Below are 57,671 nucleotides of genomic sequence, written 5' to 3' on the forward strand. Positions count from 1 at the left end.
GTGATCGGCAACCCTGGCCAACGCCGCTCCGCTGTAGCTGAGTTCGTCGGCGTAGTGCCAGCCTTCGGAGTTGCGGATCTCTCGGGCTCGTTCCTCGTAGAGCTTCCGCGACCCGGGCATCGACCCTTCCATGAGTGCGATGACCTGATCCCACTCGTGGCGGATCTCGCCTGCTCGCTCCAGTACGGAGTCGATGCCCCGCAGGCGCAGCAGGTCGGCGCTGATCGGGCCGTCAAGGTAGTCGGCCGGTTGGGCGGCGGCCCGGACACTGGCGAGGACTTCGGGGCCGTGGGCCAGGAAGGTCTCGACGTGTTCCCAGGCGGCGGCGTCCCGGGCCACCTTGCCGTCGGCGTAGCCGGTCTCGTCGACGGGCCAGCCGTCCTCGTCGCAGTACGAGTCGGAGACCGCGTCCCACTGGTCCGAAGCCTGCCTGATGCCGTCAGCGGCGGAGGCCAGGGCCTGGACACGCGCCCGCCATGCCGCCCGTTCGTCGGCGTCTTGCGGCTGGCGATCAGGGGTGGCGGAGGAGTTGGGAGAGGTGGGCATGGTCGTTACTCGTTTCTGTACGGGTGCCTCACCGCGAACGCGGCAGCGAGCGCGTGACGGATGGTGGGACAGGAGCCGGAGCGTCGTTCCGCTGGCCGGGGGAGGTTCCCCGGTCCGACGCCGCTGGCGAGAGACGGGCTGCTGCTGCCGCTTGGTACGCCCGGGAGCGGATCTCGTGGTCGACGTTCTCCGCTACGAGATGCAGCTCCTCGCCGAGGTCGGTCAACCGGGAGGCGATGGCGTCCAACTCGGACGCGCTGCTTCGGGCACCGTGGACGCGACACCACTCGGAGGCGGTTTCGAGCATCTGGTGCAGGCGGGCCACCGCGCCGAAGTCCTCCGTGACGGCCTCGCGGAACAGGTCGGTGAACTCCTCGGTCCGGGCTGCGGCGAGGCGGTCGTTCCCGTCAGTTGCCGGTGAGCCGCTGTCCGGCCTCGTGGTCGGGCCGGCCGTCGGGTGGGGCTGGAGCGGGGCGGCGTTCTCGACCGCACCGAGCCGGAGGTCGGGGGCGAGCCCGGACCGGGAACTCGGAACCCCACGGCGGCTCACTGCTGCGCCTCCCTGCTCGGTCCAGGAACTGAGGACTCGTCAGTTGTGGCGAACTCACGGGGGTCTGCATGCATCCGGGCGTCCGTGTCGAACAGTTCGCGCTCGGCCGGATGCAGGATGTGCTGGGTGATGAAGCTCCGACCTGCGACTTTCCACAGGCCTCGGCCCTTGGTCAGGGCGGACACGGCCTGGGTTTCGATACCGGTCAAGCCGAGCAGCGACGCGGCTGCGGCGAGCTGGTCGGGCTCCTGGCGGTAGATGATGCGGGTGGAGCAGTCGGCGAGGAGGCCCTCGGCCAGCACCCGGCCGCGCGAGCCGACGTCGCCCGCGCTCAGCAGATCGCTGAGGCGGTGGATGACCATCAGGTTGGCGATGCCGAGCCCTCGGCTGAGCTTCCACTGGCTCTGCATGCGCTCCAGCAGGCCGACGTGCCTCATCACGCGCCATGCCTCGTCGTAGATCACCCAGCGTCGGCCGCCGTCCGGGTCGGCGAGCGCGGACTCCATCCAGGCGCTCGCGCAGGTCATCGCGAGGACCAGCGCGGTGTCGTCGCCCGAGCCGCCGAGGCGGGAGAGGTCGATGGACAGCATCGGGGTGGTCGGGTCGAAGGCGACGGTCGAGGGCGCGTCGAACATGCCGCTCAAGTCGCCGTGGACCAGACGGCGCAGGGCATGCGCGAGGTCCTGCGCGGCGGGCCCCATGCGCCCGGCCTGGTCGCCGAGAGCCCGGTCGAGGCGCTCGGGCGAGCCGAGGGTGTGCGCGATCTCGCCGAGCAGGGGCACGGTGCCGCCTGCCTCAGCCTCGGTGACGACCAGGTCCAGCGCGAGATCGAGGGCCGTGTGCTCCATCGGCTGGAGATCGCGCTTCAGTACGGTGCGCGCGAGGCCGGCCAGGAGCAGGAGACGGCGCTTGCGGACCTCCGTTGACCAGTCGTTCTCGCTCACCGAGGCGGGCCGGGCAGGGGCATCCAGGGGGTTCAGCCTGCCCGGGAGCCCCGGCCCCAGCGCGATGCTGTATCCGCCGAGGGCCTGCGCGACGGCCGTCCACTCGCCCTTGGGATCGCACGGCACGTAGACCCGGTAACCGTGGGCGATCGCCCGGGTGGCGATGGACTTGGCCAGCGCGGACTTGCCCATGCCGATGATTCCGGCCAGGACCGCGTTGGGGTTGGTGAAGCCCTCGACCCGGCCGCTGCTGTACAGCGAGAACGGGTCGTAGCAGAACGCAGCCTCCGCGTGGACGTCGCGGCCGATGAAGATGCCCTCCGCGCCCAGTCCGCCCTCGGCGAGGAAGGGATAGGCCCCGGAAACGGTGGCGGTGGTCATCCGGTGGGCGGGCAGGCTGAGCTTGCCGCCGCGTGCCGAGGAGAAGCCGGGGCGTCCGGACGGCGGGTAGGTCGGCCGCAGCTCCGGGTCGAAGGTCTCCTCGTCGCGGCGCGTGGGCGGGGCTTCGGCGAGGCGGGCCTGGCGCCGGGCCTCGGCGAAACCGGCGCGGGCGGCGCGCTGCTCGGCCCGCGACGCCTTGCGGGGGACGAACAAGGGGGAGGCGCTGGCGCGGGTACGGGGCATGAACGATTCTCCAGACGAATGGCAGAGTCAGTGGCGGACGAGGCCGGTGAACGGGGCGTGGAGGTCGGCCGGGGTGGTACGGCGGCGGACCAGGTGCGCGGTGCGCTGGTGGCGCTGGCAGATGGTCAGCTCCGGTGCGCCTTCCGGCAGGCCGGCTTGGCACGCTTCGCGGTCGGGGACCTCGCCGGAGCCGGGTTGGGGGGCCGCGTGGTAGGCGGCGTGGACGTGGTCGGCTGCCTGCCAGAGCCGGGTGCGGGCGGCGCTGAGCTGGTCGCCCTCGATCGGTGTGAGTCGGCCCGTGCGGGTGGCGTGGGCGTCGAGCAGGCCGTGCAGCGAGACGAGGTGGGCGTGCAGGGCGTCCAGTTCGGCGCGGGTGGTGACGAGAGGACCGCCTGGCACGTTGAGCGCGCGGTGGAAGTCGAGCGCGGCGGTGGCGAAGGGCACGAAGTCCTGCGCGGTCGGGCTGGCGGTGCGGGACATGGGGGTGCTCTTTCGGAAGGGAGGAGGGCCGGCATCAGACAGCGAGGGCGAGTGGCATGGCGGCGGCGGTGAATGCCTCGGCCTGCTGCCAGGTGAGCGGCCGGAGGTCGAGCTGGGCGCCGACCGCCGCGGTCTCCACGACCGCGCAGGCGGAACGAAGTTCCTCCTCGGAATCGGCCGAGACGGTCAGCAGGCCGGTCAGGGCGACGTCCGCGTGGCCGGCGATGAGCTGACGTTCCCGGGACTTGATGTCCTGGTACTCGATGGAGTCCGCTTCGGAGTCGACCTGGCCGCGCCGCGCCCGCTCGGCTGCGTCCGCGATCACGCTGGCCTTCTTGCGCTGGACATCACGCAGGGCGGCGTCCAGCCCCTTCGGCTCGTAGGACAGCGACAGGGTCCGCCGCACCCCGGCGGTGAACAGCAGCTGGTGCAGGAAACCCGCCGACGTCTCGGTGCGGGGCCAGTTCTCCACCCAGTACGTGCAGTGGACGGCGGAGTCGGTCGCGATGTGGTCCGACTTCTCGACGACCACGACCGGGCCGGCCGCGGCTGCGTCGGCCTCGGGGCGCCCGGAGGAGGACCAACGGTCCAGCGCGGAAAGGGCCTTGGGGTCGTACGCCGTTCGTACGACTGCCGCGATCTCGCGGGCGGTGAGCCAGCCGGTGGGGTTGAGCCCGGCGGTGCGCGCGGCCTGGTCGAAGGCCGAGGTCAACTGCGCCAAGACGCTGAAGGACCCGGTCAGACCACCACCGGCCTGGTTGATCAGGCGTCGCGCGGCCTTGGCGTCCAGCGAGACCGCGACGTACGCCTCGTGCGGAGCAGCGGCCGGGCCGGCGCTCTGGATCAGCTCGCCGTAGACCTGGCCGGCCACCGGGGCGTCGGGCCGGCCGTGCTCCTCCCAGTACCGGCGGAGGGCGTCGCCGGAGTCCGGCACGGTGCGCTCGATCACCTGGACCCGGGCGACCTGGCCGGTGCGGGCCAGTGCGGCGAGGGCACGGCCCCAGCCGTTGACGTTGGCGTTCTGGGTGCCCGGGTCGAGCAGCGCGTAGGCGCGGGAGGACACCTTGACGACGGCGGTCAGCGTGCCGGTGTGGGGGTTGTGCACGGCGCCGTACCGGCGGTCGGGTGCGGTGACCACGCGCAGGCTGGCGGCGGTACCGGGCAGGTGGAGGAGTCCTTCGCGGACCGGTCGGCGGGAGGGCCGGACGAGCCAGATCAACTGGCCCCGCATCCGGCGGAGCGCGTACCGGGTGACGACCGGCGCCCAGTCGGCCAAGGCCCGGCCTCGGTAGCGGACGAAGACGAGCAGGGCGATGGCGGCCCACAGCGGGACGAGTTCGAGAGCGCCGACCACGCCACGGGCGAGGATCACGGCGAGCAGGAGCAGGCCGGTGAGGCTCACGACGATCAGCTGTGGGGCGGTGAGGCCGAGCAGGATGCCGCGCCTGCTGCGGTGCGGGAACTTCACGGTGGCCGTGGTGGCTTCGGCCTGGGGGTTGTCAGACATGGCGGTTCCAGACAGTGGGAGTGGGCGGGAAGGGGCGGAAGGCGCGGCGCGCTCTTCTGGAGGTCATGACCGGACTCTTTTTCGGGGTGTTCGAGGGGAAGGGGGGCGGGCTGGAGAGAAGCAACCCGCCCCCGGGTGGTGGTGGGTCAGGACCCCGACGGCGGCTGGTCGCGGTAGACCCAGCTCGTCGGAGTCGGGGAGCCGGTCGCCGACGGACCGGTGGAGGGCGGCGGTGGCGAGGCGGGACCAGCGGGCGGAACGGCACCTACGCGGGTCAGGCTGCCGCCCGGAATCGACGCGCCAGCGGGCTGAGGAGCGGAGGGAGCACCCTCGGAGCCGCCTGTCTCGCTGTCGGCAGGCCGTGTGATCAGCGCGGGGATGCCGGGGCGCTGGATCAGGGCGCGGCCCTTGTCGCCGAAGGCGTTCGGGTCCTCGCCGTATCGGAAGCGGGTCTGCGGCTTCGGAGGTCCGGCGTCGATGCCCTCCTTGCTCAGGTTCCCGCCGGTGGGGTTGATGCCGGAGGCGACGCCGTCGCTGCCCGCGCCGGGGACCTTGCTCGGCCCCTGCGGAGCGGGAGTGCCGGTGCTGGCCTGCATCGCGAGGCTGCCCGCGGTCTTCGCCGCGCCCGCGGCGACCGCCATGCCGGCGACGCCGGTGCGGTGCAGGTCGTCGTGTCCGCCGCCGTCACTCGCCCAGTGGACGAACTTGTAGGTGGCGTAGGGGCAGAGCAGGACCAGGACCATCACGACGATGCCGGCCATCGCGTCGGAGAGGGCGGCCATGCCGTCCGTGGCGTCGGACTTGCCCATGGCCGAGACGCCGATCAGGAAGACCACGGTCATCAGCAGTTTTGACACGACCAGGGTGGCGGTGGCCTCGATCCACCTGCGCCGCCAGCGTTTGGCGACCTCCCAGCCACCGCCGGCTCCGGCGAAGACGGCGAGGGCGACCATGATCAGGACACCGACCTTGCGGGCGACCATCACGCCCCAGTACATGAACGCGCCGATCGCGCAGCCGAAGGCGACCAGGGATGGGATGGTCCAGCCGAGGGCGTACATCGGCCCCAACTGGTTGACCTTGATGACGCGGCGGATCGCGTCGTCCACCGAGCTGTTGGCTGCTTGGAACAGGCCGTCGGACAGGGCGTCGACCACCGTGATGGCGACGGAGGTGAAGGCGACGGCACAGAAGGAGAAAAGGACGCCGGTCATCGTGCCGATCGCGGCCTGGGCCAGGGCGCGTTCGTCCCGTCGCCAGGCCGCGAGCATCAACTGCATGCAGAACGTGCCGACGGTCAAGGCGAGACCGATGGGCAACAGCAGCTCGTAGTTGTCCCGGAACCAACCGGCGTTGAGATCGATGGCCGTGGTCTCGTTGACGGCCCGGGCGGCGAGATCGGCCGCGCTGGCGGCCAGCTCACCCGCTGACTTCGCGATCCACGCCCCGATGCCGTCGGTGACGGTCCCGGCGGGGTTGGTGGCGAAGTCGACGGCGCCGCAGACCTTGTCCATCAGCGGAAGGTCGCAGACTGCCATGGCGGTACCTCCTATCTGGGGTGGGGGTCAGGGCGCGACGGTCGGCAGGACACCGGCCAGGGCACAGGGCTGGGAGGGGCGGCACTGGACCGCGAGGGTGGTGACGCGGCTCTCGGCGCCGCCGCGCGACGAGCCCTTCCAGGCGATCGACTGTTTGCCGGAGACCGTCACGGCGTAGACGTACGCGGTGGTGATCGCCCCGGGGTCCACCTGTAGGGCCTGGGTGAACGAGTCGGGGAAGTGCGCCTCGTTCACCTTGGCGGTGGCGAACTGGCCGTTGGCGGCCATCTCCTTCCACAGCACGCGCGAGGGGACGAGCGCGTCGACCGAGGCGGTGTCGGCGTACTTCTTCTCGCTGGTTAGCCACCCGCGCAGGGCGGTCAGCAGCTCGTGCTGGGAGTAGGAGCGGGTGTCGTACGACCACAGCGCCGCGGCTGCCGCCTTGCCGAACTTGATCGGATCGTGCGTGGACGGGGGAATGGGCAGGTCACCGCTGCGCCCGTGCGGTCGTGACGAAGCGGAAGCAGAACCGGTCGGGGAAGATAGGGAAGCCGAACTCGCCTGCGTCGTAGGAACCTTGGAGGAGGTCCTGCTGTCGCGGGTGACGTAGGCGGCCAGGCCGGCGAGGGCGACGAGCACCACCAGGACAGCGGTGCCGAGCAGCGCCCGGCGGCGCACGCGAGAAGCGCCGCCGGGGTTCGTGGAGCGGGGAGACATCAGCGGACCTGGCTTCCCAGCGTGCTGAAGAACGCCACCACACCGTTCGCGGCACCCAGCAGGAGGGCCGCGCCGGCGCTGACCAGCACGCCCTTCTTGCCGTTGGCCTCCGCCTGGTGGCCGCCGGAGTGGTGGCCCCAGGCCCACACGCCCGCACTGACGGCGAGCGCGCCGACCACGGCGATGATCCCGAAGAGGTTGATCGAGCCCATTACCTGCTTGAGGACCGACAGACCCGGCAGCCCGCCCTCGTTCGGCTTGATCCCGGGGTCGTAGGCGAGCTGGACGACCTTGTCGACGAGGTACATATTTGTGAACTCCAGTTCGATTTAGTGCACGCCAAAGCCCGAGGGGGCGAAGCGCCAGTCAGGAGGGGGAGAAGGAGAAGCGCTGTGGGTTCCGGTTCAACTTGTCGTCTGACGGCTGGTTGACCTGCGCCTTTGGGCGGCTGTCCGGGAGACTTGTCGGCCGAATCGTCCAGCGAACTTGTCGGATTCTTCGGCTGGAAGGGCCCGATCGGGCCGTGCCGACAGATGTCTCTGACGGTCGACCTGCGGGTTTGCCCCAGCAGGCGACAAGCCGACGACAAGATGGCCGGACAACGACATCTCTATTCGGAACCTACAAGCGCTGGTCAGACGACTCGGCGGGCCGCGAGAATCTGCGGCTTCCAGGACGCGAGGGTCGTGAGGCGGACCATGTCGCCGGTGTGCGGGGCGTGCACGATCAAGCCCTGGCCGACGACCATCCCGACGTGTTCCGGGACTTTGGCAGTCCCTTCGGTGAAGACGAGGTCACCGGGCCGGAGAGCGTCGACCGATACCGGCTTGCCCTCCTTGACCTGCGTGTACGTCGTCCGCGTGAGGGTGACCCCGGCGGCCCTGTACGCCTGCTGCATCAGGGAGGAGCAGTCGCAGCGGCCCATGGGGTCGCTCCCGTGGGAGTCGGTGCAGCTCCCGCCCCACTGGTACGGGGTGCCGAGCTGGCCGAGCGCCCAGCGGATCGCCGTCTGGACCTTGGGCGGAGCGTCTGCCGGAATCTTGTATCCGGCCGGCACCGCGCCGGGCGGGATGGTTCCGAAGTCGGTGCCGTCCCCGCCGGCCGTACAGCCGCCCGCGGTACTCGACGCGGCACTGGTCGTGCTGTCCGAGCCGGACGGCGAAGGGCTCGGCGACGTGCCGCCGGCCTTCGACAGCAACGGCTCGATCGCCTGCTGCAAGGCGGTGGCCAGAGGCTCCCACTTCGCGTAGGCCTCGGGATAGCCGGACCTCTGCACCGCCTGGGCAGCCTGGGTGACGGACAGCGACTGCCAGCCCGAGACCTTCTCCAGCGCCTCGTAGAACTTCGTCGAGGCATGCACCGGGTCGAGGATCTCGTTCGCGGTGCCCCACCCCTGCGACGGCCGCTGCTGGAACAGGCCCAGCGAATCGCGGTCGCCGTAGGTGAGGTTACGCAGGCCGCTCTCCTGCAGGGCGGTCGCCAGGGCCACGATCTGGCCCCGGGCCGGAATGTTCATCGCGACGCCGGTGGCCTGGATGGTCTTGGCGTTGGGGATCTGCTCGGCCGCGTCGTCCAGGCCCGGCACGGAGACCGTGCCCTTGCCGCCGCCGTCCAGGATCGCCTTCACCTGAGTGGCAACGGCCGAGGTATCCACAGCCTGTGGACCGCCGGTCGAGCAGGAGGCCGTAGCAGTCCCGGCCCCGACGGCAAGGACCGGAACGGCCAGCAGCAGCGGACCAGAGGCGAAGAGACCCACGACCGCTCCGGTGGTCTTCTTCATCGCCGACGCCGTTCGCCGGGGCGGACATCCCGGCCGGGCGACAGGGTTGGGTCAGGGCGTGGGCGTATCAGGGCGTGCTGCATCGCAGCGGCTCCTCGCGGTTCGTAGGAGGCGCGGTGCCGACTTCTCGTGCAAAGCCGTCGACACCGCGCCGATGTGAATCCGCCTCTCAGGGCGGGCCCGGATCAGGGGAGTTGGTAGCTCCCGGACACCGGGTTCAGGCCATGCGCGGCAGCGAGCCGCGCTCGTAATCTCAGGTGGTGCACCGGGTCTCCTCACGGCTTCGGGAACGGGGATTCAACGTGCCGTCCGGTCCACGTTCTTGGACGTGGCAACACGGATCAGCACAGGTCAGCGAGGGTGGAGCCGGGCTCCGCCTCGGTGACGTGGCGAGACAGTAGACCGGGATTCCGGCCGCACCAAACGACCGCCGAACCGGGCCCGAACCACGGCACCGGCTCGTTAGGCGCGGCCGGAAAACGCGGCTAACCTCCGGCGCAACCCCGCTCCGAACGGCCGCCGTTGACCGCCGTCCGGAGCGGGCCCAGTCCCGTCGTGCCCTGAAAGAGGCCCCGCACATGAGCTACACGCTGCACCGAGGCGACGCCCTCACCGTGCTGAAGACCCTCCCGGACGAGAGCGTCAACGCCGTCATCACCGATCCCCCGTACAACTCCGGTGGACGCACCAGCTCGGACCGCACCGGCCGCACCGCCCGCGCCAAGTACGTCACAGCCGGATCGGCGCACGACCTGCAGAACTTCCCCGGCGAGAACCGCGACCAGCGGAGCTATCGAAGCTGGCTGACCGCACTGCTCACCGAGGCGTACCGGGCCGCGACCGAGCACTCCGTCGCCATGGTCTTCTCCGACTGGCGCCAGGAGCCCACCACGTCCGACGCCCTGCAGATGGCGGGCTGGACCTGGAGCGGAACGATCCCCTGGATCAAGCCCGCCAGCCGACCCCGCAAGGGCGGGTTCAAGCAGTCGGCCGAGTTCATCGTCTGGGGCGTCAAGGGAAGCCTCGAAAAGGACCGGGACCTCTACCTGCCCGGCCACTTCATCGCCTCCCAGCCCCGCAAGGACCGCGTCCACATCACCCAGAAGCCGGTCGAGATCATGCAGCAGCTCGTGCAGATCTGCCCCGAAGGCGGCACCGTCCTCGATCCCTTCACCGGCAGCGGCTCCACTGGCGTAGCCGCCTTGCGCGAGGGCCGGCAGTTCGTGGGCGTCGAGCTCTCCGCGCATTACGCCGACGTCGCCGAGGCGAGGCTCCGAGCGGAGCTGACCCAGGACGACTTCGTGCTGGCAGGACCGGAGGCATGAGTATGAGAGCGACCGGCCCGGGGCCGACGGACCGCAGACGGATGAGGGCGGCTGGTGCATCGAGAAATCGATGCACCAGCCGCCCTTCGTCTTGCGTCAGGCCGCCTCGAACGCCCGCCGGATCAGCGGTCCCGCCTTCTCCAGGTCGGCTGCCGAGGCGATCCGCACCTCCAGGTCGCCGGTCCCGAGGTGGCCGATACCGCGCATGTCGCGCGAGAAGCCCTCCTCCAGCTCTACCGTGTCCGGGTCGATCTTGAGGTAGACCAGGATCGCCTCGTGCTTCGGGCGGAAGATGACGGAGGCGACGTTCACCATCCGGCGGTAGGCGATGTAGTGCCGAAGCTGAGCCACCTCGACCTCGCCCCAGGCGGTGAGGGCCTCGTCCAGCTCGGCGTACAGGTCCTGCAGGCAGCCAGGAATCGCATCCGCGGTAGCGGTCGCCTGAGCGGACGTCTTCCCGTCTTTGCTGGCGGCACCAGCCGTGACCTCCCGCTCGCGGCTCTGGCGCCGATCCGAGATCGGTCTCGAAGATCCGGGCGTGGACTCGATCAGTAGCAGGCTCAGCAACCCACCCTCGAAGACGCGGTAGCGCACCAGGTCGATCCGCTCGCGCAGACGGTGCACCGCGACTCGGTCGTGGTGCGAGAAGCCAGCGGCGATACAGACCATCCGAGGGTTCCGCCAGTCGATCGACTCGGCGGCCTCGGAGCCCAGCTTCTCCTTGACCAGCGCCTCGAACTCGTGACGCGCGGAGTCCAACCACGACAGATAGGAGACAGCCTGCGACAGGACACCGCTGTCGGCGCCCTTCTTGTACTCGATCAGCGCGGGTGTGCCGTTCTCGTCCAGACCGAGCGAGTCGATCCGGCCCCGGTGCCAAGGCCCCGTCGGGTACTCCGATGCCAGGAAGCGGATGCCGAGCATGGCCTCCATGCCGGCCTCGATCCGGCGCTGCAGTTCGACCTCCAGCGCCATCGTCGAACCGCGCAGCTCGACGTCCCGGCCGTCGGCGTCGAGCCGGAACAGCTTCAGGTCGGTCACCAGCGTCCCCCTCCGTGATTACTACAGGAGGAGCAATCGAAACCAGCCTGCGGGTATTCCAGTGAATACCTGTGCGTGACGCCTCGTCGGGGGCTCTCGGCGCTCTCGGCCAACGTGGACGCCTCGGGGCGCTGGCGGAGAACGATCAGCTGCGTTGGGCTTGTCCGGTTCGGACAGGTGCTGGACGCGTCATGGCGCTCGCGAAGTGGGTATGGGAATCACCCTGGGGTCGTGAGCTGCCCCGAGTTTCGTAGAGTTCGGTGATCTTGTTTCAAGCGGACTGCGGGGTTTGCTCCTGGCTCTGCCAGAAGGCTTCCTCGTACTCGGCGGGCGGTACGTAGTCGAGCGCGGAGTGCAGGCGTTCCTCGTTGTACCACGTGACCCACCGGAAGATGGCCCGCTCGAGCTGGTCCGCGTCCTTCCAGGGGCCCTGCATCTCGATCAGCTCGGCCTTGAATGTGCCGTTCAGGGCCTCGGCCATCGCGTTGTCATAGCTGTCCGCGACGGATCCGACCGACGCCGCGGCGCCGATGTCGGCGAGCCGGTCGGTGTACCGAATTGACACGTATTGCGACCCGCGGTCGCTGTGGTGAATGAGGCCGGAGTCCTTCTTGATCCTGCGTCTCCACAGGGCCATCTCCAGCGCATCCAGCGGGAGTTCGGTCCGCATGTGGCGGGCGACCTGCCAACCGACGATCATCCGCGAGTACACGTCCAGGACGAACGCCACGTACGCCCAGCCCGACCAGGTGCGCACATACGTCATGTCCGCCACCCACAACTGGTCCGGGCGCGAGGCGGTGAAATCGCGGTCGACCAGGTCCGGCGGGCGGGGCGCCGACGGCTCGGGCACCGTGGTGCGGCGCCGCTGACCGCGGATGACGCCCTCGATGCCCAGCTCACGCATCAGCCGCTCGATGGTGCACCGGGCCACGTCGATGCCCTTGCGCCGCAGGGCACGGGTGATCCGCCGGGCCCCATAAGTGGCCCCGGACTCCGCGTGGATCTCCTCGATCAGCGGCATGAGCTGCTCGTCGCGGAGCCGGCGGGCCGACTTCGGACGCTTCTTGCGGGCGAAGTACGTCGACGGCGACAGGTCCAGCACCCGGCAGACGGGATCGACCCCGAGGCCGCGTTCGCGCAGGTGGTCGATCACTTGCTCGGCCTCGTCCGGGGACGGTCGATCTCCTGGGCAAAAAACACGCTGGCGGCTTTCAGGATCTCGTTCGCCCGCTTCAACTCCGCGTTCTCTTTGCGGAGTTGCTTCAGCTCGTCGCGCTCGGCGGTGGTCAGCCGGTCGTCGCGTTCGCCGGTGTCGGCCTCGGCTTGGCGCACCCACTGCCGCAGGGCTTCTTTGTGGATGCCGAGGTCCCGGGCGACATGCGCGACCGGGCGGCCGGTGGTGCGGACCTCGCGGACGGCCCGCTCGCGGAGCTCGTCCGGGTACTTACGTGGTGCTGGCACAGCTCGTGGTTCTCCTTCGGACCAGGATCATAAGCCTGGCTTCAGGGACTCCACGAAACGGGGTGCAGCTCAGTCGTGCCCGTGCCGATCGTGTACTGGAACGTGGGGTGAATCGCGCCGGTTCGAACGGGGAGTCCGGACTCGGAGGTTAAGTGTGCTCGACAATATTCTATGGGATTAGTTGGGATCGGTGTGTGGCGAGGTGAGATGCCCGAGGTGTGGAAGAGCGAGCGTCGCCTGACGGCGATCAGTCGCTCGGCTCTCTCGGTGCCTGCCCGGCAGGCCGTCATCGACCAGCAGATCGGGCCCGGGGTGAGCGTCCTGGACTTTGGCTGCGGGCGTGGAGACGACGTGCGCAGCCTGCATCACATGCAGCTCGACGTTACTGGCTGGGATCCACACTTCTTCCCAGACGGCGAGCAGAAGCCTTCGGATGTGGTGCTGCTCACCTACGTGTTGAACGTCATCGAGAACCCGGCCGAACGGCGCGAAACCCTGCTGCGCGCCTGGACCCTGACTCGCGGGGTCCTGGTAGTCTCCGCCCGCCTGGTGTGGGAACGGAACAAGGTGAACGGCGATCAGCTCGCCGATGGGGTCCTGACTGGACGTGGAACCTTCCAGCACCTGTTTGGCGCGAGCGAGTTGCGCGACTTCGTACAGGAGACCACCGGCGTCCGCTGCGTGTCCGCAGCGCCCGGAGTCGTCTACGCGTTCCGGGACGATCCTGCCCGTATCGCCTTCCTCGCCCGCCGGATCGTGCCCGATGCCGAGTGGCTGGCCTCCGAGGACACCGCTTCCGCCATCGCCGCGGTGGTCGACTTCACCGAGCGGCGGGGCCGACTGCCCCGGCTGGAGGAGATGTCGGTTCCCCTATCAGAACTGTTGAGTCACCTCCGGGGTACCGAACTCCAGCGCCTGGTCCGGCGCTCCGCCGACCCGGAGAAGATGGCTGCGGGCGGCAAGCGCACGACGCTGAACACGTTGCTGTTCCTTGCGGTGGAGCTGTTCAACGGACGCGGCCCGTTCGGCAGCCTGCCGCTGCACATCCAGCTCGACATCCGGTCCTGCTTCTCCTCCTACCTGGAGGCGTGCAAACGTGCCGACCGGCTCCTGCTCAAGCTGCGCGACGACACCTACGTACGCGGCGCGATGCGGGGCTCGGAAGCCGGCAAGCTCACGCCGACCGCGCTCTATGTGCACCGCCGCGCCATCGAAAAGCTGCCCACCGTGCTGCGGCTGTATGAGCACTGCGCCGCCATTGCCGCTGGCCGCCCGCCGCAGTGGTCCGTGGTGAAGCTCAAGCACCAGGGACGAGCCGTCAGCTGGCTCGATTACCCCGACTTCGACACCGACCCGCACCCCAGACTGCACTCCTCCTACTCGATCGAGATGCGCAGCCTGGACACGACCCACCTGTCCTACGACAACTCGGTCAACCGGCCGCTGCTGCACCGCAAGCATGAGTTCCTGGCGCCGGACGACCCGGACGTGCCCAAGTACCGGCGGCTGACGGAGGCCGAAGTGCGGGCCGGACTGTACGACCAGCCGCACTTGATCGGAACCGAGCAGGGTTGGGAAGCCGAGCTGGAGCGCTGCTCGCGCGCTCTTCGCGGGCACCGACTGGTGCGCCGGCCTGCGAGCCCCAGAGGAATCCCGCCTCCGCAGGGCTCGGGAGAGGATGCAGAGCCGGAGCCCCCTACGGCTGGAGCTGGTTGACCGCAGCGGCCAGGTCGCCGACCTCGAATCCATCGACCTGGGAGGGCAGCCAGGACAGGCGCAGCCCGTTGGACACGATCTCATCGGGCAGTCCCATGGCTGTCAGCACGTGACTCGGAGTGTAGGAAGCGCTGGTGCATGCCGAGCCGGTGGCCACGGCCGCGACGCCCTTGAGGCCGATGATCAGGGCTTCGGCGTCCACGCCCTCGAAAGAGAGGTTGAGGATGTGCGGCACGGAGTGTTCGGGGTCGCCGTTCACGTGGTAGCGAGTGCCGGCGAGCCCGGCGAGGAGCTGCTCGCGGAACTTCTGCGCTCCGGCCAGCCACTGCTGGTGCTCCTTACGGAAGATCTCCTCCGCCTTCGCCAGTCCCATGATCAGCGGGACGGGCAGAGTACCCGGGCGGAGCTTGCGCTCCTGGCCGCCGCCGAACATCAGAGGCTGTAGGGGGAGCCGGTCCCAGCCGCGTCGACGGACCAGCAGCGCGCCGATGCCCTTCGGGGCGCCGATCTTGTGGCCGCTGATGCTGATCAGATCGATCGGCGCGATGAGGTCTTCCGGGAGCTTGGCGAAACCCTGGGCGGCGTCGACGTGGAAGTACGTGGACGTCTCGCGGAGGATTCGTCCGAGTTCGCTGACAGGCTGGATGACACCCGTCTCGTTGTTGACGTGCATGAGCGACACGAGCAAGGTGTCTGGGCGCAGGCGCTCGCGGACAGCTTCGACGCTGATCCTGCCGTGCTGGTCGGGCTTGAGGAAGTCGACCTCGAAACCGCGGCTTTGCAGGTGCTCGAGCGGTTCGAGGACCGCTTTGTGCTCGATCGCCGAGGTGATGATGTGCCGGCGCCCGGTCTGCTCGCCGTGCGGTGCGATCCCGAGCAACGCGATGTTGTTGCTCTCCGTCGCTCCGCTTGTGAAGATCAACTCTTCGGCTGGCGCCCCGAGTTGCGCAGCGAGCTGCGTACGCGCCTGCTGTACCGCCTTCTTGGCGCGCGTACCGTACTCGTGAGTACGGCTGCCAGCGTTGCCAAAGTCTTCGGTCATCCAGTGGAGCACGACATCAGCGACGCGTGGGTCGACGCGCGTGGTCGCGGCAGCATCAAGGTACGTTACCGACATCATTACTCTCTTCTACGAGAATCCCGTACAGTACGTCACTGAGATCACGTACGATACCGCCGTGATCGATCAACGAGGAGCTCAGGCGGCGGGGGAGGCGACGTTTGTCGGCTTCGAGTACATTTTTCCTGCCATCAGGGGAGTTCAGGCGGGACGAGAGTTCTTCGTTTCGATGTGCCCACTCCGGCTGATCCCTAAGATCTTCGTCTTCGATGACGATGAGATCGCCCCAGAAGTCCGCGCGCAGCGCGTACTCAACAAGGGCAGGTTGCCGGCGCTGACTCGGTACATTCTGGACAATCCAGATGATTACGTTTTCAGTGCGCTCACCGCCTCGATCGATGGCGAGATCACCTTTGAGGGCATTGCGAGTGAGGGCGCTGGGATGCGCGCCGGACAGATCCGCGTTCCGATGGCCGCGCGCTTCTTGATCAACGATGGGCAGCACCGCCGCGCTGCCATCGAGCTCGCGCTCAAAGAGAACCCGGACCTGGGAGACGAGACGATCGCCGTCGTTTTCTTCCACGACGCGGGTCTGGGGCGTTCCCAGCAGATGTTCGCCGACCTGAACCGGCACGCCGTGCGCCCGTCGCGCTCGATCGGCGTGCTCTACGACCAGCGTGACGACCTTGCCGGCCTGACCCGGCTACTGGCCCTGAAGTCCTCGGTGTTCAAGCAACACGTCGAAATGGAGAGCAGCACGCTGTCCGCGCGTTCGCGCAAGCTGTTCACGCTCAGCGCCCTGCACTCGGGCAATCAGTCCTTGCTCCAAGGGCTGGAGCTGAAACGTGACGAGGCAGCCGTACTGGCCCAGGCGTTCTGGGAATACGTTGACACGCTCATCCCCGAGTGGGCGATGGTCCGCGATCGCCGCATGACCGCTCCCGACGTGCGTCAGAACTACATTCACAGCCACGGCATCGCCTTGCACGCACTGGGACGTGTCGGCAACAGCTTGTTGCGTGAATCCGTCGACGCCACCGTGTGGCAACCGCGTTTGAAAAAGCTTGGCGGGGTCGACTGGTCCCGTACCAATACCGACTGGGAGGGCCGCGCGATCATTGGTGGCCGGGTCTCCAAGAGCCACGCCCAGGTCACTTTGACCGTGACCTACCTTCGCCGCATGCTGAAGCTCAGGCTCAGCCCTGAAGAGCAACGCGCCGAAGATGCTTATCAGCGAGGAGAGTCATGACTACCGCGACCCGACGAGTTGTGCCCTTCGAGGGCAGCAGTCTCGCGCAGGTGACCGCCGACCTCAAGGAGGAGATCCGCGAGCTCTATACCGCGGACGAGGTGCCCTGGGTGATTGGCTACAGCGGGGGCAAAGACTCCACTGCCACCCTGCAACTGGTGTGGCTGGCCCTCCAGGAACTGCCGGCCGAGCAGCGCACGAAGACCGTCTACGTCATCAGCACCGACACCTTGGTGGAGAACCCGGTTGTTGCCTCGTGGGTGAGCCAGTCCCTGGAGACCATGCGACAGGCGGCAGTCGAGCAGCAGTTGCCGATCGAGCCGAACCGCCTCACCCCCAAGGTCCAGGACACTTTCTGGGTGAACCTGATCGGGCGCGGCTACCCGGCGCCGCGCCCGAAATTCCGCTGGTGCACCGAGCGTATGAAGATCCGACCGTCAAACACCTTCATCCGCAAGGTGGTCCGTCGGCACGGCGAGGCCATCCTGGTGCTCGGTATCCGAAAGCAGGAGAGCCAGGCCCGGGCCCGGGCCATGGCCAAGCACGAGAAGCGCCGGGTACAGGAGCGCCTGTCCCCCAACGGCAACCTACCCAACTCGCTCGTCTACAGCCCGATCGAGGACTGGTCCAACGACGAGGTATGGACCTTCCTCATGCAGCAGCCCAACCCTTGGGGGCACCCCAACAAGGACCTGCTGACCATGTACCAGAGCGCCACAGAGGACCAAGAGTGCCCACTGGTAGTGGACGACTCAACGCCTTCCTGCGGCGACAGCCGCTTCGGCTGCTGGACCTGCACGCTCGTGGACCAGGACAAGTCCATGGCTGCCATGGTCAATAGTGGCGAGGAGATGGTGTGGATGGAACCGCTCCTGAAGTTGCGCGACAAGCTGGATGTCAGCGGTGAAGAGGAGCACCAGCTCCGGGACTTCCGCAAGATGAACGGCAGTATCCAACTGTTCGGCGAGCGCATCGTCCATGGCCCCTACACCCAGAAGGCTCGTGAGGACTGGCTGCGGCAGCTCCTCAAAGCCCAGTCTCGTGTACGGGCAGACGCCCCCGAGTACATCCGCGGGATTGAGCTGATCACGACGGAGGAACTTCACGAGATTCGACGCCTATGGGTCTTCGAGAAGCACGAGGTCGAGGACTCCCTGCCGCGCATCTACAAGGAAGAGACCGGTGAGGACTTCCCCGGCCGCCCGCTCGACGAGCACCTTGTCCTGGGCGCCGGCGAGATCGACTTGCTGCGCGAGGTATGTGATGGCGACGACCTGCTGTTCACCACCGCCCGCGAACTGCTCGAGGTGGAGCGCAAGTTCCGCACCATGACGCGCCGCTCGGGTCTGTTCGAAGCCCTGGAGAAGACGGTCAAGCGTGGCTTCTTCGAGGACAAGGCCGACGCGCATGCCTATGCGCTCAAAAAGAAGCAGTTGAACGAAGAGATCGCTGACCGCCTGCCCCTGATCGAGGACGAAGACTCCGCCGATGCTCCTGCGTAACATCACCCTGCACGACTTTGGGGCCTACCGGGGCGAGCAGTCTCTCGACCTCACCACGACCCCCGGCCGGCCGATCGTACTGATCGGCGGTATGAACGGCTGTGGCAAAACAACCCTGTTGGATGCCCTGCAGTTGGTTCTGTACGGACCCCGCGCCCGCTGCAGCGGGCGCGGCAACCGCCCGTACGAGACTTATCTGCGAGAGTGCATCAACCGCCAGGCCGACCCCACCACCGGTGCCGAGATCAAGCTTGAGTTCGCCATCACGGTCGAGGGCGAGGAACGCGTCTACAAGGTCTGCCGCAAGTGGGCGACTAGCGGAAAGACCTTGCACGAGTACGTCAATGTGCTCGTCGACGGCAACTTCAGCAAGGCCATCAGCGAAAGCTGGGCCGACCACGTGGAGGACCTGCTTCCCCTGGAGATTGGGTCCCTCTTCTTCTTCGACGGAGAGAAGATCGAATCCCTCGCTGACCCGGACCGCGCCTCTGCTGTCATCGAGTCCGCCGTGCACTCCCTGCTTGGCGTGAACACCGTCCAGCAGTTGCGCACCGACCTGCTTGCGCTGCAGCGCCGCCAGAAACTCACCGGAGAGGAACAGGAGACGGTCGCCCAGATCCGCGCCCTGGAAGCCAGGCACGACACAATCCAAGAGGAGGTCGACGCCACCAACGCAAGGGTCGCCGAGCTGCGGTCACGCCTTGACGCGGCCAAGGTGGTCCTGGACAACGCCGAGTATTCCTTCCAGCAGGACGGCGGAGAGCTCTACGAACGCCGCCGTGAACTGGAGAACCGCCGTAAGGACGTGGCCAAGGCCCTCGCGGCCACCGAGGCAGCGCTAGTTGACCTCGCTGCTGGCCCCCTGCCGCTATTGCTCGTGGGCGACCAGCTCAATGCTGCCCACAAGCAGGCGATTGTCGAACAGCAGGCCGATGAATCGGCCCAAATTCTTGGCGTCCTCGCTGACCGCGACGGCGACATCCTTGACCGCCTGAATGGGCACCTGTCCACCGATGATCTGCAGGTCTTTCGCGCCCACTTGGAGCGGGACCGCCGTGAGCGCGAGCTCGCCGGAAGTGCCGAGCGGATTCTCGAGCTCACGCCTGACGGGCACGCCCAGCTAGCAGGCATCGACCAGGTCTTGGCTCACGAGCTTCGACGTGGAAGGGAATTGCGCGCTCAAGCCGCAGAGCAGGCAGCTACGGCTGAGGCTCTGGACCGGCAGCTGGCTGGCGTCCCGGATGAGAAGCAAATCGCCACCCGGATTGCCGAGCGGGAACAGGCATTGCGTCGGGTTCACCAGCTGGAGGCAGACCTGGACAGCGCTCTCGCGGCGCACAGCACCAGTAAGAGCCGTCGCGAGGCGCTGACCGCCGAGCTGCAACGAGCCCACGAAGCGCGGGTCAAGACCTTGGTCAAGGCCGAGGAAGTGGCACGCGTCATCGCTTACTGCGACCGACAGCGCGCTGTCCTCGACAAGTTTGGTGCCGCTCTGCTGAATCGGCACATCAACAGGCTCGAAGTCGCGGTCCTGGACAGTTTCTCTAAGCTGATGCGTAAGCGGGGTCTTGTCAGCGACCTGCGCATTGACACGGACCGTTACCGGCTGACCCTGATCGATACCGATGGCGAGCCTCTCGACCCCGGACGCCTCAGCGCCGGCGAGCGCCAACTACTGGCGGTTTCCCTGGTGTGGGGTCTCGCCCGTGTCGCTGGCAACTGGCTTCCCAGCGTCATTGACACCCCCCTTGGGCGACTCGACAGTCGGCATCGCGAGCACCTGGTAGATCGCTACTTCCCGCACGCCAGCCACCAGGTCCTGCTGCTGTCCACTGATGAGGAGATCGACAAGCGGCTTCTAGGCCGCCTCAAGTCCTCGCTTGCTCACACCTACACCCTCGTTCACGACGACACCACGTTCACCACATCCGTGCAGCCGGGCTACTGGTGGACCTCCGGAGCAGCGCATGTCGCTTGAGATCATCCGCCTGTCCCAGACAGCGCGTGACCAGCTGGTCTGGCTCAAGCGCACCACCGGGATCAAGAACTGGAACGTCCTCTGCCGGTGGGCGCTGGCCATGTCCCTGCGTGAGCCCTCTACCCCGCTGGTCAAAGAGATCATCACGGACTCAAACGTCGAGATGTCCTGGAAGACCTTCGCGGGCACGTACGGCGACATCTACCTAGCACTGCTGCGGCAGCGCTGCGCGGTCGACGGTGAACCGCTGACGGACGAGTCCCTGAGTCGAGCGCTGACGATCCATCTGCACCGCGGCATCGGCTACCTCGCTGGTAATCAGGAGATCCGCACAATCCGCGAGCTCGTGGGCTCGGCCTGCGAGTAGGCGACCACCCGCGAAGCGTAGGAGTCGGCCCAGGGCACAAGGCGGCGCCACCGCCTTGTGCCCTGGGCCAACCGTTTTTGGAGCGAAGCTCGCGTACCCGATACAGCTGTGTTCTGGCACACCTGCCGAGCTGCGCTGCGACTTCTTCGAACGCTGCGCCGCAGGGGAACCTTCTGGCAGGGACCCGCGTGTGTCAGTGGCATGCCCTACGCTAATTTTTCACAAAGGGCCGCAGGCGCAAGTTGCGGGGACGCCGTCGCGTCCGGGGAGAGGGTTGGTCGCGAGTGCATAGATGCTGCAAGATCTTTTGTCGCGCTCTGGTCAGGAGCCAGCAGGCTGCTGACCAGAGCGCGGTCAGACTGCCTGGGGCTCATGAGCAGCGCCCCCCGATGGCTCCTTTCGTAGGGGAACGCCAGCTGTGACCAATGCTCTCTCGCACAGCCGCTACTCAATGTTGGACGTCGATCAAGCGCCTGAGACTCCTGGGCTGTACGCCTGGTATGTCAGTTTCCGAGCCGGTCCGCATGACTGGAAGATGAAGCCCAGCCCGGAGGGCGATCAAGCGATCGAGGGCTTCTTGCGGCTGCTCAGAAAGTACGCCGGCTACTACGAGCCGCTCCCTATCGCCCTGCGGGGGCGTGGCTCCTACGGCGCCGCGTGGGAAGGCGAACTCCAGCTCGACACGCCCCTGCACGATCCGGATGAGGCAAGCAACGACACCGCTGTGGAAGAGGACAAGCGCCTAGAGATACTCATGGATTCCTTGGACAGCGAGGAAAGACGTCGAGTGATGGCCACCATCTTGGAGATAGCGTCCCCGGTGTTCTCCTCGCCGCTGTACATAGGTGTCGCCGAGAATCTGCGCGAGCGCCTACGCACCCATCGCCGCGACTTCACCAAGGCGTACGACTGGCTGCGTGAACACCCTGAGGATGCGGAGACCGTCCGTGCGAAGGGAAGGACGTTCGGCGCGCGGGCAGCCGCTCGCAACATGGCCATGGGCCACCTCGAAGCCTGGGTCATCGACCTAGGTGATCAAGCAGACGACGCTGTGACCATCAAGCACCTGCGAAACACCGCAGAGTCAGCCGAATGGCTGCTCCACCGGCTGTACGCGCCGATTCTCGGAAGGCAGTAGGACACGATGTTCGGCTCAGGAACCAAGCTCACGTTCCGTGACTACGTCCAGGGGACGTGGGGCACCTTCGCCACGCCGGCCGGCCGGGTGGACTACATCATGACCAAGGCTCGGCTCGGCGAGGTGACCGACGATCCCGAGCGCCAGCTCACCAAGAGCCTTGCACCTGTCCGTGAGGTCATGGAAGCCGGGGATCTGGACTTCAACCAGCTTCTGCAGCGTGACCTGGACGACCACCGGGTCGCGGTCAAGCTCATCCCCTACCTGCTGGATCTCAAGCCCACCGGCCCGGCGTTCTTCCCACCGATCGTCGCGGTCCTGTTGCCCTTCCGTGGCAAGCGTCCCTCGTTCTTCGAGCCGCTGGGCCAGCAGAAGGTGGTCCCGGATGACGGCGCTCGCTGGCAGCAAGAGCAGGCAGGGACGTCTTTCCGGGTCCAGCGACTGGTCGGGGACGACGACCGCCTCCACCCGGCGAGTGTCGGCAAGCTGTGGTGGAACAAGACCGAGTCTCAGCTCGTGGTCCTCGATGGCCAGCACCGCGCGATGGCGCTTCTGGCGGTGGAGCGCACCATGACCAAGAGCTGGCAGGACTCCGGTGGCGCACGCTTCCGTTCCTTCTACGAGAATCAAGTCACCCAGGCCCTCCACGACTTTGGCAATGTGGATCTGAGCCGCATCGAAGTTCCGGTGACCGTGTGTTGGTTCCCCGAAGAGACTGGCGAGGATGCAAAGCCGCATGAGGCGGCACGCAAGCTCTTTGTCGACGTCAACAAGGAAGCACGTCCGCCCTCCGACTCGCGGATCATCCTGCTGTCGGATGCTGAACTGAGCAACGTGCTGACCCGCCGTATGCTCAGTGAGCTGCGCAACGACACCAGCGACTCCCTGTTGCCCATTTACGCGGTCGAGTACGACAACCCGGAGGTGAACTCCACCCGGCCGGCCCGGTGGTCTGTACTGACCAATATCCACCTCCTCAAGTTCGCGGTCGACCGTTGCGTTTTCGGCCCTCCCAAATACCTGAACAACGTCGCACAGAAGATCGGAGGTCGACTCAGCCAGACCGAGCTGGACACGTTCATGCAGAGGCAGCTGGACCTCACCAGCCTCTTCCCGGACCAGTTTGAGGACGGCGGCTTCACTTACCAGCGGGAAAAGATCGGCAACACTGAGTTCCCGCTGGGGCGGATGGACGTCATCAGCGATCGGTTCGCCGCAACTTGGGGTCGGGCCATCCTCACCCTGCTCTCACGGACGGCCCCTTACGCTGCTCACGCCAAGGCGTTGACGCAGTCGAAGGACGACTGGCACATCGACGACACCGGACTGACGCTCGCTCACGATGCCCTGTTCAGTGGGGTGGGTGTGTTTTGGACGCTGCGCGACAGCTACGAGCATTACCTGGAGAAGAAGGCCGCAGGCCTGAAGGCGACGAAATCCGATGTAATCCGCGCTTGGGAAGCGCTGAAGGGCCGCGAGGAGACCTTCGAGACTTACCGGGCGCGGGCGTATCTGGATTCCGGTCGCACCGCCGCGCTCAAACAGTCGAAAGCTGCCTACGCAGTGTTCAACACACATGCTTGCCAGTTGGGCATGGTGATGACTCTCGGGTCACTGTGGGAACTGCGCAAGGAACAGTCAGACGGTGTCGACATCAATGAGCTCCCGCAGTTCGCGGACGCTCTGGTGACGGCGTGGAACGCCTACTTCGCCCTGGAGCAGGGGAAGGCCAAGGACCGCAGGCTTGCGTTCAACAAGAACGAGGTCAGCCACCCCTTGAACCAGATCGCCAATATGGACACTCCGCAGGCGGTCTACTTCCGGTACTTCTGGCTTCAGGTACTGGACACGCCCGAGGCATGGGCGCACGTTGCTCCGTGGTTCGTGAACCGGACAGCGTTCGAGAACATGCTCAGCACTGCGCGTGGCCTTTACCTGGAGCTGTGTCAAGACCAGCAGTTCAAGGCGCTCAAGACCAACAGGCCCGGAGTCGTCGACGCGAAGCTACGGCCAGAGGCAGAGAAGGTAGCCCGAACAGCGTTGGGACGTGCACTCAAGGAGTGGTTCTACGGCACCGACGAGCCGTACACGAGCTGGCTGGCTCAGTTCGCCCAGGAAGGAGTCCCCACGCAGCAGCCGGACGACGCTGCCGGCGATGCCGAGGACCCCGCGGGAAGCGCAGAGGGAGCCGAGGACGAGCCGGTGACCAGTGTGGACGACCTGCTTGGTGAGTGAGCCGCGGTTCGGTGGCGGGGGCCATTTTAGCCTTCGCCGCCGACTCCGGTAGATGTTCCACTGGCACGTAAGAGGTAGGAAAGATGTCGCCCTCGTTCTCGTCGCCCACGCCGACGTGGCAGGTCGTGCTGCCGTGGCTGGATCAGCTGGCGCCCGAGGAGTTGCTCGCACTCCAGGGGCTGGGAGGGCCAGCGCAGTGGTGGCTGCGTGAGACGCCTGAAGAGACAAGTTTGCGGCGTCCGTACATGGACGACGTCTTCGATTTGTTCGCGTCTTTCCTCTGCTGGGGCAGTGGTTCAGTGTTGCTGGACGAGAAGCAGTTGCTCCTCCTGCTTCCCTTTCTGCCTAAGGACATGCCGACGGCGGAGTTGGCTTTGGACGCGAGGGCGCTGGAAGTGCTGGAAGCGGCGGGCGGCAGGACGCTGGGCGAAGTGGGGCAACTGGCCCCGATGGACATCGTCAACCTGCCGAAGGTTCGCATCGAGATAAAGCGCGAAGTCCTCGCCGCTCTCGTGCGCGCGGGTGTCACGTTCCCACAGAGGGACAGAACCGAGGAGTCCCCGGTGCCGGCAGCAGCAGGATCAAGTTCGAGCGCAGCGCCGGACACCGCGATCTCTGACTGGTTCGTCGGTCTGGACGCTCGACAGCAAGATCTAATCACCCTGCATCTGTGTGCAGTGGCCCCGTTGCCGGTCGACGAGCTGGCCGCACGCTACCGCACCATGCGGCCGTGGATGACACGGTTGCTTGACGAACTGCCCGAGCGGCTGGGGACCGCGGCTTCGGACTCCACGGGGATCCGTTCCGCCTTGACGCTGTTCAGCACTGCGACAGTGGCCCCCGTCACACGCAGCGACCTGCTTGAGCAACTTCCTTGGCTCGCGGTCGAGTTGCCGGGCAGCAATGTGATGGTGCTTGAGTTGTTGGTCGCTCTTCACTGGTCCGGGAGCATAGATGGAGAGTGGCTGTTCAGTGGCTCGCTCGAGGAAATGCGCAAGCTCACCCGAGACGCACTTGATCTAGAGGCGGGAGAGTGCTTGTCCTGGGCCACAGCCAGACGGCTAATCGAAGGCGCTAGCGAGTCCCTCAAGGCCACAGAGGAGTGGCTCCGCTACTGCGGGTTGCGGTTGATGGACAACCGCCAGGTCGAACTCGACGGATCGTCCCAGCCTGTCACCGATCAGACGGGCGCCTCAGCGATGGAGGGCGACTACGTACTCGCTCCGCCACGGACTGCTACCGAAGCAGCGTCCCTGGAAGAGACTCTGAGGGGGTTGCCCGCCCAAACGCACAGGGACTCTCTCCCGGCTCCCGTGCAGTCTGGCGATGCGACGACGCCGGAGTTGATTGACGTACTCGAGCAGCTCCGCGAGTTCGCCTGCGAGCATCGGCCTGGCGAGCAGCTGGCCGATCTGCTGCGCGACAGCGACGAGTTTCCCGAGCCATTGCGGACGCTGACGGCACGCATCCTCGCCGCAGTCGCGCGAGCCGACGGCTGGGAGCTGCCTGACGATGCCCTTTCTAGCGATGCTTCTGCGGCACCTGCCCGCACGCTTGATGCTGATTCCGCCGCTGGGAGCGGTTCGCGTCGCGAGACACTCAACGAGCGAGCTTGGAACGTGCTCAACGAGCTCGGCCATCCACTGGACTCGAAACTGCTGGTCGATCGCATGGGCTCCGACGTGAACATCCGCTCGCTGAAAGCGCAGCTGCCCAGGGATTCCCGGTTCGTACGGAGCGACGTGGACTCCTGGGCGCTCACTGAGTGGGGACTGCGCCCATACACCACGATCAAGGAACTCGTCACGGAGGAGGTGGACCTGGCTAACGGTTCGATTCCGACAGATGAGCTGGTCGCCATCCTGACCCGCGAGTTCACCATCAACGAATCCAGCGTGCGTCAGGTCGCCTCTTCCCCTCCCTTCACTGCGCGTGGCGGCGTGGTACGTCGTCTCAGCGACGTCCGGCGTGAGGAGAGCGACGAGCGGGCCTCGGCCGACAGCAGTGCTGAGAGCCCTGACGATGATGGGCCGTCACCGGACGACCTGATCGATCTCATGGGGCTGTGATGAACAGACGGGAATCCGTGCTCCGCGCGGCCGATCTGCTCGCTGACTATCGCAGCGACCGCTGCGACATCGCCCGCGACTTCTACGTCCCCGCCCTGGCCGCTGCTACCTCCTACGACCGGGCGGTCGGATACTTCAGCGCATCGGTGCTGGCCGTGCTCGGCCGGGGACTAGATGACTTCGCGGCTCGCGGCGGGACGATGCGCATCGTCGCTTCCCCACAGCTCAACGCAGAGGACGTGAAGCAGATACAAGCCGGATACGAGTTGCGTGCCGTGCTGGAGCAGGCGGCTCTGCGCGACATCGAGCAGGCAACTCAGGACCCGCGGGCAGCCCGGGGGCTTGGCAAGCTCGGCCTGCTCGTGGCAGACGGCCGGCTCGACATCAAACTCGCATACATCAGCTCGGGCGACAGGATCGGTATCTACCACGAGAAGATCGGGATTTTCCGCGACGGACACGACCTGGTGGCCTTCAAAGGCAGCGCCAACGAGACCATGCCAGGACTGGTCGGCAATTTTGAGTCCATTGAGGTGTTCCGCACCTGGGAGCCGGGGGACAGCACACGCGCCGTACGGATCAGCCAGGACTTCGAAGACCTCTGGGACGATCGAACCCCGCTGCTACGGGTGATCGACTTCACCGCCGCCGCAAAAGGAGTCATCGAGGAGTGCGCGAACCGCACCGCATCTCAGACTGAGCCCGAGCTGCCGCCCATGGACGGTGCTGTCATCACCCTGCCCCGCCCGGAGGCATCCGGACGGCTCGTCATCCCCGGCGAGCTGACCGTGCGGGACTACCAGAAACAGGCCGTCGAGCGGTGGTTCGCCAACGGTGGTCGCGGCATCCTGCGCATGGCCACCGGCACGGGCAAGACGCTGACTGCGCTGTCCGCCGCAGCACAGTTGACCCGCATGCTGCACAGCCGCGACGAACCGCTGCTGACCCTCGTCATCGCCCCCTATCAGCACTTGGTCGACCAGTGGTCAAGGGACATTGCGTGGTTCGGCATGCAGCCGGTCCGCGCCTACGAGTCCACCACTAGCTGGTACGGGAGAGCCTCGTCACTCCTCGACGCGCTGGCGCTGGCGACGGCGAAGGGCGGCGTCATCGTCACCACCAACACCACCTTCGCTGCAGACCCGTTGCAGGGAATCCTGGCCCGCTACCGCGGTCGCCTGCTCGTCATCGCGGACGAGTGCCACAATCTTGGCGCCAAACGCCTGCGAGAGAAGCTTCCCGCCTCAGCCGGCTACCGGCTCGGGCTGTCGGCCACGCCGGAGCGTTGGTTCGACGACCAAGGCACTGCCGCGCTGACGGACTACTTTGGCGATGTCGTTTTCGAAATGGGCATCGGCGACGCCATCCGCGCGGGCGCACTCTGTCGCTACACCTACACTCCGGTCCTGGTCGAGCTGGACGACGAGGAGGCGTTTCTCTATGCGGAGGTGACCGAGAAGATCGCCAGGATCATCGCGGCCCAAGGCTTCTCAGACGATACGGACGACGACAGCCCGCTCGGCAAGCTCCTGCGCAAGCGCTCGAACGTCCTGGGGCACGCACGCGCCAAGCTGCCTGCCCTGCGCCGTGAGATCACTGCGCGCCGCGACGACTGGTACCAGCTGCTGTACTGCGCCGAGGGTCGCCATCCCCTGGCCCACGAGACCGGCGACATCGATGAGCCGACCCAACTTCAGCAGGCGCTGTCCTTGGTCGGCAAGGACTTGCGTATGCCGGCAGCCCCATACACCGCCGAAACTAGGCGCGGTGAGCGACAGAATCTGCTGCGCCGATTCGCCGCAGGCAGAGAACTTCAGGTCCTGCTGTCGATGAAGTGCCTCGACGAGGGCGTCGACGTGCCGGCGGCACGCACTGCCTACCTGCTCGCCAGCTCCTCCAACCCGCGGCAGTTCATCCAGCGCCGAGGTCGCGTCCTGCGCAAGGCCCCTGGGAAGGAACGCGCTGACATCGTCGACTTCATCGTCGTCCCACCGGATGGAGCAAGCGATCTGCAGCACGAGACCGAACGCCGAATGGTCGCCCGTGAGCTGACACGGGTCACTGAGTTCGCTCGGCTCGCCGACAACGAGGCACGCACCCTGGACATCCTGCGCCCGCTACGCCTGCGCTACGGGCTCTTGGACACCTGAAGCAATGTGAGCAACGCCAGTACAGCCCGAAGTGTGGAGAGAGGTCATGGGAACGACGGAGAGCTTGAAGGACATCATGGACGGCCTGTCGCCAGAGGCCAGGAAGCTTGTGGCGAAGGTGTGGCAACTCGAACGTGAGCACCTGCATGTCAAGAACCCAACCCTGCTCACCGATGAGATCGTCCGTGCCGCCAAGGAGCTGGCCAAATGAAACTGCTCAAGCTCACGTTGGAAAACTTCCGTGTCTTCCACGGCGCTCAGAAGCTCGATCTTGAGGTTTCAGAGGACAAGCCCGCTGTCCTTATCTTCGGCATGAACGGTGCGGGCAAGACAACCCTGCTCAATGCTTTCACGTGGGCCTTGTACGGCACTTTCTCCGACGATGTGGAGCGCCAAGAGCGTGTGATCAACGACCACGCGTGGGCGCAGACCCCCTTCGGCGGACTGGTCAGCGCTTCGGTGAAACTTGAGTTCGAGCACGAGGGGCTGAACTTCACCGTGCACCGCGCGGTCACCACAACCAAGAACGCCGACGAGCAGAGCGCACTGACCCCGAAGCTCACTGTCACCCAATCGGAGCATGGAGCCAGCACAACGGTCCAGAATGGTCAGGACCGTATTCAGAAGATTCTCCCCGAGGGCCTGCGCCAGTTCTTCTTCTTCAACGGTGAACGCATGGAGCGAATGTTCACCGGTGACCGTACAGATGAGGTCCAGCAGGCGATCAAGACCTTGATGGGTCTGGAAGAGATCGAACGTGCGATCGGTACCCACCTGCCGGCCGCCTCCCGCAAGCTGAGCCGTCAGGTGGGTAGCAACGGCGACGGGCGGCTGCAGGCGCTGACCGCCGAGCAGGACCGGCTGGAGCAGCAGAAGATCGACGTGCACAAGGAACTGCTCCAGCTCTCGGAAAACGCTGCCGGCTATGAGCGCGAAGTCGAGGCGGCGAACCGAGCACTTCTGGCCAACGGTAAGGCCGCTCCTCTGCAGCGCCAGCGGGCCAAACTCAAGTTCCGACTCGATGAACTGGTGGCCAAGCGCATCGAGCGCCAGGAGCGAAAGCGGGACCTCCTGGCCAAGAACAGCTTCCTGGCGTTCACTGGCGGCATCGACAGCACGGTGCTGGACCTGGCCGAAGGTATGCGCAAGCGCCGAGAACTGCCTGCGGGCATCCAGCGTGACTACATTGACGGCCTGCTCGAGGACGGGCTGTGCATGTGCGGGCGTGACCTGCCCGAGGGCTCTGAAGCACGCATAGCGTTGGAAGAACGCCGCTACAACGCAGGACTCGCTGATGTCGAGAGCCGTTGGATGTACCTGCGCGGCAAGACCGCCGATCTCACGCTGGCCCGTGCTGATCTGCTCGCGAAACTGCGTGAGTGCGTCGCCGACATCGAGGACATCGAAGCGTCGATCAAGCAGATCGACGCTGAGACGAGCGACATCGCCCGCGAGCTTGAGGGTGTCGACGTGATGGACGTGCAGCGCCTGGAGGAGCGGCGCAAGGAGTTCGACCGAAAGCGCCTGGACGCGCTGCAACAGCACCGGGAAGCCCAGTCACAGCTGACGGAGCTGGACGAGCAGATTGAAAAGGTGCGGCGGCAGTTCCACTCGGCGCGTGTGCAGGACGAGGAGTCCAAGCGAATCCAGCGTCAGGTCTTGCTGGTCGACGAAGTCCTCGACGCATTCCAGAGGATCTTGGCAGTGAAGACCGAGGAGGTCCGCCAGCAGCTCGATGCTAAGGTCAAGAGCGTCTTCGGACGAATTTGTATCAGGCCCTTCACGCCCAGCCTGACCACGTCCTTCGCCCTTGAACTCGTCAATCACTCGGCGGGTGTCGCGGCGGCCCGCAGTACCGGTGAGAACCAGATCCTGGGCCTGTCGTTCGTTGGCGCCGTCTCCGAATTGACGAAGGAGACATACGACCGCAAGCAGAAGGCCACAGACGCTGTCCTGGGGGGTGGCGGAGTGTATCCCGTCGTCATGGACGCTCCGTTCGGGAACCTCGATGTGGCGTACCAGAACGACATCGCCGAGTCGCTGCCGAAGCTGACGTCCCAGATCGTCACCCTGCTGTCGAAGTCCCAGTCCCGCGGCATGGTGCTGGAACACCTCGGGCAGGCCGCGTCGCGCATGTATGTGCTGCGTTCATACACCACGAACTCGGACGCCGACGAGGACAGCATCACCATCCACGGCCGTGAGTTCCCCTACGTCTCACACGGCGAGTTCAACCACACCGTCCTTGAAGAGGTGACTGCCTGATGGCCGTTGAGATCCGGTTCCGTCGCCCTGCCGAACACGAGCAGTTGCTGGCCCTCCTCACTGGCAAGGACGGTCCCTTCCGAGCCAACTACGAGGCGCTGTTGTTCGCCGCCGCTCTCGGCCGCAGGAAGGAACGGCGTGTCCCGTTCGAGAAGTCGGGTGAAATGATCCGCTACGCCCTCGTTGAGAACCGGCCCTACGGCGATGTGCTCATCGACCTGATCGCCGCTGCCGAGGTCCCCGACGATGCGAAGATCCTGGGTGACGACCGGCTTGCCGACCGATTGAGGATCTTCGAGGAATACGCCAACGGTGGGCTGCACTGCCTCCAGGGAGAGATCAACGCTCGGGGCAGCCGGGACCTTGTCGCGATCGTCAGTTCGCTCGTGCTGGATGCGCTCACACCGGCGGCTGACCAGGACGGCGACCCCGTCAAGGACATGCTGGACGCCCTGGAGTGGTAGCAGAGAGCCGCTGCGGGCAGCCCGTCGGGCGCCCGCAGCGCGCCTACTGGTGTTGAGCTGGAGGTCTTCGCAGCTCACAGAGCCACGGTCCGCGCTCTGGCCCCAGCTGGTTGGCAACCGTTGACCTGAAACACGCCCGAATGCACGAGATGTGGATCCTCACGTGACTGGCCCGATCGAATCTAAGTCCCCCTTCTGTATAGCGCTCGTCGACCTGCTGCCGGCCCTGCGCTGGGGTGATTCACGGCAATTGGGCCCGTTGCTGGAAGACTCCCGCCTGCCTGGCATGTGGTGGAACGACACGTCGCTCACCGACGTCACGGCCACCATCAGCGTGGAGGAAGTGGCCCACCGCGCTGCACAGGCCCTGTGCGCCTACTGGCCGCACCTGACGCTCGGCGTGGCGCTCCCCAACCTGTGCTTCTGCCCGGAGGGCCAGGAAACCGACTTGCAGGTGACGATCGAGCAAGCGGCGTCGGACGCAGGCGCCGAGGAAGGTGTTGAGGCAATCGCGGGGCTCGTCCGACTGCTCCTTCGCCCTTTCGTCATCGGTGGGCGGAACCTGATGGAACCTATCGCCGCCGCTTCCCGTGACGAATCGGCCGCAGAGCCAGACCTGGACGTCCGCGCTCTCACAGACATGCTGGTACGCCTGCTCCCAGCCGACGCCCCGCCCGCTATCCGCGCCGCCGTTGACACCCTGCGAGCTTGGGCACAGGAACACCCAGAAGAGGAGAGCAGCGCCTCCGCCCGGGACGCAGATGAGCAGAGCGAAGCGACGCCTGGTGGGAACGCCGGTCCGGCAGCAGAGTCGGCACTGTTGGAGGAGCCGCTCGACGCGCTCGAGAGTCTCATCAACGACTGGGGCGAACGTCAGCTGTCCGTTGCGGCAGGACGTACCTTCGGCCAGAACCGGATCTCCTTGGAGACCCTCGGCGAGCAGTTCGGGGTGAGCCGGGAGAGAGCCCGGCAGATCCAGGTCGAGCTGGAGAAGAAGGTCCAGCTGTGGCTCCACTCAGGCGCCGGTCAGCCGTTCCTCGGCCACCTCCTCGCTGTCCAGGAACTTCTTGGACTTGTAGCCACCGAGACCGAACTACGCGAGCTCCATCCGGTCCACGAACTCGCCGTCCCCGCTCTCGGCCTTCCTCTCTGGCAGCTCATTGCCTCGCTGCTTCCCGACCGCACCTGGACGAGTGGCTGGCTGGTGGAGGGCGATCTCGACGAGCGCATCGAACAGACGCGGGCAGAGCTGACACGTCGCTGCGGTGAGTCGGCCCCGGTCTGGGCCGAGGTTGTGGAGCTGCTAGGGCACCTTGGCATTCGCGAGGCAGCCGCGGAAGAGTGGCTACTGGCGGTCAAGGGCTTCCGCGTCACCGAAGGGCACCTGCTGCCTTGGGGCCGTTCTGTCAACGACCGGGCCGAAGCGGTTCTCATGCTCGTCGGGTGCCCTCTGGCGATGGAGGACCTTCTGGCACGCCTGAACGACGGAACGGCGCTCGCCAGTCTGCGCAATCAGATTCAGACCGACGACCGCTTCATGCGGCGCGACCGGGATCTGTACGGTCTGCGGCGTTGGGGCGGTGTCGAGTACCTCGGCATCCGAGAGATGATCATCCGGGAACTCGAATCCGTGGGTGGCGAAGCCAAGTCCGAGGACATCGTCACCTCGCTCTGCTCGCAGTTCGACGTTTCTGACAAGTCCGTGCGTGCCTATCTCGCCGCTCCGGAATTCGAGCGTTTCAAGCGAGGCTGGATCCGCGTAGCGGCCTCCACCGAGACCGGCGCGGCCGATTACCAGCCGCGACGCGACGTCGCACAGACCCGGCGCTGTTTCCAAACCGGCCAAGGCACCTGGTGGTACCGACTCGACGTGAACGGCGAACACCTGCGCGGATCTGGGTTCACCATCCCGGCCGGCTTCGCCGCGCACCTGGGCCTCGCTCCCGGCGGTCGATTGGAACTGTCCCACGACGTCGGTTACATCCAACTCGTCTGGCGCAACCAGCCCAGCTGCGGTTCAATCCGCCCCCTGCTCGAGCGCATGGATGCGGTCGAGGGGGACCACGTCTTCGTGGCGGCAAAGGACGGTCGCCTCAAGGCACTGCGCCTGGCCGACGAACCGGAACTCAACCTCACGGACACGCAGCTAGCCCTACGACTCATGGCCCTGTCCGGCCAGGTCACGGAGAAGGACATGCCCGCCGTTCTGGGCCGACGCATTGGTCTCGCAGACGCGACGACCATGGATGACGTGCTCGCGCACCTTCGAATTCGAGGCGACAAGGACATCCTGGAACTATTGAGCGAGCAGTACGAGCCCGGGCTCATCGGTACAGCCGCGTTGGATGAAGAGTTGAGAGTCCCGGAAACGCCCGCAGGAGAGCTCTGCAGCGTGCCGACTCCCCAGCACAGTGCGCCCGATCCGCAGCCAACAGGCAACACGGAGAATGCGGCCAAGCAGCCCGCCGAGGCTGAGTTTCGGGACCCAGCGTGGGACGAAGAGGTCATCCCACTGCTCGACGAGGGCAGCGAAGCCGACCTGATTCGCCTCGCCCAGGCAGTCGCCAACCGGGGCAAGATAGCCCCAGTCTTCGGTTTCGAGCTCGGCGAAGGCGGCTGGCAAGCCGACTTCGCCTGGGATCAGGACACCGCCAAGGTCGCCGTCGTCCCCGCAGCGCAAGACGGCCGCACCGACCCAGAAGCTGAGCACCGGGACGCCGCCTACCGGGCCGCAGGCTGGACCATCCGCAGCGCCGTCGACTGGCTTGCCCAGTTCGACGAGCTGCTCGTCCTGCTCCCGGACGCGGTTGCCAGCGGCTGAAGAGGCGCCAGCACGCCATGTAATCCCATCGACGACCTGGAAGGCGCCACCTGATGACTGCCCGGCTCAGCCTGTACCAGAAAGCCGAGCAAGAGCTCTACAAGCTCGACCGCTCGGTGAAGGCCAAGTTCTACGATTTTTCCCACCGATTCCGGGAGAACCCGCACAGCAATGGCCTGCAGCTGAAGGCGCTCAAGGGCGACTCACAAATATTCTCCGCTCGGATTGACGACTCCTACCGCGCCTTGCTCACCCGCACCGGGACGGACGAGACGGGGGATGAGAGTTGGCTGGTCATCGCGGTTCGACACCGGCGAGACGTCTACGAGCAACTATCCGTCGCCATCAACCGCGTCTCCGGAGAGATCGAGTTCGTCGACCTCTCCGTCGTCGGCGAAAGCGCCCTGCGCCGCGCCGGCATCCAACTCGTCCCGGCCGAACCTGACGCGACCACCGCCGCAGAGGCCGAGGCCGCCCCCGCCTCCGGACCGGATGCACAGCCCGACGCCGAGCCGACTGCCCCGGCAAATCCGCTGCTTGTCGGGCATTCCCGGCAGCTGCTCCGCGAACTTGGCGTCGCTGAACCCCTCATCGACCTCGCGCTCACCCTCACCGACACTGCCGACCTCGACCGCCTGGTAGCGGGGGCACCGCTGCTGTCCCAGGACGTCCTGTACGGCCTGGCCGCCGGAATGAGTCCGGACGAAGTACGTGCCGAGATCACTGCTGCGGTTGCCTCAACCGACCAGATCGACCTCGGAGACTTCGGCGCCGCCCTCGCCCGCACCACCGTCACCACCATCGATGACGCCCTGCAGAAAGTCCTGGAAGACGGCGATTTCCAGGCATGGTAGGTGTTCCTCCACCCCACCCAGGCTCGACTGGTCGACCGCGACTACAACGGCCCCGCCCGCGTTTCCGGCGGCCCTGGCACCGGCAAGACCATCGTCGCCCTGCATCGGATCCACCACCTCGTACAGCAGTTGAAGCCGGGCCGGGACAAGCCCATCCTGCTGACAACTTTCACCAAGAACCTCACGGCTGAGCTGCGGGCTCGCCTCACCGATCTCATCGGGGACCCTGATCTCCTCGCCCGCGTGGAGATCGCCCACGTCGACGAACTCGCCTACAAGGTCGTCAGCGAGAACTCGCTCTCGGGCCGCGTCAAGCGCCGCGTCGATGACCGCACGGCCCTCGCCGAGCTGCGCACTGTGCTCGCCGAACTCGGCCAGCAGGGATCCTGGGAACCCGAGTTCCTCATCGAGGAGTGGGAGCAGGTCATCCTCGGCCAGTCCGTGGCCACGCGCACCGCCTATTTCCAGACGCGCCGAGCCGGTCGTGGACGCCCGCTCACTCGCCCCGAACGAGCCGCCGTCTGGAAGATCCTCGACGAGTTCACCGCCCGCCTCGACAAGAAGGACATCGAGACCTGGGGCCAAGCCGTCGAACGCGCCGCCCGCTACGAGATGGAGCGCGCCGCGCGTATCCAGGCCCGTCAGGCGTACAAGGATCAGGTCGGCGGTCGCGACCTGATCCACCGCGACGCCGAGGCATCACTGAGCGACCTGAAGTACCGCTACAAGCACATCGTCGTCGACGAGGCACAGGACCTGCGCGCGGCACACTGGAAGATGCTGCGAGCCATGGTCGCCCCCGGCGACAACGACATGTTCATGGCCGGCGACACGCACCAACGGGTCTACGACAACCATGTCTCCCTCGGCTCTCTCGGAATCAACGTCAGGGGCCGCTCCGCCCGACTGTCCCTGAGCTACCGCACCACGAAGGAGATCCTCGCTCGTGCCCTGACGGTCATGTCCGGCGAGACATATGACGACCTCGACGACGGAACCGACACACTGTCGGGCTACCGCTCCGTTCTGCACGGGCCTGCCCCCTAGCTTTCCGGCTACACCACCTGGGAAGAGGAACTCGACGGCCTCGCTTCCACTTTGCGTGCCTGGCGCGACGAGCTTGCCACCGATGAAAGCGGTGCGGCACGCGACTTCCGCGGTCTGATCGCCGTAGCGGTCCCCGACCGAGACAAGGTGAGCCAAGTGATCTATCACCTCGCCACGAAAGCGGGCCTCGGCTACGCCCAGCTGACCTCGGACGGCCCTCGCGGTGACGGCGAGATCCACGTGGGGACTACGCCCCGCTTCAAAGGGTTGGAGTACCAGCGCCTCGTCATCGTGGGCGCCAGCGACAGGCTCGTCCCGCGCATGGACTCGATCGACCGGTACCGCACCGAGGATCCGACACGCTACCGCCGGGAGTTGCGCAAGGCCCGCTCGATGCTGTTCGTTGCTGCCACTCGCGCCCGTGATGCCCTTACCATCACCTGGCACGGTGATCCGAGTCCGTTTCTGCTGGAGCCAGCCTCGGGAGCCCCGGGCATGGCTGGGCACACAGAGCACCGCCGGGCGGCGTCGAGCGGTGCGATAGCCAATCGATGATCCCTTGCGTCGGCGACGGCCAGTCGTTGACCGACCGGTCGAGGGAACAACCCAGGTCGCGTCCCGCGTCGTGGTGTATGGGATCAAGCGTTGAGCGTTCGGTTACGAGGCCGCTGATGATCTCCGCAGAGGCGGCAGCCCACAAGGCGCCCTGCTGAGACGAGTTGAACCCCTGGACCGACGGAGCCGTCGTCCTTGGCCTGCGGATTCCGGCACCTTGATCGGCTACACCACCCGGCGGGACGCCACCACAACCCAGCAGGGTGATCGGCACCGGTTACGCTGGAAAGACTTCCTCCGGAGCGATTCGCTGGGAGCAGGCGACCGCCGTCAGGAGGGGTTGTATATGGCCGACAACCCCGGCGATCCGGCTCCTTGTCACCTACAGTGCCCGTTTCGGTGGCCAGCCGGTGGCCGGACGCCTTTGGACGACGTAATAGGAGCTGGCACAGATCAACTCGCCCCAGGTGCTCTGATCAGGCAGAACGTCACTCAGCAGCACGACCCGGCACCACGCAACACGAACGCTCACGGTCTCGTAATGCGTAGGTCTCGGATTTGCACCCTGGAGACGGCTCTAGCGAATGCCCAGGTCATAGGAAGCTGCCCAGGGCCTTCTCCCGCCCGGGAGCATCGCTGAGTTCAGCAGTGGACTCTGGCCGCGGTTCAGTACCGAGACGGACTGAGCGGCCTCGGTGAGCCGGAACGTACCTCTGGCAGCGCAAGTCCCGAGGCCTCGAACGTCAGCAGACGATGATCGTCCACCTAGCGCTATCACGACAGGGCAGCTGCACCAAACCGCTGATTCTCCGGATTCTGATCCTGCTCGCCAGCAGTTATCCGTGCGGCTTCGCCGCGCGGTAGGCGGGAGGACGGAACGACCGCTGCTTCGGCAGCGCTTACTTCGGAGACACGCGATGCGTAACCAACCTAAGCCTGCCGTTGAGGCTGCGTTCCTGAATGTTCAGAACGCTGCGACGTACATGGGCATCTCGGTGAACACCCTCTACGTCTGGCGCCACCGTCGGCAAGGGCCGCCCAGCTTCCGGATGGGGCCTGGTGGGAGGGTCATGTACCGCCGGGACCTGCTCGATGCGTGGCTCAACGAGCAGCAGCATGCGGACTCGCGGTCGAACCCGGCTCTCAACCCGCTGAACAAGGCGCAGCAGCAGCGCGAGCGGCGTCGGGCTGCTTGACCTGGCAGAACGGTTTCGAGGACTTCGGCAGCACTCGGAATTTCATGCGCACGGAGATCGTCTGTGTGTCTGATCGCGACGCAGGTTGCGCCGAGAGAACCATGTCCAGGCCAAGGAGAAGATGCGCATGGCGGGTTACATAGAGGACCGATGGCTCAAGAAGCGGCCGAACAAGGAGACGGGCAAGCGCGAACGCACTGCGCTGTGGGGCAAGTGCACGCGCTACCGCGTGAAGGGGATACCGGGAGTCCGTGACCGTTCGTTCGACACGGTCGCGGACGCCAAGGCCTGGCTGGCCGAGGCGCAGACCGACACACGTCGAGGGGATTTCGTCGACGCGCGAGATGGTGCGATCAGCCTACGTGAGTACGTTGAGAAGCACTGGTGGCCCTCCCAGGTGCATCCCGCCCAGACGCTGGAAAGCATGAGGCACCGGATCTGGGGGCAGGTGCTGCCACAGCTCGGCGAGCTGGCCCTCAAGGACATCGGCGTCGCGGAACTGCGCAAGTGGTCGGCCGACGTACAGAGGGCGGTGGCATCGAGCACGGCTTATGTCGCCTGGGTGTACCTCAAGGCGATCATGCAGGCGGCGGTCGAGGACAAGCGGCTGTACCGCAACCCGTGCAAGGGCAACAGCTCGATCAAGCCACCGAAGAAGCCGGAGCGCAAGGCTCGTGCCTGGGAGCAGGACCGTGTCGACGCTGTACGGGAGGCGCTGGCCGACCGCTACCGGATCGCGCTCGACCTCGGCGTCGGATGCGGACTCCGACAGGGTGAGACGTTCGGCTTCAGCCCAGGTGATATCCGTGGCGACTTCGTCCACGTGGAACGGCAGATCCTCATGTACAAGTCGCGGCTGTACTTCGGTCCGCCCAAAGGCGGCAAGGAACGCGATGTGCCGCTGCCGAAGGTGCTCGCGAAGCGGCTCCTCACCCACCAGGAACACTTCGAACCGATCGACGTCACCCTGCCGTGGCTGGACCCCGAGGAGCCCGACCTCGCACGCGACGACCGACGCAAGGTGACCGTCCCGTTGCTCGTGTACACCGGGCGGCGCGGCGCGATCAACCGCACCACCTGGAACACCAAGGCCTGGAAGCCCGCGCTCGCCGAGGTGGGAGTCATCCCGCCGCTGCCCGAGCGGCAGCCGGGCGAGAAGCCGTCGCGTGTATGGGAGCCGAGCCGCGAGCATGGCTTCCACGTCTTGCGCCATACGTACGCCTCGGTGATGCTCGAAGCCGGTGAGTCGATCGTCTCGCTCGCGAAGTGGATGGGGCACTCCGACCCAGCGTTCACGCTCCGGACGTACACGCACTTCATGCCGCAGGCTGGCGCGCGGGGACTGTCCGCCATCGAGGCCTGGTTCACGGACCTCGGCTGAAAGTCCCTGAGAAGTCCCAGAGGGCGAAACAGCCCGCCAGAACCCCACAAACATGCAGGTCAGAGCGTGATCGCTCCCTAAGCGGAACAGAACCCGGCGTACAGCCCGACTCGTCTGCCGTGCACCGGACACCGCTCCTTTACGGGCAGACCCTGCCTGACGCGGCACTAGGATGGGGGCCGCCTCGGCCGCCCCGAGACTTGCTTGGCCGCCTGTCTCGGGGCGGCCGAGTGCCTTTTCAGATCCGCCCAGCAGGCCCGAAAGCCCACGGGAGGGCGCTCTCCCGGTTCGATACGATGACGATGGTCTGCAGCCCCACCTGTCGCCGTGCGTGACGTGTCCGTGCGACCCGAGTGATCGCGTCGGCTGCAGCCTCCCGACCCGGGCCCGCCGCGACACCGTTCGCTGGCGCCGTACGTACGAAATGGAGCATCCGAGGATGGCTCGACACCTGGTCACCAGCGCGCTTCCCTACATCAACGGGATCAAGCACCTGGGCAACATGGTCGGGTCGATGCTTCCGGCGGATGTGTACTCCCGGTACCTCCGCCGGCGCGGTCACGACGTGCTCTACATCTGCGCCACCGACGAGCACGGCACGCCGGCCGAACTGGCCGCCAAGGAGCAGGGGCTTCCGGTTGCGGAGTTCTGCGCGCAGGCCCATGACGCGCAGAAGGCGGTGTACGACGGGTTCGAGCTGGCCTTCGACTACTTCGGGCGCAGCTCGTCGCAGCAGAACGTCGAGATCACCCAGCACTTCGCGCGCAAACTCAACGAGAACGGCTTCATCGAGGAGCGCGCGATCCGCCAGGTGTACTCGCCGGTCGACGGCCGCTTCCTGCCGGACCGGTATGTCGAGGGCACCTGCCCGCACTGCGGGTACGACAAGGCCCGCGGTGACCAGTGCGAGAACTGCACCCGTGTCCTGGACCCGACCGACCTGATCGACCCGCGCTCGGCGATCAGCGGCTCCACCGAGCTGGAGGTCCGCGAGACCAAGCACCTCTTCCTGCTGCAGTCCAAGCTCCAGCACGAGGTCGAAGCGTGGATCGATCTCGTCAGCGACGAGTGGCCCCACCTGTCCACGGCCATCGCCCGCAAGTGGCTGACCGAGGGGCTGAACGACCGCGCCATCACCCGCGACCTGGACTGGGGCGTTCCGGTCCCGGCCGACACCTGGCCGGAGCTCGCGGCCGAGGGCAAGGTCTTCTACGTCTGGTTCGACGCCCCGATCGAGTACATCGGCGCGACGAAGGAATGGGCGGACGCCGCCGCCGACGGCGAGACCCGTGACTGGAAGTCGTGGTGGTACGACGCCGACGACACCGTCCGCTACACCCAGTTCATGGCCAAGGACAACGTCCCCTTCCACACGGTGATGTTCCCGGCCACCGAGCTCGGCGTGCGCGAGCCGTGGAAGAAGGTCGACGTCGTCAAGGGCTTCAACTGGCTGACGTACTACGGCGGCAAGTTCTCCACCTCCCAGAAGCGCGGCGTCTTCACGGACGCCGCCCTGGAGATCCTCCCCGGCGACTACTGGCGCTACTTCCTGATCGCCAACGCGCCCGAGTCCGACGACTCCTCCTTCACCTGGGAGCACTTCACCGCCACCGTCAACAAGGACCTGGCCGACACCCTCGGCAACTTCGTCAACCGCGTGCTGTCCTTCTCCCGGAAGCGGTTCGGCGACGAGGTCCCGGCCGGGCAGGCAGCCGGCGAGGCGGAGGCCGGGCTGGGCGAGGAGATCGCCCGGCTGCTCGCCGAGTACGAGGAGCAGATGGAGGCCCTGCAGTTCCGCAAGGCGGCGGCCGCGCTGCGCGCCCTGTGGTCCGCGGGCAACTCCTACCTGGAGGAGAAGGCCCCCTGGTTGGAGATCAAGACCGACCCGGACGGCGCCGCGCTGACCCTGCGTACGGCGATGAACCTGATCCACCTGTACGCGGTCGTCTCCGAGCCGTTCATTCCGGCCACGGCCACCGCCATGCGCGGCGCCTTCGCGCTGGAGAACGACATCGCGACCTGGGTGACACCCGAGCAGGCCAAGGCGCTGGACACCGTTCCGGCGGGTACGGCGTTCACCGTCCCCCCGGTGCTCTTCGCGAAGATCACGGAGGAGGACCTGGCGTCCTACCGCGACCGCTTCGGTGGTGCCGACACCGCCTGACCGCGCTTCTCGCACCCGCACCGGGCGGCCTCGGCTGCGGCGAGGTCCCTGTGCCGGCCTCAGAGACCGCCGCTGGGCAACCGCCCGAACACCGTCACCACCGACCACGATCGCCGACGAACCCGCCGGATGGATCACGAGACCGTACTACCCGAGGGAGAGACCGCCGGGTCCACGCTCTCCGAGGAACGACTCTGAGGCTCCGCCGCCTCGGCCGCACCGGAGGCCGGGCCGTAGATCCGAGCCGCCCACGCGCCGGCCACCGCGAACAGCAGCATGGCGCCCGCGAGGCTCCAGAAGCCCGCGTACAGGGAGGCGGAGGCGGACCTGCCGATCAGCGGCATCAGGGCAGCGGTGCCCAGGCCGATCGCGAGCAGCCGCAACGAGGCCATCTTGGCCTTGTCCCCTTCATCGGCCCGCTGCTGGAGGGTGGTGAGCAGCCAGGTGAGGCTGTTGAGGTTGGCGAAGCCCGCCAGGAAGAAGGCGAGGAAGTGCAGCGCGCCCGGCCCGCCGAGCGCCAGTACGGCCGCCGCGCCGGCCTGGCAGAGCAGCCAGAGCGGCAGCAGCCGCTGGGAGATCAGCCGGTCCGTGAAGGCCGAGGCGCTGATCATACCCACCGCGAAGGTCGCTTCCAGGGCGGCGACGTACCAGCCCCGGCCGCCGTGGACGTCGTCGACGAGTGGGATGACCAGGGTGCTCAGGCCGTGCGCGAAGACGAAGTCCCCGGCGCACAGGGCTATCAGCAGGAAGACCACCCGGTCCCCTCGGTAGCGGCGCAGGGTCAGTCGCCACTCGCCGACCGTGCCCATCACCGCCCTGCCCAAGTTCCGGGCCGACAGTGGTGAGGCGCTTTCGGGGGCGGCGAGGCGCATCCGGCTGACCGCCAGCGCGCAGCACAGGGCCATGGCGACGTCCACCAGCAGCGCCTGCCGGGCGGTGCCCCAGGTCAGGATCAGACCGAGGAGGGCCATGCCGCTCAGCACGCCCGCCTGGAACGCCACCCCGACCAGGCTGTTGAACCGGGTGATGTGGGCCTTGTCCACATGGTGTGCGGTGAGCTTGAAGAGGGCCGCCCGCTCGACGTTGTCGAAACAGGCCAGCAGTACGGCCACCGCCACCATCCAGGCGACGGCCCCGCCACCGGGCAGGGCCGCCAGGAGGACGATCGCCAGGACGGCCGCCGCGCGGCCGACGCCGCACGCCACGTACACCCGCTGGGAACTGGCCATGTCCACGAGCGGCCCGCACACCGGTAGGACGCAGAAGGCGGCCACGCCCTGGAGCGTGAGAATCAGTGCGAAGGCCGCGGGGCTTCCCGTGCGGCTGTAGAGCAGCTGGCCCAGCGCGAGGGTGTGGATGCCCACGCCGACGCTGGAGAGGGAGATGGCACCCAGCATGGTGCGGGCCACCGGGTCGCGGAACATCAGCCCGCCACCCCCAGCCTGCGGTCGATGACCGTCTTGACCTTGCCGCTGACCGCGTTGCGGGGCAGCTCGCCCTCCGTGGCGCATTCCACCCTGAGCTCGTACAGGTCGAGTGCGGCGTCGAAGTCCTGGTAGTCGCCGAGCACGGGGAACTTGGCGATCAGCAGCTCGCGCACCCTGGCGGCGTCCGGTGAGCGGGGTGATTCCGTGCGGATGGTCAGGATCTCCTTGCTGCCCTCCGTGGCGACCTCGACCTGGAGTTGGGAGACCCCCAGTTCGGCCAGCACCTCGAAGAGGTCGCCGTACAGGACGGTTTCCCCCTTGAAGCGGATCAGTCCGTCCGAGCGGCCCAGGTACTCGAGTACCTTGCCGGTGACTCCGCAGGCGCAGGCATGCTCGAAGATCCGGCCCATGTCGCCGATGCGGTAGCGCACCAGCGGACCCTCGAACTTCTGGAGGCAGGTGACGAGCAGCTCGCCGACCTCTCCGGCCGCTACCGGCGCGCCCTGCTCGTCCACGACCTCGATGAGGTTGTAGTCGTCGTTGACGTGGTGGAGTGTCCCGCCGAGTGCCGCGCACTGGTGGCCGAGCTGGGCGCCGTCGTTCGCGGCCAGGATGCTGGAGACCACCTGCGCGCCCAGCTCGCCGCGCAGCCAGTCCTTGTCGGTCTCCGTCATGGGGGTGCCTCCGTATATCACCTTCTCCAGACGGAGGCCGGGGCGGCGCTGCTTCGCTTCGCGCAGCAGCGGCAGGATCAGGGCCGGCATGCCGAGGACGACATTCGCCCGGAAGCTGTCCACGAGCATGATCAGGTCGTCGACGGTGACGAACTGGCCGGTCGAGTAGCACTCCACGGGCATCCGGGAGAGCTCGCTGAACGTGGTCGTCAGGCCGCCGTACATACCGCCGCCGAAGAGGGTGTTGACGATCCGGTCGCCGGGCTCCACACCGAGTTCGTAGAACACCGGTACGGCCTCGCGGACCATGTTGTCCCAGTCGGCGCGCGCGTAAACGATGTAGCGGGGGCTGCCGCTGGTCGCTCCGGAGCGCAGCACCTCTCCCGTGGGCGTGTCGCCGCTGCACAGGTCCCGGCTCGCGGGCAGCGAGTGGGCCTCCAGGGTGGGCTTGTCGAGTACCGGCAGCCGGGGTAGGCCGGTCGTGCCCGCGGCCTCGGGCAGTTCGGCGTAGTGGGGTGTGCGGCGGGCCCGGGCGAGGAGATAGCGGAGCTTCGCCGCCAGCCTGTCCTCGTACTCGGCGGCGTCCTCGCTGCGGGCCCGGGCGAGCGAGATACCCGAGCGATGGTCCCGCTCCAGCAGTCCGTACACCCAGGGGGCTTGGCAGTCCAGGGAGAGGAGCCCGTCCAGGGGGAGCCCCGGGGCCCGTACCGGGGTCCCCGACACCTGCGCGTCCGGTGGGACCACCTCGCCCTCGGGGAGCGGCACCCCGGCCTGGCGCAGGGCCGCCATGACGGCGGACCACAGCGTCGGTCGCGCCGAGCGTACGATCACCCGGTTGCCCAGGGCCCAGGCCAGCAGCAGGGCGCGCAGGGTCGCCTCGGCCGAAGCGTCGTCGAGGACCACGCTTCCCACTGGCCGGGTCTCCAGGACCTCGTTGCTGTCGGTCAGCGGCTGCCACGGGTACTGACTGACCCCCGCGAGCAGACGGTCCAGACCCTCGAAGAGCTGGTGGCTGTCGAAGCGCCGCAGCGGCTCGGTCACGCCCGCGGCCGTCAGTGCCGCGTGCAGGGCGGGGAGTTCACCGCGCGACAGGACGCGCTCCACGTGTTCGACGGCCAGCAGCAGATCGGTGGGGTAGTGCCTCATCGGGGTGTCCTTGAGTCGGGGCGGTCGGGGCGGAGGGGCGGAGGGGCGGAGGCTCACCGGTACTCGGCGATCACGGTGGCGAGCCGGCGCACGCCGAGGTCGATCTCTTCTCTCAGCTCGGCGGGGAAGGGCATCACGGCCTCCCGGGGCTGAGGGGGTCAGGGTGCTTCCCGTTGCTGGTGGTGTTTGCGAGCAGGGCCGCCGTGTAGGCGCGGAGCACGTCCTGCTGACGGGGGTGCAGCAGCCGGACGCGCCGGTCCGGGCTTCCGGGGCCGTCCGGGCTCCGGAGGGTTACGGTCGCGGCGTGGCGTAGCACCACGTAGGGGACACCGGCGGCCGTGCGGAAGTCCGCAGGGTGATCGACCGCCAGGTCGGCCCACTCCCGGTGCCCGTCGCCGAGGGCGGCGCGGGACAGTTCGAGGAGATCGGACCGGCACAGGCCCCCGCGCACGGCACCGAGTTCGATACCCGTGGCTGTCGTGGTCAGATCCACGCAGGCAGGTCCGTCACCGACGCCGTGCTCCTCCAGCGCCGCCACCGCGGTCTCCACGGCCCATCGCTGCTCGGCCCCACGTCTGGGCAGCAGCAGGGCTCCGGAGAACTCGCAGGGCCGCTGACCGACGGGGCTGCCGACCCTCCAGATGGCGCAGATCCGTCGAGTGAGTCCGAGGGAGACGACGTTGATGTGCAGTCCTGCGGAGAAGGGGGGCATGGCCTGCCTCATTTCGTGAGTGGCCGCTCCACGCGGCGCCACGCTCAGCTCTGCGGCCGGAGCCGCACGACCGACTTTCCTGTGTTCTCGCCGCGCAGCATGCCGAGGAACGCGTCCACCATCCGGTCGAACCCGTCCGTGATGCTGAGGCTGTCGGGGACCCTTCCTGCACTCAGGTGCGGCACCAGGAAGTCCTCCAACTCTGCTTGTGCGTCGGAGTGATGGGCGACGAGGAAACCCTCCAGCCGGATGCTCTTCCCGACCAAGTCGAACAGGTTGCGCGGCGCCGCCGGGGCGGACCGCGCGTTGTACTGCGCGATGGCTCCGCACCAGGCGATACGCCCGAACTCGCGCATGGCACCGATCGCCGCTTCCAGGTGCTCGCCCCCGACGTTGTCGAGGTAGACGTCGATCCCGTCCGGTGCCGCCTGTGCCAACTGGGCTGCGACGGAGGGGCCCGCGCGGTAGTCGAAGGCGGCGTCGAAGCCGAATTCCTCGGTGAGCTTGCGTACCTTGGCCGCCGAACCGGCGCTTCCCACCACGCGACCGGCGCCGAGCAACCGGGCCAATCGGCCGGCCGCGGTGCCCACACCGCCGGCGGCGGCCGAGATGAACACCGTCTCGCCCGCGCGGAGCCGGGCGATCCGGGTCAGCGCCACATAGGCGGTCAGACCGGTGCCCCCGAGCAGGCCGAGGAAGGATTCCGGTGCGATGCCCTCGTACTGCGGCAGCACCCTGACCTCGTCGGCGGTCACGATCGCGTGGGTGCGCCAGCCATGGCGGTGGAACACCAGGGAGCCGACCGGGAGTCCGGCGGCGCGGGACTCGACGACCCGTCCGATGGAGCGCCCCTCCAGCCAGGTGCCCAGGCCCCAGTCCCCGTCCATGCATTCACGCATGTACGGGTCCACCGACAGCCAGAGGTTCTCCACCAGGGCGGTGCCGCTCTTCGGGGACGGCAGGACCAGCTCGACCTCGGCGAAGTCCTCGGGCACCGGCATCCCGTCGGGGAACCGCCTCTGCTGCCAGGCCCGTGCGGTGCGTACGGAGTCGCTCATGCCGCCTGATCCTCTCGCTGACGTGTGGTGGCGGAGACGGTCCGGGCGCACTCCTCGAGGAACGAGCGCAGCTGACCCGGGTCCGTGTGGGACGCTTCGATGAAGACGGGCACCTCCCACTCCTGGTAGGTGATGTGCCTGGGGCACTGCCGGCCGGGAGCCAGGATGTGGATCCGGTCCACACAGGGATGTGTGCGCACCCACTCCGGGACGTGGATCTCCGGTACTCCGTCGGCGGCCAGGTGGTGGCCGGGGAAGGCGAGCCAGCCGTGGTGGCGGCCGGTGGGCCGGTCGGCGGGCGGGCGTTCCAGGTCGAGCCGGATCGCGATCTCGTGGGAGGGCAGGTGCACCCCGGTGTGCTGCTCATGGGTGGAGATGACGGCGGCCCCGCCCACTCGGTTGGCGACCTCCAGGAAGACCAGTTCGCCGTCGGCGGTCTCGAAGAACTCCAGGTGGATGCAGCCCTCCTCGATGCCGAGTACCGCCACCACCTGTTCGGCGAAGGCCCGGTGGGCCGGTGTGCACGACTCCTGGTGGGAACCGAGCGGCACCCCGGAGGCGTACTGGACCGGCTTGTTGACGTAGCGGCTGACAGCCAGGTTCACGAGCCGACCGCCGTCCACCAGCCCGTCGGCGTGCAGGATGTCCCCGTCGATGTGCTCCTCGAGCTGGAACTCCTCGGGGTTCGGGAGCTTGCGGAAAGCGCTGAGCGCCGCGCGCGCCGTTTCGTGGACGGAGACGTCCTCGCTGGAGGCGCCCTGCCGCGGTTTGAGGACAGTGCGGCCCTCCCACGGCAGAGGCCGGCAGGGAGTGGGATCGGCCACGAACCGTGGGTGGCGCAGCCCCGATCCGGCCAGCGCCTCCTTCATCCGCACCTTGTCGCGGACGCGCTCCAAGGCGTCGAGGGCAGCACCCTCGATGCCCAGGTGCCGACGCACGTGCCAGGCCTCGGTGATCCCGAACTCCGAAAGGGCGAGCACCTTCTCGAAGCCGTCGGCCCGCGAGGTGCGGGCGCAGACCCCGGCGACCAGGTCCTCGTCGGCCTCCAGGGTGATGCGCCGGCAGGGGAGGTCCTCAGGGAGGTCGGCCATCCGGTGCGGATGGCCGATGTACGTGACCTCGTGCCGCTCGTGGTCGATACCACGGTGATACGCGATCTTCCGATAGGGCACCTGGTGAATGACCAGAATCTTCATCCCTGATACTCCAAGGTCGTGATGCCCCAGCTGAATCCCATGGCGCTGGTGGCGAGCATGATCAGATCGCCGGGTCGCAGCCGGCCCGCCCGCTCCAGGTCCCCGAGGGCGATCAGGGTGTCCGTTCCGCCCATGTGGGCCAGTCGGTGGTAGTTGAAGACACTGCGCTCGACCGGGATGCCGAGGGTGTCGAGGAGCCGCTCGTGCATCTCGCGGTCGCCGTGGTTGATCAGGAAGTGGGCGATGTCCGTCTGCCGGAGGCGCAGGGCCGCCAGCGTCTCGTCCACCAGCGAAGTGAACTGGCGCACGTAAGCTTCGCCGAGCCCCTTGCGGTGTCCGCCCCGCCTGAGGACCACTCGGTCTCCGGTCAGCTCGCCGGCGTAGTAGTCGGCCCAACTGCCATCGGTGCGCATCGCGGAGTGGAGGACGGAGAAACGGCCCGCACCGCCCTCCAGCAGAACCGCCGCAGCCGCATCACCGAAGTTGAAGAGAGCCTTGGAATCCGGGTCACCGTAGTCCACCATCCGACTCAGCCGGTCTCCGACGAGGACCAGCGCGTACTCGCCCTCGGCCAGTGCGCCCGCCTCGCTGAGCAGGCGGATCGCGGTCATTCCGGCGTTGCAGAAGTTCGTCACCTCGAAGCAGTGGGCACCCTCGACGCCGAGGGTGTGTGCCACCTTCGCGGCGGGCGACCAGAAGGGGCGGTCCCACTCCCCGGAGCCGGCGTAGACGACCTGCCGGATCGCTGAGGCGGGCACGCCGGTCCGGCTCATGACCGTCCGGGGCCGCGGTGAGCGCCAGTTCCCACGACTGCTCATCGTCCCCGAGCACGGGGAAGCTCTCACAGTGCGTGATCCGTACGATGTCCGCGAGGGCCACACCCGAAGCCTCGTGCATGGCGTGGGCGTCGGCCCTCGCGGACGGGAAGCACACGTCGAAGTCGACTATGCCGCCCACTGCTCGCCCTCTTCGATGCTCACCCGGTGCACGGTCCGGGTCGCACCGGGCTCGACCGCCGTCGCCGAGTGGTAGGTCGTCGCGGTCTTCCACACCACCAGGTCGTTGGTGGACCAGCGGTGGGTGTAGACCCGCTCGGGGTCCTGGACGAGTCGGTTGACGAGCTCGAAGAACTCCGCGTTCTCGTTGGCGTCGAAGCCCACGACCGAGTCCATGTACTCCGGGGCGCCGTACAGGTACGAGCGGCCGGTGTACGGGTCCTGCCGTACCAGAGGGTGCTCGATGGGCGGGTACTCCTGCCCGACCAGTTCCTTGAACTCGGCGATGGACAGGCCGACGTGCTCGGCGGAGATGCGCTGGCGCTTGGTCACGGTGTGCAGGGCCGTGCGGCCGGCGATCTTGTCCTTCCACTCCTGCGGAAGCCGGTCGTAGACGTCGACGGCACTGGCGTACAGGGTGTGGCCGCTGGTGCTCGGCACGTCCACGCCGTGGAGCATGGTGTAGGGCGCCGGGTCCTTCATGTATGAGGAGTCCTGGTGCCAGAAGTTGCCGACGCGGGCGATGCCGACCGGGCGGTTCGCCTTCATGGCGTTGGAGGAGATCATGATCTCCGGGTGCTCGGGGTGGCGGTATTTGGCCATGAGGAACGGCACGGGCTTGCCCACCCGGGTGGCCAGCTCGATCTGCTGTTCCGGAGTGATCCCCAGCCTGCGGACCACCAGGAGCTCACGCTGGTGCACGAGGCCCATCAGCTGGTCGAAGACCTCGGGGCTCTGCAGGTCCTCGTAGGTCGCTCCGGTCACCTCGGAGCCGATGAAGGGGGTGATTTCCTTGATTTCCATGGGTCAATCTCCTCGGAACTTGAATTCTGAGAACGTGTGAAATGCCGCTTCCAGGGGCTGATACGCGTACGTTCACTCGTCGTCGAGGCAGGTGCGCAGAGCGCGCACGAATCCCTCGATCTGGGACTGGGTGCGGAACGGCGCGACCGTGACGCGGAACCGCTCGCCGCCCTTCGCGACTGACGGGAAGTTGATGGGCTGGACGTAGATGCCGAACTCGTCGAGCAGTCGGCGGGAGACGCGCTTCACGCGCTCACCACCGGGAACGAGGACCGGGACGAGGTGGCTCTCGGCGTCGATGAAGTCGATGCCGGCGTCGTGCAGTGCGGCGCGCATGCGCGCCGCGTTCTCCCTCAGATTCCGCCGGAGGGAGTCGCCTGCGGGCGACTGGATGACGTCGAGGCTGCGCTGGGTGGCATCCAGACTCGAACGCGGAATGGTGGTGGTGAAGATGAATCCCGGCGCGTTCGATCGCACGTAGTCGAGGGGGACGTCCGGTCCGGCCACATAGCCACCGGTGGTGCCGACGGCCTTGCCGAACACGCCCTGGACGAAGGTCGGGCGATACTCGTCGATCTCCTCGCACACACCGGCGCCCGTGGGCCCGTTGACGCCGATGGCGTGGGTCTCGTCCAGATACGTCATCGCGTTGTAGCGCTCGGCCAGATCGCAGATCTCGCGGATCGGCGCGATATCCCCGTCCATCGAATAGACGGACTCGAAGACGATGAGCTTGGGGCGGTCGATCTCGTACTGGGCGAGCATTTCCTCGAGCGCCGCCACGTCATTGTGCGGGAATACATGCTTGCGGTTCCGCGAAGCTCGAATCCCCTCGATCAGAGAACGGTGGTTCAGCGAGTCGGAGAAGACCACCGTGTCGGGGACGGCGGACAGAAGCGTACTCAGCGTCTCGAAGTTCGCCACGTACCCGCTCGTGAAGACGAGCGCCCGGGGGCGCCGGTGCCAGGCTGCGAGCCGCTGCTCCAACTCCACGTGGGCCTCACTGGTGCCGGCGATGTTGCGCGAGCCTCCGTTGCCCGTGCCGTGCCGCCGCGTCGAGGCGATCTGCGCCTCCATGACCTGCGGGTTCTGACTCATGCCCAGGTAGTCGTTGGTGCACCACACCTGGATGCGCCGTCCCTGGTGGATGGCGTGCCCGGGCTCCTCGGCCAGGTAGGAGCAGGGGGTGAAGTCCCGGTAGAGGCCGGCGGACTTCAGGTCCGCCAGTGCCGTGTCCAGCCCGTCGAACGCTGACCGGAGTTGTGATTCGAGTGGAAGTGCCGACATTGCGTCTCCTGCGCGAATGGATGTGGTGTGGGAGCTGGTGACGGGGTGCGGCGTCATCCCCACTCGGAGTCGGACGTCAGAGCGGTGATCGCGGTGGCTTCCGTCGCAAGCCCAGCCTGGGGCCCGTGCTGAACGGAAAGTGCGATAGCCGTGAGAACGACCGCCGCGAGACCACCGAGAACGTTGCAAAGAACACGCCTCTTGAGCATGTGAATCCCCCTGTTTTCCTGGCGGGCCATGTTGTTCGGGCCCGTGACAAGAATCATGGCGCCCGCTTCCCCCTCGGCCTAGGAAAGTCCTGGATCATGAACCTGCAACGCCAGAACCAGAAGGATCGACAAATGTGCAGAAATGGGACTGAACGGGACGCGGCTTCGGCTCCCGAGGTCTGTGAAGAGGGGCTGAGCTTCTACTCGGAGGTCCTGAAGGGCGCCACGCCGGCAGGGGAGTGTCCTGCATGTCTGATTTCTCTGGGTCTCCTCCAGCAGCTGAGGAACGGCGAACTCGTCCCCATCCCGCCAGGGTTGGCGGCGACAGCGCTCATGCGCCCGATGGAGGAGGTCATCGAGCGGAACCAGCGCGCCCTCGCCGTGGCCCGCACCTCCATGCACCGGGCGCAGGAGGTCTACCGCGGCAGCACGAGCGGCGACGGCGGGCTGGTCCGTATCATCCGCGGCGCGGACGCCATCAGTGCCGCGCTCGCCTCGGCGGTGCGGTCCTGCCAGGACGAGTTGCTCACTGCCCAGCCGGGCGGGGGGCGGCCCCGGGAACTCCTGGCGAAGGCGCTCGGCGGCGACCTGGCCGCTCTGCGCCGCGGCAATCGGCAGCGCACCATCTACCAGCACACCGTGCGCACGCACGGCCCGACGCTGTCCTACGTGGAGCAGATCTCCGCCGCCGGTGCCGAAGTGCGCACGCTGGACGAGGTGTTCGACCGGCTCATCGTGTGCGACGGCAGGATCGCCTTCGTACCGGACCCGGCGGAGGAGCGGAGCCAGGCGGCCCTGGCCATCGAGCACCCCGGCCTGATCCGCTACCTCGTCGGCATATTCGAGCACGCGTGGGAGCGCGCGGTCCCCCTCCCCCACTCGCCGAGCGACCACCGTCCGGCCCTGCTCGTGGACGAGACCCGCCGCGTCGTCCTGCAGTTGATGGTGAACGGCTACACCGACGAGACCATCGCCGGTCGGCTCGGCATGAGCAGCAGAACCGTCGCCTCCCATGTGCGCAAGGCCTCGGAGATGTTCGGCAGCCGCAGTCGCGCCCAGCTCGCCTACCTCATCGCCAAGGCCGGCATCCTCGACGAGGAACTGCCGGAGACCTGACGGGAGAGGGGTGGGCGGTCTGCCGGCCGCCGGTCCGGTGACCGTCGGTCTGCACGGCGTGCGCGACGGGAAGAGCTTCGGCTCCGCCGGGAATTGGCCGCACCTCCTCGAAACCGGACGCGCTCAGCCCAGTGCCCGGTCCAGGTTGAATGCCGCGCTGATCAGTGCGAGATGGGTGAACGCCTGCGGGAAGTTGCCGTTCTGCTCGCCCGTGCGGCCGATCTCCTCCGCGTACAGGCCGAGGTGGTTGGCGTACGTGAGCATCTTCTCGAACGCCAGCCTGGCCTCGTCCGGCCGGCCGGCGCGGACCAGGGCCTCGACGTACCAGAAGGAGCAGATCGAGAACGTGCCCTCCTCGCCACGCAGCCCGTCCGGGCTGGCCTGCGGGTCGTAGCGGTAGACCAGGGAGTCCGAGACCAGTTCCTCGCCGAGCGCGTCCAGGGTCGTGAGCCACTTCGGGTCGGTCGGGGAGATGAACTTCGCCAGCGGCATCATCAGCAGGGCCGCGTCGAGGACGCTGTCGTCCTCGTGTTGCACGAAGGCGTTGCGCTCGGCCGACCAGCCGCGCCGCATGATCCGCCGGTAGATCCCGTCGCGGACGCCGCCCCAGCGCGCCATGTCCGCGGGCAGCCCCCGGCGGCGGGCGATGCGCATGGCGCGCTCGATCGCGACCCAGCACATCAGCCGGGAGTAGAGGAAGCACTTGCGTCCGCCGCGCGTCTCCCAGATGCCCTCGTCGGGCTGGTCCCAGTTCTCGCAGACCCACTCGACGATGCCGCAGACGTGGTCCCACTGCTCGCTGGAGATCGGCTCGCCCCATTTGTCGTAGAGGTAGATCGAGTCGATGAGCGCGCCGTAGATGTCGAGCTGGAGCTGGTCCACCGCGTTGTTGCCGACGCGGACGGGGGAGGAGGCCAGGTACCCCTCGAGATGGCGCAGTTCGCGCTCCGGCAGGTCACGGCGGCCGTCGATCCCGTACATGATCTGCAGGGGGCCTCCGTCGCCGCACGAGACGCACACGTGCTCGGTCAGGAACCGCATGAACGCCTGGGCCTCGTCGGTGAAGCCCAGCCGGAGCAGGGCGTAGACGCAGAAGGCCGCGTCGCGGACCCAGACGTAGCGGTAGTCCCAGTTGCGCTCGCCGCCGATCTGCTCGGGCAGGCTCGTCGTGGGCGCGGCCACGATGGCGCCGGTGGGGGCGTAGGTGAGCAGTTTGAGCGTCAGGGCGGAGCGGTGCACCATCTCGCGCCAGCGGCCGCGGTAGCGCGACGTGGAGAGCCAGCGCCGCCAGTAGCGCACCGTCGCCTCGAACGCCTCCTCGGCCGTGGCGGTGGGGCACTCCTGCGGCACGAGGTCGCTGCCGAGCCGGTCGAGCGCGAAGACGGCCGTCTCCCCCTCGTGCAGTTTGAACAGCGACCACACGTCCCGGCCGTCGGTCTCGACCGGCACGCTGGAGGTGAGCGAGAGGCTCAGCGCGGGCGACTCGAAGACCGGAGAGGCGCCCTCCATGCGGACGGTGTGGGTCTGGCAGCCGTAGTCGAAGCGCGGCGCGACCACCGCCCGGAACGGCAGGGAGCCGCGGACACAGACCACCCGGCGGATCAGCCGGTGCCGGTCGGCCTCGCGCGAGTCGTCGGCGATGGGCATGAAGTCCTGGATCTCGCCGACTCCGTCCTCCGCGAAGAAGCGCGTGATGAGCACGTTCGTGTCGGGGAAGTAGAACTGCTTCGTCCGGGCCGGTACGTCCGGTGCCAGCTCGAAGCGGCCGCCCTTCTCGGCGTCGAGGATCGAGGCGAAGACACTGGGTGCGTCGAAGCGGCCGCAGCAGTACCAGTCGATCGTGCCGTTGGTACCGACGAGGGCGGCACTGCGGAGGTCACCGATCAGTCCGTGTTCGGAGATCGGCAGGTATCGGGGGGTGCCGGGGCCCCCGGGAGCGCCCGCTTCGCGGGCCGCCTCGTACGCCGGCGCCTCAGCGGTCACAGGTCGGTCCTCCCTCTGCCTCGCGGCAAATGCGCCCGTACCTCGCATTTCATGGTAGGTCGACTTGTCGACTGATGGAGGTCGGCGTCGGGAGGGCCTCCGAGCGTCGGGCATCCGGGAAGCCGAGCGCCGGGGATCCGGGCGGGCCTGCGCCGGCAGGGGCCGGGGACGGCGTCCGGGGACGCCGCCCCCGGGACGGTGTCACCGTCGGTGGAGTGGCGGTGACACCGTGCTTCGAGGTGGCCCGGCGGAGGGCGTGTGCGTCAGAAGACGAACGGGCCGGGGTCCTGTGGCGAGGTGGCGTTGCAGGTCGCGGTGATGCCGAAGACGACGACCTTGAGGGACGCCGCCTCCAGGCTGTCTCCCGTGGCGACCGTGCCGTTCAGCGGCCCGGTGGAGACCGCGCCACCGGCAGGGATCGCCGGGTTGGCGTTGCCGGTGAACGTCGTCGTGCCGGAGCCGTTCCTGGTCAGCGCGAGGGTCGAGCTGACGGAGTTGGCGGAGAGGGGGAAGGGCGACTTGATGGCGGAGGTGGACAGGGTGATGGTGGCCGCGGTGCCGTCCTGGGTGGCCGTGAGCGAGGCCTCGCCGGATCCGAACGAGCCGCAGTCGAACGACAGGGTCGCCGTCGTGGGCTCGACCGCGAGCGCTGCCGGGGCCAGGGCGAGGACGCCGACGGCCGTCGCGGCGAGCAGGGCCGTGCCGGTACCGAGTGTGCGGTGCTTCATCGGGGGTCCCGCCTTCGTGTGTGGGGGTCACGGGATGGCGTCGCCGACCGCCGCTGCCTGCGTGGGCACCGGCCCCGCAGCAAGGGGGGCCGATGGGCAGTCAGGGACGGTTGTCATTGGGGCAGGAACTCCCGGAGAAGGCAAGGATGCCGACCGAGATTGTTGGCATGTATCGGTCAATTCCAGCCGCCCGGGCGGCTGCGGGGAGACCGCGGTTCCGGGAGGAGGCCGAGGCATCGGCGGGGGCCGCGGATCCGGCCGGATTCCCGTCCTGCGGGTTGCGGCGCGTGAGGGTGACGCGCCGCGAGTGGCGCAAGGTGCGAGGCGCCGGACCGCGCCCCGGCCGGCACGGGCCGGGGAAGCTCCGCGAGCCCGCGGCCGGCCAAGTCACCTCGTCCAACCGGGCCGGCTCCGATGCCCGCGGCGCTGACCGGCTCGGGTCGCCCGCGGTGCTCGCTCGACGAGGATGTCCGCGTCGTTCACCCGATCCGGGTGTCGGCGGCGCTGACGGGCTCGCGTCGCCCGCGGTGCTCGCTCGACGAGGGTGTCGGGGTGTCGGCGCCGTTCAGCCGATGCGGGTGCCCGCGCCGCTCACCCGCACCCTCGGGTCGCCCGCGTACAGCGTCACCGTCAGTTGCCCCGGCCGCCCGAGGTCCTCGCCCTGGTGCAGGGTGAGCACCGCGTCCTCGGGCACCAGCCCGAGCTCGCGGGCGTACGCACCGAAGGCGGCCGCCGCGGCGCCCGTGGCCGGGTCCTCCACGACTCCTCCGACGGGGAACGGGTCGCGCACGTGGAACACGGTCGTCGACTCCCGCCACACCAGTTGCACGGTGGTGAGGTCCAGCCGGAGCATCAGGGCCTCCAGGCGGTCGACGTCGTACGCGAGGTCCGCGAGGCGCTCGCGGGTCGCGGCGGCGAGGACGAGATGGCGGGCGCCGGCGAAGGCGACACGCGGCGGGAAGGCCGGGTCCAGGTCTCCGGAGCCGGTCCAGTCGAGTGCGGCGAGCGCCTCGGCGAGGTCGTCGTCCGTGATCCCTTCGACGCTCGGTACGACGCTGGTGAGCGTGGCCCGGAGCGCGCCGTCCCGCTCCGTGACCTCCACCGGGACGATCCCCGCGCGGGTGGTGAACTCCAGTTCTCCGGGACCGATGCGTTCGGCGAGGGCGATGGCGGCGGCGACGGTCGCGTGACCGCAGAACGGGACCTCGGCCTTGGGGCTGAAGTAGCGGATGGTGAAGGCCCGCTCGCCCTCTGGGGCGAGGAACGCGGACTCGGAGTACCCGAGCTCGGCGGCGACGGCGAGCATCTCGGCGTCGGCGAGGGTGGAGGCGTCGAGGACCACGCCCGCGGGGTTGCCGCCGGTGGGCTCGGTGGAGAACGCGGTGTACCGGAGGACGTCGGGGCGTGCGTCTGAGCTCATGCCGCACCCAACACCGCGCCCGTGCGGGCTGTTCCCGCGGCGCGGCGCTTTCTCGTGCGGCTGAGCTGCTCGCAGCTGCCGCGGGCGGTGCGGGGGCGTTCCGGGTCGAGGGGCGTGCCGGCGCCGGGCCGTGCGGGCCGTTCCGTCGGTGTGAAGCTCCTCGTGTGCTCCCGCCGGCCGGTGCGCGTGCGTCGGGCCCGACGGTTGGTGCCGGCCGGGCTACCGCGTGCCTCTGGCCGGTGCGCCCCGCCCAGGCTCGCCCGGCGTGACGGTCCGGCCGGGGGAGGGGCTGCTCGGCATGACGGTCCCCCGGGGTGAGGCCACGCCCGTACCTCCGGGGAGGGCCCGCCCCGGCGGGAGCCCGGCCGCGGACCGAGGGTGGTCCGGGTGCCGCGGCCCCGGCGAGGCGTCGACGCGCGGCGACGGGCCGTCGAAACAACGCGGGTCGGGCGAGGCCTCCCGTCAGCCGCGGCCGATGTACGGCATCGTCGTGGACATCACCGTCGCGAACTGCACGTTCGCCTCCAGGGGCAGCTCCGCCATGTGCAGCACCGTCCGTGCCACGTCGTCCACGTCCATGACCGGTTCGGGGGCGGTGCGGCCATCGGCCTGAAGGACGCCGGTCTCCATGCGGGCCGTCATCTCCGTGGCCGCGTTGCCGATGTCGATCTGGCCGCAGGCGATGCGGTAGGGACGGCCGTCCAGCGACAGGGACTTGGTGAGACCGGTGACGGCGTGCTTCGTCGCCGTGTACGCCACCGAGTGCGGACGCGGCGCGTGTGCGGAGATGGAGCCGTTGTTGATGATGCGGCCGCCCTGCGGGTCCTGGTCCTTCATCACCCGGAACGCGGCCTGGGCGCACAGGAACGAACCCGTCAGATTGACGTCCACGACATGGCGCCATGCCTCGTGGGGGAGGTCCTCGAGGTGCACCCCGCCGGGGCCGAACGTGCCCGCGTTGTTGAAGAGCAGGTCCACACGCCCGAACCGCTCCCGCGCCGCGGTGAAGAGCGCCGTGACGGCGTCCGGGGACGTGATGTCCGTCGGGACGCAGAGTACGTCCGCCCCGCCGGCCAGTGAGGCCGTCTCTCCCAGTGCGTCCGCCCGCCGGCCCGCCAGCGCCAGCGACCAACCCGCGCCCGCGAACGCCAGGGCGACGCTGCGCCCGATGCCCGAGCCGGCGCCCGTGACCACCGCACTTCTCCGTTCTGCGTTCATGGCGCCGCAGCGTACGGCAGACGGGTCTCCGGGGTTCTCATCCGTCCGACACGCGGATGTTGTGTACCGGACAATCCACGGACGCCGGGCCCGGCTCAAATGCGGAGTGACAACGTCCGCAAGGGGAGGGCCAGATGACATCCGCACACCGCCACTCGGACGAACTCCGCGCCGTTGCCCGGCACGTGGGCCGCCGCCGCTTCCTGACCGTCACCGGAGCCGCGGCCGCGCTCGCCTTCGCCGTGAACCTGCCCGCTGCCGGCACCGCGGCCGCCGCCGAACTGGACGCCGGGAAACTCACCGAGGACCCGTTCGCGCTCGGCGTGGCGTCCGGAGACCCGCTGCCCGGTTCCGTACTGCTGTGGACGCGGCTCGCGCCCCGCCCGTACGAGCCCGGCGGCGGACTGCCCTCCGCCCGGATCCGGGTCGGCTGGGAGATCGCCCACGACGCCCGGTTCACCCGCGTCGCCAGACGCGGACAGACCACCGCACACCCCGAGTTCGACCACACCGTCCACGTGGACGTCACCGGACTCGACCCCGATCGCGTCTACCACTACCGCTTCCGCGCGGGCCGCTGGATCAGCCCCGTCGGCCGCACCCGCACCGCACCCCCTGCCGGTGCCCGGATCTCCGAGCTGAGGCTCGCGGCCGTCTCCTGCCAGGCGTACCACGACGGCTACTACACCGCGTACCGGCACCTCGCCGGCGAGGACCTGGACGCCGTCTTCCACCTCGGTGACTACCTCTACGAGTACGCCGTCAACGCCGTCGGCGGCGCCCGCAACCACACCGACCGGCTCCTGCCCGCCCATTTCAACCGCGAGACCGTCACCCTGGAGGACTACCGGCTGCGCTACGCGCTCTACCGCAGCGACCCGGACCTCGCCGCCGCGCACGCCGCCCATCCCTTCGTCGTCACCTGGGACGACCACGAGACCGAGAACAACTACGCGGGGGAGACGCCCGAG

General features: G+C 67.7%; 43 protein-coding genes and 1 pseudogene (2 of these 44 running past the window's edge). 20 read left to right on the plus strand and 24 right to left on the minus strand.

Features of this window, described 5'->3' with window-relative positions:
* From O7595_RS24260 to O7595_RS24300, 9 genes are all read right to left on the minus strand, one after another.
* Window positions 1-546, minus strand: partial view of a hypothetical protein gene (locus O7595_RS24260; protein WP_269730730.1) — the 5' portion only. It extends 153 nt beyond the left edge of the window; 546 of the gene's 699 nt are visible here — the first part of the coding sequence; it begins with the start codon at window positions 544-546; its stop codon lies beyond the left edge, outside the window.
* Between the two features lie 28 nt (window positions 547-574).
* The gene (locus O7595_RS24265; RefSeq protein ID WP_269730731.1) at window positions 575-1,096 is read right to left on the minus strand and encodes a hypothetical protein; all 522 of its coding nucleotides are present in this window, start codon (window positions 1,094-1,096) and stop codon (window positions 575-577) included.
* Complete coding sequence (locus O7595_RS24270) at window positions 1,093-2,664, minus strand: ATP-binding protein (protein WP_269730732.1); 1,572 nt, start codon at window positions 2,662-2,664, stop codon at window positions 1,093-1,095. Before O7595_RS24270 ends, O7595_RS24265 begins: the two co-directional genes overlap by 4 nt.
* A 27-nt stretch (window positions 2,665-2,691) precedes the next feature.
* The gene (locus O7595_RS24275) at window positions 2,692-3,144 is read right to left on the minus strand and encodes a DUF6238 family protein (protein ID WP_269730733.1); all 453 of its coding nucleotides are present in this window, start codon (window positions 3,142-3,144) and stop codon (window positions 2,692-2,694) included.
* 34 nt (window positions 3,145-3,178) lie between these two features.
* Entirely contained in the window at window positions 3,179-4,651 is a 1,473-nt protein-coding gene (locus O7595_RS24280; RefSeq protein ID WP_269730734.1) for an SCO6880 family protein, read from the minus strand.
* 146 nt (window positions 4,652-4,797) lie between these two features.
* Window positions 4,798-6,189 (minus strand): SCO6881 family protein, encoded by a 1,392-nt coding sequence (locus O7595_RS24285; RefSeq protein WP_269730735.1) that lies wholly within the window; start codon window positions 6,187-6,189, stop codon window positions 4,798-4,800.
* A 27-nt stretch (window positions 6,190-6,216) separates the two neighbouring features.
* On the minus strand, window positions 6,217-6,906 hold the full coding sequence (locus O7595_RS24290; protein WP_269730736.1) for a hypothetical protein: 690 nt from the start codon (window positions 6,904-6,906) through the stop codon (window positions 6,217-6,219).
* The gene (locus O7595_RS24295) at window positions 6,906-7,214 is read right to left on the minus strand and encodes a DUF6112 family protein (RefSeq protein WP_046913952.1); all 309 of its coding nucleotides are present in this window, start codon (window positions 7,212-7,214) and stop codon (window positions 6,906-6,908) included. The genes O7595_RS24290 and O7595_RS24295 overlap by 1 nt, the downstream gene beginning before the upstream one ends.
* 326 nt (window positions 7,215-7,540) lie before the next feature.
* Entirely contained in the window at window positions 7,541-8,686 is a 1,146-nt protein-coding gene (locus tag O7595_RS24300) for a C40 family peptidase (protein ID WP_269730737.1), read from the minus strand.
* A 578-nt stretch (window positions 8,687-9,264) separates the two neighbouring features.
* On the opposite strand from O7595_RS24300, the gene O7595_RS24305 reads away from it, so the two are divergent.
* The gene (locus O7595_RS24305; RefSeq protein ID WP_235476065.1) at window positions 9,265-10,011 is read left to right on the plus strand and encodes a DNA-methyltransferase; all 747 of its coding nucleotides are present in this window, start codon (window positions 9,265-9,267) and stop codon (window positions 10,009-10,011) included.
* Window positions 10,012-10,107: 96 nt separating this feature from the next.
* Here the strand turns inward: O7595_RS24305 and O7595_RS24310 are convergent, their stop codons facing one another.
* Together O7595_RS24310 and O7595_RS24315 are read right to left on the minus strand one after the other, a co-directional pair.
* Window positions 10,108-10,986, minus strand: coding sequence for a DUF5655 domain-containing protein (locus O7595_RS24310; protein WP_443071855.1), 879 nt, complete (start codon window positions 10,984-10,986; stop codon window positions 10,108-10,110).
* Between the two features lie 337 nt (window positions 10,987-11,323).
* A protein-coding gene (locus O7595_RS24315; RefSeq protein WP_443071715.1) for an IS3 family transposase occupies window positions 11,324-12,516 on the minus strand; the annotation gives its coding sequence in 2 pieces (ribosomal slippage) (window positions 11,324-12,252 and window positions 12,252-12,516; 1,194 coding nt in all).
* A 207-nt stretch (window positions 12,517-12,723) separates the two neighbouring features.
* Here O7595_RS24315 and O7595_RS24320 point away from each other — a divergent pair.
* Window positions 12,724-14,232: a DNA phosphorothioation-associated putative methyltransferase gene (locus tag O7595_RS24320; protein ID WP_269730740.1), complete on the plus strand. Its 1,509-nt coding sequence runs from the start codon at window positions 12,724-12,726 to the stop codon at window positions 14,230-14,232.
* Here O7595_RS24320 and dndA read toward each other — a convergent pair.
* Window positions 14,213-15,352, minus strand: coding sequence for a cysteine desulfurase DndA (gene dndA, locus O7595_RS24325; protein ID WP_269730741.1), 1,140 nt, complete (start codon window positions 15,350-15,352; stop codon window positions 14,213-14,215). The two genes, O7595_RS24320 and dndA, sit on opposite strands and share 20 nt — an antisense overlap.
* A 58-nt stretch (window positions 15,353-15,410) precedes the next feature.
* On the opposite strand from dndA, the gene dndB reads away from it, so the two are divergent.
* The 16 genes and pseudogenes from dndB (at window position 15,411) to metG (ending at window position 40,727) form a co-directional block, all read left to right on the plus strand.
* Window positions 15,411-16,541 carry a DNA sulfur modification protein DndB gene (gene dndB, locus O7595_RS24330; protein WP_269730742.1) on the plus strand — a complete coding sequence of 377 codons (1,131 nt, stop codon included), beginning with the start codon at window positions 15,411-15,413 and terminating at the stop codon, window positions 16,539-16,541.
* Window positions 16,538-18,043, plus strand: coding sequence for a DNA phosphorothioation system sulfurtransferase DndC (dndC, locus tag O7595_RS24335; protein ID WP_269730743.1), 1,506 nt, complete (start codon window positions 16,538-16,540; stop codon window positions 18,041-18,043). The genes dndB and dndC overlap by 4 nt, the downstream gene beginning before the upstream one ends.
* Entirely contained in the window at window positions 18,030-20,021 is a 1,992-nt protein-coding gene (gene dndD / locus O7595_RS24340) for a DNA sulfur modification protein DndD (protein WP_269730744.1), read from the plus strand. The genes dndC and dndD overlap by 14 nt, the downstream gene beginning before the upstream one ends.
* Window positions 20,011-20,388 (plus strand): DNA sulfur modification protein DndE, encoded by a 378-nt coding sequence (dndE, locus tag O7595_RS24345; RefSeq protein WP_269730745.1) that lies wholly within the window; start codon window positions 20,011-20,013, stop codon window positions 20,386-20,388. Before dndD ends, dndE begins: the two co-directional genes overlap by 11 nt.
* A 418-nt stretch (window positions 20,389-20,806) precedes the next feature.
* Entirely contained in the window at window positions 20,807-21,526 is a 720-nt protein-coding gene (locus O7595_RS24350; protein ID WP_269730746.1) for a hypothetical protein, read from the plus strand.
* Between the two features lie 6 nt (window positions 21,527-21,532).
* Complete coding sequence (locus tag O7595_RS24355; protein WP_269730747.1) at window positions 21,533-23,761, plus strand: DNA sulfur modification protein DndB; 2,229 nt, start codon at window positions 21,533-21,535, stop codon at window positions 23,759-23,761.
* A gap of 83 nt (window positions 23,762-23,844) precedes the next feature.
* Window positions 23,845-25,830 (plus strand): hypothetical protein, encoded by a 1,986-nt coding sequence (locus O7595_RS24360; RefSeq protein ID WP_269730748.1) that lies wholly within the window; start codon window positions 23,845-23,847, stop codon window positions 25,828-25,830.
* Entirely contained in the window at window positions 25,830-27,980 is a 2,151-nt protein-coding gene (locus O7595_RS24365) for a DEAD/DEAH box helicase family protein (protein WP_269730749.1), read from the plus strand. Before O7595_RS24360 ends, O7595_RS24365 begins: the two co-directional genes overlap by 1 nt.
* A gap of 46 nt (window positions 27,981-28,026) precedes the next feature.
* Window positions 28,027-28,191: a hypothetical protein gene (locus O7595_RS24370; RefSeq protein ID WP_190152738.1), complete on the plus strand. Its 165-nt coding sequence runs from the start codon at window positions 28,027-28,029 to the stop codon at window positions 28,189-28,191.
* Window positions 28,188-30,245, plus strand: coding sequence for an AAA family ATPase (locus O7595_RS24375; RefSeq protein WP_269730750.1), 2,058 nt, complete (start codon window positions 28,188-28,190; stop codon window positions 30,243-30,245). Before O7595_RS24370 ends, O7595_RS24375 begins: the two co-directional genes overlap by 4 nt.
* Window positions 30,245-30,709, plus strand: coding sequence for a DNA phosphorothioation-associated protein 4 (locus O7595_RS24380; RefSeq protein WP_269730751.1), 465 nt, complete (start codon window positions 30,245-30,247; stop codon window positions 30,707-30,709). The genes O7595_RS24375 and O7595_RS24380 overlap by 1 nt, the downstream gene beginning before the upstream one ends.
* A gap of 163 nt (window positions 30,710-30,872) precedes the next feature.
* Complete coding sequence (locus tag O7595_RS24385) at window positions 30,873-33,530, plus strand: hypothetical protein (protein ID WP_269730752.1); 2,658 nt, start codon at window positions 30,873-30,875, stop codon at window positions 33,528-33,530.
* A gap of 53 nt (window positions 33,531-33,583) precedes the next feature.
* Window positions 33,584-35,986 (plus strand): annotated as a pseudogene (locus O7595_RS33955) (UvrD-helicase domain-containing protein).
* A 917-nt stretch (window positions 35,987-36,903) separates the two neighbouring features.
* Complete coding sequence (locus O7595_RS24395) at window positions 36,904-37,182, plus strand: helix-turn-helix domain-containing protein (protein WP_269730753.1); 279 nt, start codon at window positions 36,904-36,906, stop codon at window positions 37,180-37,182.
* 127 nt (window positions 37,183-37,309) lie between these two features.
* Window positions 37,310-38,563 (plus strand): tyrosine-type recombinase/integrase, encoded by a 1,254-nt coding sequence (locus O7595_RS24400; protein ID WP_269730754.1) that lies wholly within the window; start codon window positions 37,310-37,312, stop codon window positions 38,561-38,563.
* Between the two features lie 439 nt (window positions 38,564-39,002).
* On the plus strand, window positions 39,003-40,727 hold the full coding sequence (gene metG / locus O7595_RS24405; protein ID WP_269730755.1) for a methionine--tRNA ligase: 1,725 nt from the start codon (window positions 39,003-39,005) through the stop codon (window positions 40,725-40,727).
* A 134-nt stretch (window positions 40,728-40,861) separates the two neighbouring features.
* Here metG and O7595_RS24410 read toward each other — a convergent pair whose 3' ends face one another.
* From O7595_RS24410 to hemA, 8 genes are all read right to left on the minus strand, one after another.
* A complete protein-coding gene (locus O7595_RS24410) occupies window positions 40,862-42,151 on the minus strand; it encodes an MFS transporter (RefSeq protein WP_269730756.1) in 1,290 nt (429 codons plus the stop codon).
* On the minus strand, window positions 42,151-43,974 hold the full coding sequence (locus O7595_RS24415) for a phenylacetate--CoA ligase family protein (RefSeq protein ID WP_269730757.1): 1,824 nt from the start codon (window positions 43,972-43,974) through the stop codon (window positions 42,151-42,153). The genes O7595_RS24410 and O7595_RS24415 overlap by 1 nt, the downstream gene beginning before the upstream one ends.
* 133 nt (window positions 43,975-44,107) lie before the next feature.
* Window positions 44,108-44,686 (minus strand): hypothetical protein, encoded by a 579-nt coding sequence (locus O7595_RS24420; RefSeq protein WP_269730758.1) that lies wholly within the window; start codon window positions 44,684-44,686, stop codon window positions 44,108-44,110.
* Between the two features lie 44 nt (window positions 44,687-44,730).
* Window positions 44,731-45,744, minus strand: coding sequence for an MDR family NADP-dependent oxidoreductase (locus tag O7595_RS24425; RefSeq protein ID WP_269730759.1), 1,014 nt, complete (start codon window positions 45,742-45,744; stop codon window positions 44,731-44,733).
* Window positions 45,741-46,940: an ATP-grasp domain-containing protein gene (locus O7595_RS24430; RefSeq protein WP_269730760.1), complete on the minus strand. Its 1,200-nt coding sequence runs from the start codon at window positions 46,938-46,940 to the stop codon at window positions 45,741-45,743. The genes O7595_RS24425 and O7595_RS24430 overlap by 4 nt, the downstream gene beginning before the upstream one ends.
* A complete protein-coding gene (locus O7595_RS24435) occupies window positions 46,937-47,698 on the minus strand; it encodes a 3-oxoacyl-ACP synthase III family protein (protein ID WP_269730761.1) in 762 nt (253 codons plus the stop codon). The genes O7595_RS24430 and O7595_RS24435 overlap by 4 nt, the downstream gene beginning before the upstream one ends.
* A gap of 186 nt (window positions 47,699-47,884) precedes the next feature.
* Complete coding sequence (locus tag O7595_RS24440; protein ID WP_269730762.1) at window positions 47,885-48,739, minus strand: TauD/TfdA dioxygenase family protein; 855 nt, start codon at window positions 48,737-48,739, stop codon at window positions 47,885-47,887.
* Window positions 48,740-48,811: 72 nt separating this feature from the next.
* Window positions 48,812-50,026, minus strand: a complete 1,215-nt coding sequence (gene hemA / locus O7595_RS24445) for a 5-aminolevulinate synthase (RefSeq protein ID WP_269730763.1) — start codon at window positions 50,024-50,026, stop codon at window positions 48,812-48,814.
* Between the two features lie 551 nt (window positions 50,027-50,577).
* Here hemA and O7595_RS24450 point away from each other — a divergent pair.
* Window positions 50,578-51,351, plus strand: a complete 774-nt coding sequence (locus O7595_RS24450) for a LuxR C-terminal-related transcriptional regulator (protein WP_269730764.1) — start codon at window positions 50,578-50,580, stop codon at window positions 51,349-51,351.
* Between the two features lie 123 nt (window positions 51,352-51,474).
* Here the strand turns inward: O7595_RS24450 and O7595_RS24455 are convergent, their stop codons facing one another.
* The 4 genes from O7595_RS24455 to O7595_RS24470 all read right to left on the minus strand — a co-directional run bounded on the left by O7595_RS24455 (window position 51,475) and on the right by O7595_RS24470 (window position 56,700).
* Window positions 51,475-53,334: a glycoside hydrolase family 15 protein gene (locus O7595_RS24455; protein WP_269730765.1), complete on the minus strand. Its 1,860-nt coding sequence runs from the start codon at window positions 53,332-53,334 to the stop codon at window positions 51,475-51,477.
* A gap of 263 nt (window positions 53,335-53,597) precedes the next feature.
* Window positions 53,598-54,062, minus strand: a complete 465-nt coding sequence (locus O7595_RS24460; RefSeq protein ID WP_269730766.1) for a hypothetical protein — start codon at window positions 54,060-54,062, stop codon at window positions 53,598-53,600.
* A gap of 565 nt (window positions 54,063-54,627) precedes the next feature.
* Window positions 54,628-55,482: a PhzF family phenazine biosynthesis protein gene (locus O7595_RS24465; protein WP_269730767.1), complete on the minus strand. Its 855-nt coding sequence runs from the start codon at window positions 55,480-55,482 to the stop codon at window positions 54,628-54,630.
* Between the two features lie 462 nt (window positions 55,483-55,944).
* The gene (locus O7595_RS24470; protein ID WP_269730768.1) at window positions 55,945-56,700 is read right to left on the minus strand and encodes an SDR family oxidoreductase; all 756 of its coding nucleotides are present in this window, start codon (window positions 56,698-56,700) and stop codon (window positions 55,945-55,947) included.
* Window positions 56,701-56,834: 134 nt separating this feature from the next.
* On the opposite strand from O7595_RS24470, the gene O7595_RS24475 reads away from it, so the two are divergent.
* Window positions 56,835-57,671: the 5' portion of an alkaline phosphatase D family protein gene (locus O7595_RS24475; protein ID WP_269730769.1), read on the plus strand. It continues 795 nt past the right edge of the window; only the first 837 of its 1,632 coding nucleotides appear in the window; its start codon is at window positions 56,835-56,837; its stop codon lies off the right edge, out of view.

This window comes from Streptomyces sp. WMMC940, assembly GCF_027460265.1.
GTDB lineage: Bacteria > Actinomycetota > Actinomycetes > Streptomycetales > Streptomycetaceae > Streptomyces.

Coding starts and splice junctions, on each gene's coding strand:
- O7595_RS24305 (WP_235476065.1), top strand. CDS start 9,265: ATGAGCTACACGCTGCACCGAGGCGACGCCCTCACCGTGCTGAAGACC.
- O7595_RS24420 (WP_269730758.1), bottom strand. CDS start 44,686: ATGCCCCCCTTCTCCGCAGGACTGCACATCAACGTCGTCTCCCTCGGA.
- O7595_RS24295 (WP_046913952.1), bottom strand. CDS start 7,214: ATGTACCTCGTCGACAAGGTCGTCCAGCTCGCCTACGACCCCGGGATC.
- O7595_RS24365 (WP_269730749.1), top strand. CDS start 25,830: ATGAACAGACGGGAATCCGTGCTCCGCGCGGCCGATCTGCTCGCTGAC.
- O7595_RS24400 (WP_269730754.1), top strand. CDS start 37,310: ATGGCGGGTTACATAGAGGACCGATGGCTCAAGAAGCGGCCGAACAAG.
- O7595_RS24310 (WP_443071855.1), bottom strand. CDS start 10,986: ATGGCGCTGGAGGTCGAACTGCAGCGCCGGATCGAGGCCGGCATGGAG.
- O7595_RS24430 (WP_269730760.1), bottom strand. CDS start 46,940: ATGAAGATTCTGGTCATTCACCAGGTGCCCTATCGGAAGATCGCGTAT.
- dndD (WP_269730744.1), top strand. CDS start 18,030: ATGCTCCTGCGTAACATCACCCTGCACGACTTTGGGGCCTACCGGGGC.
- O7595_RS24380 (WP_269730751.1), top strand. CDS start 30,245: ATGGCCGTTGAGATCCGGTTCCGTCGCCCTGCCGAACACGAGCAGTTG.
- dndE (WP_269730745.1), top strand. CDS start 20,011: ATGTCGCTTGAGATCATCCGCCTGTCCCAGACAGCGCGTGACCAGCTG.
- O7595_RS24415 (WP_269730757.1), bottom strand. CDS start 43,974: ATGAGGCACTACCCCACCGATCTGCTGCTGGCCGTCGAACACGTGGAG.
- O7595_RS24270 (WP_269730732.1), bottom strand. CDS start 2,664: ATGCCCCGTACCCGCGCCAGCGCCTCCCCCTTGTTCGTCCCCCGCAAG.
- hemA (WP_269730763.1), bottom strand. CDS start 50,026: ATGTCGGCACTTCCACTCGAATCACAACTCCGGTCAGCGTTCGACGGG.
- dndC (WP_269730743.1), top strand. CDS start 16,538: ATGACTACCGCGACCCGACGAGTTGTGCCCTTCGAGGGCAGCAGTCTC.
- O7595_RS24300 (WP_269730737.1), bottom strand. CDS start 8,686: ATGAAGAAGACCACCGGAGCGGTCGTGGGTCTCTTCGCCTCTGGTCCG.
- O7595_RS24425 (WP_269730759.1), bottom strand. CDS start 45,744: ATGAGCGACTCCGTACGCACCGCACGGGCCTGGCAGCAGAGGCGGTTC.
- O7595_RS24440 (WP_269730762.1), bottom strand. CDS start 48,739: ATGGAAATCAAGGAAATCACCCCCTTCATCGGCTCCGAGGTGACCGGA.
- O7595_RS24290 (WP_269730736.1), bottom strand. CDS start 6,906: ATGTCTCCCCGCTCCACGAACCCCGGCGGCGCTTCTCGCGTGCGCCGC.
- O7595_RS24355 (WP_269730747.1), top strand. CDS start 21,533: ATGTTCGGCTCAGGAACCAAGCTCACGTTCCGTGACTACGTCCAGGGG.
- O7595_RS24370 (WP_190152738.1), top strand. CDS start 28,027: ATGGGAACGACGGAGAGCTTGAAGGACATCATGGACGGCCTGTCGCCA.
- O7595_RS24285 (WP_269730735.1), bottom strand. CDS start 6,189: ATGGCAGTCTGCGACCTTCCGCTGATGGACAAGGTCTGCGGCGCCGTC.
- O7595_RS24450 (WP_269730764.1), top strand. CDS start 50,578: ATGGAGGAGGTCATCGAGCGGAACCAGCGCGCCCTCGCCGTGGCCCGC.
- O7595_RS24465 (WP_269730767.1), bottom strand. CDS start 55,482: ATGAGCTCAGACGCACGCCCCGACGTCCTCCGGTACACCGCGTTCTCC.
- O7595_RS24375 (WP_269730750.1), top strand. CDS start 28,188: ATGAAACTGCTCAAGCTCACGTTGGAAAACTTCCGTGTCTTCCACGGC.
- O7595_RS24275 (WP_269730733.1), bottom strand. CDS start 3,144: ATGTCCCGCACCGCCAGCCCGACCGCGCAGGACTTCGTGCCCTTCGCC.
- dndA (WP_269730741.1), bottom strand. CDS start 15,352: ATGATGTCGGTAACGTACCTTGATGCTGCCGCGACCACGCGCGTCGAC.
- O7595_RS24360 (WP_269730748.1), top strand. CDS start 23,845: ATGTCGCCCTCGTTCTCGTCGCCCACGCCGACGTGGCAGGTCGTGCTG.
- O7595_RS24280 (WP_269730734.1), bottom strand. CDS start 4,651: ATGTCTGACAACCCCCAGGCCGAAGCCACCACGGCCACCGTGAAGTTC.
- O7595_RS24460 (WP_269730766.1), bottom strand. CDS start 54,062: ATGAAGCACCGCACACTCGGTACCGGCACGGCCCTGCTCGCCGCGACG.
- metG (WP_269730755.1), top strand. CDS start 39,003: ATGGCTCGACACCTGGTCACCAGCGCGCTTCCCTACATCAACGGGATC.
- O7595_RS24470 (WP_269730768.1), bottom strand. CDS start 56,700: ATGAACGCAGAACGGAGAAGTGCGGTGGTCACGGGCGCCGGCTCGGGC.
- O7595_RS24410 (WP_269730756.1), bottom strand. CDS start 42,151: ATGTTCCGCGACCCGGTGGCCCGCACCATGCTGGGTGCCATCTCCCTC.
- O7595_RS24320 (WP_269730740.1), top strand. CDS start 12,724: ATGCCCGAGGTGTGGAAGAGCGAGCGTCGCCTGACGGCGATCAGTCGC.
- O7595_RS24395 (WP_269730753.1), top strand. CDS start 36,904: ATGCGTAACCAACCTAAGCCTGCCGTTGAGGCTGCGTTCCTGAATGTT.